Consider the following 57,671-nt stretch of genomic DNA (forward strand, 5'->3'; position numbering starts at 1 on the left):
CGCCGTTGTATGTTCCATCCGCGGCATCTTATTATCCGCAGGCGAAGTTTTATTAAACTCCTCTGCCAGCAAATTCCATCGCCTGCATACATCTGAATAATTGACGGGATGCAGGCCATCGGCACACAGGTAAATGCAAAATACAGGCGGCAGATTTCGCTTTCGATAATAATCGCTCTGCTGGGCAAGTTTATTTGAGACTTTTGATATTACCTCTGCGATATCGCACTTGAAATTTCCATAAGTCCCCAATGGACCGCTGTAATAACCATTGGAATAAACTGCGACTGAACTGCCGTCAGGACTTGTCCATTTAAAAATTCCCTCGGCTTGTCGGCTCACAACTAAATAATCGATTCCCGCCTTTTTAAGTATTTGCGGCATTTGCATCGCTCTGCCGGGCACATCGACATTATATGCGACTCTTGCATCGGCCCCAGGCAGAATATTTCGTATCATTTTACGCCCGAAATAAGCCTGACGAATTAACTGCTCTCCCGATTCGAGCGATTCATATGGCTGTGTGTAAGTTGCTCCCCATGCAAAACGTTTTTCGATTGCCCGCTGTAAAATTTCGTCTTTAAGCTCAGGATGTCTCTGTAGATATTCTTTAAGATTAAGTGCCTGCTCCATCGCGAAGCAATATCCCTGCTCAGTCCGCATAAACTCCAAAGCAGGTGTAATCGTCTGAACATCGCGATTAGTTTCACACTGCCCCGGCGTATCCAGCCAGGCAATATCCTGATGACTGGATGAAACAAGGCATATCGTTCCGCCGCTGAAATATCCCCATTGTATGTTGTCTGCGGTATCTTCGGCAAAATTAATACTGCTGAAAATTGTAATTATTGCAAGAACTGATAATCCTGTATTTCTCATAAAAGCATTTTCACCAGTTGTCGGTATTGACTTTCTGCGATTTCCCTTTTAGCGTACAGTCCAGCTCCACCAAAGCGTACAGCAGGTTGCCCACACCGTCGATCGCCTCGTAGTATGGTTTGGCCGGATGTCCCCTGAATAATCCATTTACGTATAATTTCGCAATCGCTTCATCTGCTAATTTTTGTGCAAGCTGTAAATACTTCGGCTTTTTCGTAAGCGAATACAAATCAAGATAGAACGAAATTGTCCTGCCGTATTTTTCAGCGTAGGTGCCTTCTTTGCCGTAAGTTTTTGTGTAGTCGGAATACCACGAGACGTCTGTTTCGTTTGTATTTGTCGGAGTTTTTTCAATCCAGTCTGCAAATCTCTCCGCCGCAATCAGCATATTGGCATCGCCTGTCAGACGATACGCAAATGCGTAGCACTGTGCCGTTTCCAGCGGGAACTGACTGCCGAGAATATAAGGTTCCCACAAATCCAGATGTCCTCTCGGCTCGTATTGCCCATATTGCTCGTTATTTCCGAATTGTTCCGGTTCTGTTGATGCAGGCTGCCGCGGGCCGGGTATCGGAGTTCCGTCAAGTTTCAATGCACCCCAGAATTCCCCGTTTTTCTCGTCAAAGCCGTATTTGTTATAAGCATCTAAATAGGCTATTGCCTGCATTTTAAACATAGCTTCCTTTGTCAGCAGATATGCAGTTAAGAGGCTGTGGCAATAAGGTCCGCTTATATCGGTAGCAAACGTGCTTCCGTCAAATCTGCCGCTGCCGGCATTTGGTCTTTCGGCAATAAGATTCGTATTTTTGTCGCGAAGGTTCCAGAAATAATTCGCAAGCAGTTTCGCCCTGTCGAGCCAGATTTCATCATTTGTTTTTGAATATAAAAACGCAAATGCGTCTATCATACTTCCCGCCGTCAGTGGAAAATCGCATCCGACTTTGCCGTCGTCATGGCGATTTGTTTCACCTGTTTGTTTATTTATTACCTGCCATCGCCAGATAGCTTCTATTTCTTTTGTTACAGCTTTGGGATTTACCTGCCAAAGCAAGTCCCATTGAATTTGTATTCCGGCGTGTATTTCGTGCCAGTTTAATAAATGGCCGGTCATTTTATCTTCGAACACATCGTAATGCCTGTGGCCTGCCCACCAGAATAAGCCTTTCTCATCGACAAGATTTTTGAAATAGTATTTTATATATTCCTTAGCGGCATTTGAATAAGCCTTGTCGCCGGACAATTCAGACTTCAGATACATTACGTTTATCAATGGCTGGTCAGTGAATAAATTTGCACCTGCAGGATTTCTTCGTTCCCGCCGTATAACCCGCCAATTTTCATCCAGCGGCAAAGGATTCTGCGGACAGGTTCTCGAATTGACATCAAGTATGCTCACGAATATCGGCGATTTGACTGGCCCATAAGTATCCCTGCCGTATTTAATCAGATTATCGAGACAGGTTTTTACCGCCGTTTCGTATTTACCGTCTGTGTCAGCGAAAAGCGAACTGCTGAGCATTAAAAACGACAGAACAATTGTTTTGTATTTATTACTCATTTCCCTAATTCCCATTATACCTGTCAATCCAGTGCTTTTCAATCTCTTCCAGAGATTTGCCCTTCGTTTCGGGTATAAGCTTATATACGAACAAAAACGCCGGTGCGGTCATCGCCGCGTAAAGTAAAAATGTATTTCCGGCCCCCAAACCGGCCAGCAGTCTCGGCAGTGTCTGTGAAATGATAAACGCTGTAACCCACAGCGCCAACGCTCCCGCTCCGACAGCGCTGCCTCTTGTGCGGGTCGGAAAAATTTCCGAGATAACCACCCATACCCCCGGCCCGTAGGAAAACGCGAAAAACGCAATATAACACAATAACGGCACAAGTATCAGAAATTTGTGAGTGATATTCAAATTAAACATCAGCCCGATGATAAGCAGCGACACAAATGTTCCGCCGATACCGACAAGCAGCAAAGGCCTGCGGCCGATTTTGTCGATTTTCCATATCGCAAGAAAAGTAAACAGCGAATTAATCATTCCGACCGTCACCGCAGCACCGAATGCCCCGCCTACACTAAGACCTGCTTCGATAAGTATCTTCGGTGCAAAATACATCACCGCTGCTATGCCGCTTAAATGTGCAAAAACCGGCAGCATTACGCCTATCAGCAGCGGCCTGCGAAATCTTGCTTCGAACAGTTCGCCAAAGCCGCCGCTTTCAAATTTAATCACTTCGTTTATGTCGGCAAATTCCTTCTGTGCCTCTGCCTGGCCGTTTATGCGAACAAGAACGTTTAATGCCTTTTCGCCTCTGCCTTGCCTTACAAGCCATCTCGGGCTTTCGGGAATAAACAGCAAAGTCAAAAGAAACAGGATCGCAGGTATCGTCTCAGTGCCGAACATTCCTCGCCAGATTTGAGAGACAAACGCCCAATGAAAAAATCCGCCGACTTCTGCAGTGATTACGCCGGCATTATCGCCTGCAACGTGCAGAATAATGCTGTTTACAAAAAACGAAAACAAAATTCCCAGCGTAATGGAAAGCTGATAATACGAAACAAGCCTTCCCCTCAAAGCAGGTGGAGAAACTTCAGATATATAAACCGGGGCCGCCATAGATGTAATGCCGACTCCCAAACCGCCGATGATGCGGGCAACTATCAGCCAGAATGCCGAGCTGGGAAAAATACACCAGACGCAGGAAATCAGCAGAAAAACTGCGGCAAGAATTAGAATGGGCTTTCTGCCGAATTTATCTGTTAAAGGTCCGGCAAACGCTGCACCGAATATACAGCCGAACACTGCAGAGCTTACAATCCAGCCTTCCATATCCGCGTTCAATTGAAACTGGCTTTTGACAAACTCGATTGCGCCGGAGACTATCGCCGTATCGAATCCAAATAAAAAACCGCCCAGCGTCGTTATAAGGCAAATAACGGAAAGGTAGAGCAAGCTCCCTTTTTGTGTTGTTTTATCCATATCTGACCACCTGCAAACAATTAATATTTCCCATATTTTTCAACGAGCTCGCCGACTCGTATTACACGTCTTTCCAATCCATCAGGCGGAACCTGATCTGCCACGCCGAGAACATAACGCGATTCCTGTTTCATCACATTGATTACTTCGATAACGTGTCTGTCAAATTCATCATCACCAACGTGTTCGGTGAAATAAATCCCCGGCACTCCGCCCCAGAGTATCGCGTTTGTGCCTTGAGCGTATTTCGCCCAGTCACCGATTGCCAAATCACCCACTGGCGCAGGTGTCATCGCTTCAATCACACTGAATCCCGCCTGGCATACCTGCCTCAGCAATCCTTTAAGCGTACCGTCAAGATGAATGTACGAATACTTTACCGCAGCTTTTATTCTGCTTGTCCAGTGCGTATGATAATCCTTCATAAAGCTATCGAAAAATTTAGGGCCGACAACTTCCGACGATAAATTTTCCGGTATCATTAAAACTTCCGCAGGACTTGCAAGTGCGATTTCCGCCGCCTTATCGTGACTCTTTCTGACAATCGCCAATGTGTTTTCCAGCAAAGCCCGGTCATTCATAAACATCATTGTAACCGCCACAATGCCCGCATCGAGAGCGACCATTTGCATAAACGGACTTTTAGGCAAATAACAAAGCATTACTCCCATTTCACCGATTTGCTTCAGACGGATATTGGCAAAATCATAATCAGGCTCATATCTCGTATTTTCATGAACATAAGCATAAGCAGACAAGTCCGCTTCGGATTTTATCAAATGCTCTGTCGGCGCATCCGTAAAAGAGGCCTGCATATATGTCCAGCATTCCCGAAGCGTCCCTTTTGGCGTTTCAATCTGTCGAAATTTATTATTATCTTCGTGCCATTCGGTAACTTTACAGTTTTCGATAATTGTTTTGAATGGAAAATATCCCTGCAGATAAAATCCCACGCCGAGCCTGCGATGCCAGTCGATATAAGCCTGAGATTGTTTGAAGTCTGCCGGTTTTTCTCCCCTCCCGATGAGCGCAGATGCCCAATAGTCGAGGTCGCCAAACCACGGAACTATGTCAGGCCTTTTGCCTGCCAATATAGCCAAAACTCTTTGTCTCTGAGTCATAATGAAAATATAATGTACAATCCTTTGTGCTTATTTCAAGAACTGTTTTTACTTTCTGTTCTTTTTGTTGACTTATGTGTTTTTTTCATTATATAGAACTATCGAATATTAAAGTCATCATTGCGAGCAGTCTCGATTTTTTGTGGACGCCTTAAAGGGAAAAAATATGCGACGATTTTCTATCCTGATTCTTGTTTTGTACTTCGTCCCGCTTGCCGCAGGAGCGAAACTCAATAATGATTCGATTATTCAGATTGCCGGCAACGTTGCCTCGAAGGCAGTCGCTGTTGACCTTTACGATAAATATGAATCTTTTTTCGTAGATTTTGGTGTCCTGAAATTTGCACAGGAGACAAACAACCCGGCCTTGAAAAACAAGGTGATTGAAAATTATGATAAATTTCTCAAATCAAACACTTTAACTCCAGGCCACGTTGACAAGAACGCCTGTGGAATTTTAGGATTTGAAATATACCTGCAAACCCATGACCCTGCATACCTTGAAATACCGTTATCTCTTGCCGATGACGAATGGCTTAATCCGCGGGATGACGGCCTGACAAAATATTCACGTTTCTGGACGGATGATATGTTTATGGTTGCCGTGCTTCAGATACAGGCGTATAAAGCAACCGGAAAATCCATTTATCTTGACAGAGCCATTATTCAATTGCTTGCTTATGCCGACAAATTACAGCAGCAAAACGGCCTATTTCAACATACGACAAAAATTCCTGTTTTCTGGGGAAGAGCAAACGGATGGGCGGCATCGGCGATGACAATTACTCTTCAAAATATGTCTAAAGAGCATCCAAAGTATGATACGCTGATGAATATTTATAAAAAATTAATGAATGGTATCTTAAAACATCAGGACGGCGACGGCTTATGGCACCAGGTACTTTTAGACAAAGATAGTTTTCAGGAGACTTCCTGCACTGCGATGTTTACGTATTCGTTTGCAACCGGTGTCAAAAACGGCTGGCTCGATGATTCCTTTAAAAATGCCGCGATTAAAGGGTGGAACGGCTTAACAGGCAAAATTGAAAACGGATTGTTAAAAGATGTCTGCTGCGGAACTGATGAGAATAGTTCTTATAATTATTATTTAGACAGACCGCGAATTACAGGTGATTTTCATGGCCAGGCCCCTCTTCTTTGGGCTGCGACAGCTCTGCTTCAAATGCACAAATAGATATTTGTTTAAAGACGAAATCAGGAGTAAGTGCTGTTTTTATTTTCAACTGCCGGGTTACGGCGCTTTTGTGCAGGTGCCCATATCTAAAAAATTATAATCCAGCATTACCGAAGGTGTGTTTTTCTCTCTCGTCTGCATTTTTTTTATCAGCATAGCAACTGCTTCTCTGCCCATATTTGTTTCAGGCTCAAGCATCGCAGTAGCGGTCAATCCTATTCTTTGATGCGATTCGCAAGCGAAAGTGAGAACAGACAGGTCTTCGGGTATATGTATATTCAAACGGTTGGCAGCCGTCTGCAAAGACGGTATCGAATATGACCAGTATAAAAGCATTGCGGTAGGTCTGTCTTTTTTACTGAGAACATCATAAAACAATTGTGTCTGTTTCTCCATCGTGTCATCGACCCTGTAACTCGGTGTAATATCCAATACTTCGAGCGAAGCGTTTTTCATTGCACAGGTATAACCTTCCCGTCTTTCAGCAACGCTGTAATGCGCATCTTCCCTAAGATCGTTGAAGTAAACATTACAGTAGCTGATTCTCTTGTGCCCTAATTTTATCAGGTGTTCTGTAGCTTTTTTCGCCGCGGTAAAACTGTCCGGATAGATGGCATTGTACGGCATCTTGTAGTTCATCCAGACTGTAGGCATAGAAGTTTTTGCTATGGCTTTCCTGACCATCGGCGGCAAATCCTGATAATAATTCACAATCAGTCCGTCCGCCATTAGAGAGCGAAAGATTTTAGGCATGTCATTGGAATGGCCGGGTTCAGGAATATTGGCCAGCAAAAGATGCATATCCTCTTTCTCAAGATTTCGGTGTATTTCATTTACTAAATTTTCCGGAAGATAACTTTTCCCAGCCATACCGCTCTGGAGCACGGCTACACAGTGAAATTCCCCTGCTTTAATGCCAACCGCATAAGCATTTGGTATATATCCCAGTTCCAAAGCAACTTTCTTTACCTTTTCCTGACATTTTTTGCTGATTCTGTATTTATCAGCTTTTCCGTTCAAAACTCTGGAAACGACAGAGATATCTACCCCTGCCTGATGAGCAATTTCTTTGAGGGTTATTGGCACGGAATTTAGCATTTTTTATATCGCCTAAAAACAAAACATTGCAAATATACTTAGTCGCCATATCTTGTTGTCTGGAGACTTTTACGCATTTTTTTAATATTTTTGCACATTCATATAAAAATGCAAATTTATTAGTTTTTTTAATTTTACAAAGTTGTTATTTTATTGCAAAATTTATCTTTTCCAATCCAGCCCGATAACACTCCCTTTTTCGAAGCCTGGCAATAGACAATTCCATTGCACAAATGTTTGTGCATAAATTTCATTGACAACGAGAAGAAGGATATATACAATACGACAAATGATATTTGTATGTGTTTTTATGAGCAGGCCAATGGTACAAACAAAACGGCTTTTCGCAGGCGGTTACAGTGTAGGTTTTACGCTCGTAGAGTTGCTTGTGGTCATTTCCATTATAGCATTACTTTTAGGGATGCTTCTCCCTGCCTTGAGTAAGGCTCGTGAACAAGGAAGAGCAACGGTTTGTGCAACAAATCTGCGTAACTATGGCCCAGCACTGCTGATGTATGCTCAAGACGACAGCAGCGGAAGGTGCCCCTTCAGCTTCAGTTGGCTGTATAAAATGAAAACTATCATGGACGCAAACGCAACTGGTGAATGTCCTCAAGAGTGCAGATGGCATTTTGACAAACAAAAACCTGATGGTACTTTGTGGCCGTATTTAAAAGCTGCAGATGTTCATATGTGCCCCACATTTAAAAATTTAGCCTTTGCCGGCGGACGTAATAAATGTCCAAATAACTCTCAGCATAGAAATCATTTTTACGGTGGAAGTAAATTAATTCCATTCAATCCGAGATATAGCTATTCGATGAATCGCTGGCTTGGTATGGATTGGATGGGCTATCTTGCCGACCCGAAATTAAAAACAGAACCTTCACTTAAGTTGAGCCGAGTAACCAGAACAGCTCAATGTTTTGCATTTTCCGAAGAAAATTTGTGGTGCATAAACGGCGGCCGAAGCGGTGTCCCAGACAGCTTTAATCATTCATTAAGAATAGGCGACACCTTGGTATACAGTAACACTGCTATGGCTAAGACAGACCTGTGGATGTATGCTCTTGATAATGGCGGGGTTCAAGCTAATTTTGCTACCTATCACGGCGTTTCATCCAGCAAACGCGATGAAGGCAAAGCCAATGTTGTATTTGTGGATGGTCATGTCGCCAGAATAAGGGGACTGGCGGGACGTAATGCCTATATGGAGTATGGCAGGCCATTTGATGGGCATGAAAAGCAAAATAATGGAAATATCTGGTAGCTTTGCAAATTAGACTGCAAGGATTGGTAAAATGAAAAAAATTAAAAAAGCATTTACCCCAGCACTAATTTACAACACTGCTGAACAAGTAAGTTCGAAAGACAACTTACCTCAAAAATTACGGCCCTGCCTTGTTTATATACGCCTATGATAGCAGCGACAAAGTACCTTTTACTTTTTCCTGGCTTTACTCGTATCATGAAAAAAGAATATTTGGTAATTTTGGCGATATTTTATCTTTTTTTCTTTGCTTATTTGTAATTCAAAGCACCTATTGTTGGCATTATATATCCGGCAGGTTGATTACGCGTTTTTGCCGCAAAAATCTCTTTTTTTCAACCAGCCCTATAATACTCCTGTTTTTGAGATTCAATGCCAGATAATATCGCTGCACAAACTTTTGTGCACAAATTACATTGACATCAAAGGGTGGGATAGCTATAATACAATAATTACAATATTTAGCGAATTTATGTTTATTTACAGGTGAGCCAATGAAACAGACAAAATGGTTTCCCAGAGTGGGTTGCGACAAAGGCTTTACTCTCGTAGAATTACTGGTAGTCATCTCTGTTATAGCGTTATTATTGGGTATCATGATTCCAGTGTTGAGTGCCGCGCGCGGCAAAGCCCAAACGATTGTATGCGCATCTAACCTGAGAAATTATGGTCTTGCTTTGCCTATGTACGCTCAGGACAATTCCAACAAATCGCCGTTCATGGTATCATGGCTTTATTCTCAGGCGACCATTCAAAAAGGTGTGACTGACAGAAAGTGCCCCAAGGAATGCAGGTGGCATTATGACAAAGACGTTCCGGATGGATCTCTTTGGCCATATCTGAAAAATAAAAATGTTAACCTGTGTCCGACATACAGAAGTTATGCTCTCGTATCCAAATGCGGATATTCGGGACATTCAAAAGCTACGCCGTTTAACCCGATATACAGCTATGCGATGAATTGGCATCTCGGTTTCGATTGGGTTTCCTATCTGGGCGGGCAAAAAGTATCTGTGGATGGCCAGTTAACTTCGATTACGTGGGCTTATGAATTAACGACAAAAATATCTATAGTCAACCGCCCTGCACAGTGTTTTTCCTTTACAGAAGAAAATCCGTGGGTAACTGGTCAAAGAATTGGGGACGCTCCTAAATGGTATAGCCACGTTGCTTTAAATGACAACGCCTTATGGCTTAATGCAAATGCCGGCTCGTCAACCTTCCCAAATGACGCCACAGATAATTTTGCTACATATCACAATGTCACCGGAAGCAGGAAAAATGAAGGAAAGGCAAACGTCGCTTTCGTTGACGGGCATGTTTCTACTGTAAAAGGCTTGGCAGGATACGACGCTTATATGGAGTATGGAAGGCCATACTCTGGACACAACAAGATAAGAGTCAATGGCACCCCTATCTGGTAAATGGTAGTTATCCCGCCAATATTTGAGGGTGGCGGTTTTGTATTTAATAAATTAATTCTTCTAAGGAGGTTTAAGATGAAAAATGGATTAACGATTTTCGCAGTTGTTATCCTGACGACGACAATGGCAATGGGCGAGTTAGTCGGCTATTGGCCATTAGACGAAGGTACCGGCCTTACTGCTGCTGACTCCTCTGGTCACGGAAAAACCGGCGTTCTATACGCAGCAGATAGCAATAATTATCCGGCGTGGATAACCGGCCACAACGGAAGCGGCGGCGCTTTGCAGTTTAACGCCAACACTACCGGCTCTTCAAACTGGAATCATGTGGTTGTGGATATAAACACTGCTGATGGCTTGGCAAGTCTTGGCAGAGTGTTTACTGTTGCAGCGTGGGTCAGAAGAGACACCCTGGATTATTTAGACTGGCCGAGAATAATTGACACAGATGCCTATGATGTCGAGCTTGCTTTAGACCCTGACGGCGACTCGGCAAGCTGGGATCCGTACGACTATTTCTATTCCGATGTAAACACTCCATGGGCATTATCTATAGGCCTTGAAAATGACGTACAGAAAACGCTCGGAAGCTGGTATCATCTTGCGATAACCAGTAACGGCCAAGTGGTAACAAAATATGTTAACGGTATCGCCGTACACACTACGAGCACACCACTGAATTCTTTACCTGTTGCGACTACAGACTTTTACATAGCGTCTAAAACCCAGGGCGATGCCTATTTCACAGGCGCTCTGGATGACGTTGCAGTTTGGGCAGGTAAGTATCTGCCGGTATCAGAAATTGCCAAATTGGTAGATGGCACTGCAACGCCATTAACAGTAGTTGAGTCGAGTGGAACTGTTGCTCCGGTTTATTATATTGAAACTCCTTTGTATGTCCTTGCTCCGAACCCGGCAGCATTGAATGTGGATGGAATTCAGATGATGTCGGTGATAAATAATCAGGTCGTGTACAATACTTCCTGGATATTCCCGGAACCAAACAGCCAGCTTGCTATTAAACCGTTCGCATGGTTTGTAAAAAATGAAACTAACTACAACAATATACCGGAAGGAGATCTTTCAAAGTATGGTGTTGAGTGGATAGATTCGTCATGGAATGGTCGCGAGCCGAACATGGCTGTGATGGCTGCATATATTACTCCGGGCATGGTTTATGGTCAGGGTAATTGCTGGTACGAAATTTACTGGCCAACATTGTCGTGGTGTAATCATGCATACTTTAGGACAAATATAAGGGTGGCGGCGATTAATGCCCATGGTGCCAGCGTTCGTGTGGCGCTCTATAGCCGCTCTGCTGATTTGGTGCCTGATATCAACAACCACAGTACATTATTAACTCTTCTTGAAGAAGTGGAATTTCCACTTAACGCAGGTGACCGTGTTTGGCAGCATCTTGAAATGATTCTTCCTAAGATACTAAGCTCGTCAATGCCTCCGGTTTGGTTTGAAATGGCGATTGTTGGCGGCGACGCAAACACGGTACTTTATATTGATAACTTCAGGCCTGATGCACAGGCTGCTGTTACATTAAAAAGTTCCAATTTCGACAAGGACACTTTTATTAATTACGATGATGTTGACTTGTTAGGCGATGGCTGGCTTGATAGTTCAGGCGCCATGCTGCTTGACCCGAGAAGCGGCGGGTTGCTTGCCAATGGCGATTTTTCAGCTGATAGTCTTTCTGTCCTAATTGATGACGCCAACAAAGTGATGAACCCGACAGGCTGGACATTTACAGGAACTGGCGCAGGCGGCTTGATACGTACCGCTAAACGCGGCAGGTTGGGATGGTATTTCTCTCAGCCGAATGTAAGTACCATCGGAGGAAATCTTTCAGCTTTCTTAACAGATAAGTCCTCTGGTGACCCAAATGTCCTTGAGCAGACAGCTTCTGGGACAGTCGCCTCCGGTCAGACTTATTATGCCATGGGATATGTAATGGGCTATAAATACAACGCCGGCAACGACCTTGGTGAGTGGTATAGCTGGAAAGATACAGCTACAATGGAAATAGTTGTTGATGGCGTTGTAAAAGCAACAGCCTCTCGTCCATTGTCGAGAAGCATATGGCGTGCTTTATACTGCTCTTATACAGCGGTTGGCGCAGACGCAGGCAAACCCATAAAGATAAGATTCTCTTACAACAATAGCTATATCAATGTGGCCGGTGATCCATCTGGAGCTATGAATGTCGGTTATGCATATCTCGGCACAACTATGCCGACTGAATATCCTGAAAAACGTACAAACCTGCTGACCAACGGCGGATTTGAAGACCTGTCTGTTGTTCAAACCCAAATACCGACTATGTACACAAGTCTGACTACTTCAGACAATTCAGGTGGCTGGTTTATTAGTGGAATCCCGGCATTGTTCCCTGGTTGGATGTATGAAGTTCCAACAGGTTATGATATGGCCAATAAGGGTGGAGCCTTCAGTTCTGCTTACTATGGCTCTCCGATACCTACACCTGGTCTTAATGATATTGTTTTATATGCCGGCGGAACCCTTGTCTATGGTCAGATAGTAGGCGCTCTGACATCAGGTACTACTTATTATCTTGATACGGCTTGCGGTGTGCTTATCGAGCCGCAGACTTGGGGCGCCGTGAGTGTGACGTGGCCAAATCCGGTCCCTAAACTTCATATTGAGCTTTGGAGAATACCGGCCGGCGTAACAGACCCTAATATTATACATACAGGTATCACTACGCTTGCATCAGGTTATGTTAAACTTGCTAATGCTGATGTTAACTCAACTGGCGACATTAAATCCACAACGAAATGGCAGATAATTGGTACATCCTACACCGCTACTTCTTCCGATACCAATGTGTATGTACGAATTTATGGTACTAACCCGGTTGTTACAGGAACCACATATCCATCGTTTGTATTCAGCGATGTTTATCTGTCAACTGCTAAACGACAGATTCAAGGCGGTTCTCTTGTTAGCAATATCGCAGCCGGCACACAGTATGATGTATTAGGTCCTTATAACTGCTACCAGGCAGGTCTGATGGGCTATTCAGCTCCTGCAATCGATATTAATGGCGACTGCCTGACAAACTTTGTTGACTTTTCGGTTCTTGCAGATGAGTGGCTTGAATTAGGATTTGAATAATAAGTGAATAGTAAAATTTGCGGCGGTGTCAAAACCGCCGCAAATTCCTGATAGCGATCTTTAACATGAAGAGTTAGAAGATCAAACGCAAGTCAGGGATGGACGCTTTTTCAGGTAAGTAATTTTGGAGTAGGTAAGAAAAGGTTGAAGACTGTTAGCTTTATTATCTTTGCTCTTGTTATCATGACTGGCTGTGCTCTGGCCAGCTATCCGCAGCCTGCCGGGTTGTGGGAGTTCAACGATTCTGCCAATCTTGCAATTGCCACTTTAGGCGCAAACTTAATTGAGTCAGGCTCTCATTCCGCCGTCGCGGGTATCGGCCCGGGCGATGGTGCGGTATTAGACCCGCTGACAAGTTACTACACATGCACTCATGGAATCGCTCCTAACGGCGGCGGTGCTTATGTAAATGAGTGGACCGTATTGATGGACGTAAAAGTTCCGACCGCCAGTATCGGCCAATGGATGACTTTGTATCAAACTAATCCCTCAAATTCCAATGACGGCGACTGCTTTATCTCAACCGACAGAACGTTAGGCGTAACCGAAACAGGATACACAAGGAATAAAGTAAGCGGCGAAACCTGGTATAGAATAGTAATATCCGTTGATAACGGCAGCTTTTACAGGATTTATGTCGATGGACTGCCCTGGCTGCCCGGTGCGGGTCAAACAATAGACGCAAGATTTTCGCTCGACCCGCAGATTCTATTTTTCGCCGACGATAACGGCGATGATTATCCTATTATTTGCACTAACTTGGCAATCTGGGGACAAGCTCTTTCAGATGCACAGGCAAGCGAACTTGGCACGGCATCCACCGCTATTGTAATAGACACCTATAGTAATACCGGAATAAATCTGATTAATAATCCTTCCGGCAGCGATAACGTTTTAACGGACTGGACAATCACAGACGGCAACGAATGGCAGGCTACAGACAGAACGGACTGGCATTGGCCGAGAACAAACAATTATTATTTCACACCCGGCCGTTCTGCTCACAGCGAGATGAGCCAGATAATAAACATCGGATATCTTGCAACTGACATTGATAACGGCAGAATTTCCGCAACCGCAAAAGGTTATATCGGCGGCGGAAATGATGGAGATCAGGGCCGTATAATTGTCGAATACAGAAATAGTACAAATGTAATACTGGCAACAACAGACAGCAACTGTATTGAGGGGGCGAATTCAGCCAATTGGACACAATTGGTTCTTCCGGATGCCAACGGGCTTATACTGCCTTCGGGAACTCGTTCTATTAAATACCGCCTGCTTACGCAGCGGACAAACGGAACAGACTGCGACGCATTTTTTGACGACCTTTCATGGGAATTCAAGAGAGTAATCGCCGGCAACACTGCACCGGGTGTTCCTTCAGTCGCAGGTTCTAATTCTGTCTCGACCGGCACAAGCACAGCATATACTTTTGTTTCTACAGATGCCGAAACAAACAACATCAGCTATCAGGTTGACTGGGGCAATGGGATTTCAAACTGGTCCGATTTACAGGCCTCCGGTACAAATTATAACGTTTCATATAGTTGGCCTGTACTCGGCGTTTACGCAGTTCGGGCAAGAGCTCGTGACAGCAATGGAGCAATCAGCCAATGGTCCGTTCCTTATAACGTAACGGTTTCGGGCGATGCGGCAGGCGTGTTCAAATCGCAGCCGTATCTGCAAAACGTAAGTAAAACCGCGATGACCATCGCATGGGAGACTGACCGTCCGGTAAACCCAACAGTTGACTGGGGACTGACTTCCTCTTACGGCAATAATACAAAAGGATTGTGCATTAACGCAGGGTTAAACGGAAGCACCATAGTATATACCTGCAAAGTACGAATCAGCGGACTCGACCCGCAAACAACTTATCATTTCAGAGCGTGCAATGGCTCAACATTAGGTAACGATGCAACATTCACAACCGCTCCAAACGATGATACACCATTTACTTTTGCCGTCATCGGCGACACTCAAATGGTGGCCAGAAGACTAATAAATGATGCGCCGCATCCGGAGTGCAGCGCTGCAATATTTACAGCTATGGCCTCAACAGTTGATATGGCTGTGTCTATTGGTGATGTTGTCGATAACTCGTCATACGGCCTTTATGTTAGTGCGTTCAGGCCTTATATGTGCGACATTCTGGGTAAACAGAAGCCGGTCTTTATCGCTTTCGGCAATCACGATGAGCCCGAAAACAGTCTGGTACACAAAGTCGTGCAAAACAGCGGTATGGGCAGTTTCTCGTTTAATTACGGCAACGCTCATTTTACCTGCGTTAGTTATTCGGATTGTGTAAAAGGCACGCTGCCGTCCGATGGGCATATCAATTCTTTGCCGCTTGACTGGATTCAGCAGGACCTTTCATCTGACGAGGCGCAAAACGCAACCTGGAGATTTCTGTTTATTCACGTTCCGCCTTATTGCGAGCGGTGGTTTAACGGCAGCAGTAATATGCAGACATATCTCGTTCCGCTGCTGAACCAATATAATGTTCAAATATGTTTTAGCGGCCATACTCACGAATATGAACGCGGGATGTTAAACGGAACATTTTATGTAATCAACGGATGCGCCAATTATCTTGATGTTGTCGAATCGATTACCATAGACTGGCCGTTTATGACAGTCGGCGGTGCGCAGAATATACCGGGTCTGCCCGATGGCGGCGGTTTAATACACGGCTGGACTGAAGTTCAAATTGACGGAACAGAACTTAATTTTAAAATGCACGCATATAATCTTGACGGCAGTTATTTTGGTGTGATAGATACAATCAATTTCGCACTGTCAGATTTTAATATGGACAACAATGTTGATGCCTCTGACCTTGTTGAACTGGCGGATGTCTGGTTAGATGCCGGTCAGTTCTCCAGCAGGGATATCGCTGACAGAGAAAATAAAACAATCAATATGAAGGATTTTGCTGAGTTGGCCAACTATTGGATGTACCAGGGTCAGTTTTAGAAATGCGTTTAATCTAAACTATAAAGTTTAGTAAAATTTTAATAACTTTTTTTGGAGGATTAGAAATGAAGAAATTTGTTGTAGTAGTATTAGTTCTTGCAATATCGGGTATTGCAGGAGCGGCCGGTTATGTTCCTGCCGGTGCAACGGGTCTGTGGCGTTTCCAAAACAGCACAGACAAACTTAAAGCGACATTTGGCACAGACCTGGTGAACAGCAACCCAGACAACGCTGCCTGGATGTTAGGTCCATGGACTATGATAGGAGTCCCGGGAAATGCCGGTTTGTATGCTGACGGCGGTATCGTTCAGGATCGCAGTTGGGATTATCTTAGCTGCTATCATGGTATCAGCGGCGGCAATGGCGGCGGAACCTACATCAATGAGTACACAATTGCCATGGATGTTTACACAGGCGGCGCCAGCTGGTTCAGTTTATACCAGACTGCATGGGGCGGCAATTCAAATGATGGTGACCTGTGGGTAACTCCAACTGGCGCAATCGGCAATGGCGATACTGGTTATTCAACCCTGACCATGGACAACACCAAATGGCACAGAATCGTATTGTCTGTTGACAATGGCAGCTTCTTCAGAGCTTATGTTGACGGCGTTCTGTTCCTCGATGGTACTCCACAGGCCGTTGATGGCAGGTTCTCTCTCGAACTTGACCGTTTCAATCTTTTCGCAGACGACAGTTGGGAAGACTCATGGATTCTCACCGGCACAGTAGCAACATGGGGTCGCGCTCTGACAACTCCAGAAATCGCTCAAATGGGCGGCTGGATAGGCGGCAGTGCAACACCTACAGAACTGATAATTCCGGAACCAGCAACGATGGCTTTACTGGCTCTCGGCGGTTTGCTGATTAGACGCAAGAAATAAGTTCGGCAGCAGATGATTTGATTTTAAATTGTTAAACCAAAGGCTGCGGCGGTAAAACGCCGCAGCCATGGTTTGCTTCTCTAAAAAAACTTTGTTTAATCTATAATGTTAAAATTTAATAAAATTTGATTAGCTTTTTTTAGGAGAAGAGGAATGAATAAAATTATTATAGCAATATTAGTTCTTACAATATCCGGTATCGCAGGAGCAACGATAAATTTCCCGATGAACGGGCTCACCGGTCTGTGGCGTTTCCAGGACAGCGCCAATAAATTTGCACCTACATTTGGCACGGCCCCCATTACATCCAGCAACGCCGGTAACAGCGCATGGTTCTCAGGTCCATGGACAATGGTAGGAACCCCGGTAAATAATGGATTGTATGCTGACGGGGGATGCATTCAGGAACGCATCTGGGATTACATTACGGTTCAGCACGGTATCAGCGGCGCTAATGGCGGTGGCAGCTACATCAATGAGTACACAGTTGCCATAGATTATTGCCAGACAAGCGGCCTGACCGCATGGAACAGTCTGTTCCAGACTGCATGGGGCGGCAATTCAAATGACGGCGATCTGTGGACTGATGGCGCCGGCCATATCGGCGTTGGTGCTACTGGTTATTCAACTCTGACCTATGACGCATCTAAATGGCACAGAATCATATTGTCAGTTGACAATGGCAGCTTCTACAGAGTTTATGTTGACGGTGTTCTGTTCCTTGATGGCGCAGGCCAGGCCATTGACGGCAGGTTCTCTCTCGAACTTGACCAATTCAATCTTTTCGCAGATGACAGCTGGGAAGACCAGTGGGGTCTCGTCGGCACAGTAGCCGTATGGGGTCGCGCTTTGTCAACTGCTGAAGTCGCTGGAATGGGCGGCTGGATTAATGGCTCAGCTACGCCAACAATTTGGGTGGCCCCCGAACCTGCAACAATAGCAATTATAGCTTTCGGCGGTTTGCTGATTAGACGCAAGAAATAAGTTTGGGCGTCTGAGAATTTTTTGATTAGAAATTATCAAACTACGGATTGCGACGGCAAAACGCCGCAGCCATGGTTTGCTTGTGTAAATAGAACCTGCCCCCTTCTCTCAGCATTAATCTATTCACACCCAAAACATTTAAAGCAAGTCTTGAGGTTTATATGCGGACAATATATAATATGTCTCCGTTGCCCGAAAATTTAAAAAAATTGGGATTGACGGTATTGTTTCAACTAAACCTGATTTTATAATGGAAAATATCTATTTGTCTTTGTGAGGTTTTATTATGAGAAAAATATCAATCTCCGGAAGTTGTTTTTTTATCATAACCATACTTATTTCCTCTGCTTATTCTAATATTGAACCTGCGGCTATTTTTTGCGACCACATGGTGCTTCAGCAAAAAGCTGATGTGCCTATATGGGGATGGGCTCAGCCGGATGAAAAAATAACGGTTCAGCCCGGCTGGCTGCAGGAAAGCGTATCCGTTACGGCTGATAAACAGGGCAACTGGAAAACTCAAATCAAAACACCCGAGGCAGGCGGACCATATACCATTAAAATCAGCGGGCAAAACGAGATTATTCTTTCGGATGTTTTAATCGGCGAAGTTTGGGTCTGTTCCGGGCAGTCAAATATGGAGGTTTGTTTGGAGTGGCTTGGTACGGAAAGAAGCAAAAAAGATATCAAAGAGGCGAATAATCAGCAAATAAGAATATTCGATATAAAGGACAGGTTTTCATTTTACGAAGAAAAGGATTGTACAGGCTCGTGGAACACCTGGCTGCCTGCGACAAGTGACCATATAAGATGGTTCTCGGCTGTTGGTTATTATTTCGGGAAAACTCTTCAAGAAAAACTGAATGTTCCAATCGGGCTCATCTCTTCGCACTGGGGCGGAACTGCTGCCGAGTCATGGATGGACCTTGATACAATCAAAAAGTTTCAGAGGCTGGAAACGCCGGCTGAAATTATTTCCGGCGTTAGAGACAACAATAAAAACCCCGATGATGCCTTTAGGCAATTGTTAGATGAATGGCTTAAAAAAGTTGCCGATGAGGATGATGGAATAAAAAACAAATGGTTCGAAAAAGATATGAATGATACCGACTGGCAGCAAATGAGTCAGCCTGTCTGGTGGAGCGGCAGTTCTCTCAAAGGCGTACATGGAATTGTCTGGTTTAGAAAAGAATTTATCCTGCCGACAGATAACGAGCCGCAGGATATGGAACTTAATCTTGGCACAATCGACGACATTGATAGTGTCTGGATTAACAATAATTATATCGGGACCATCATCGGTTGGGATATAAAAAGAATATATAAAATACCGGCGGCATTTCTGCATAAAGGCCCGAACCTGATTGCTGTTCGTGTGATTGATACCGGCGGTGACGGCGGATTTGGCGGAAAGAAAGAAGACCTGAAAATCAGTTCCGCCGGAAAAGACCCGCAAAGTCTGGCCGGACAGTGGAGATATAAAACTGGTAACCCGAAAACAGACTGGCAGGTGCCGCAGTTTACAGCTATTAATCAATATTCCCCTACCGCGCTGTTTAATGCGATGATTGCGCCTCTTATGCCTTATAGAATAGCAGGAGCAATATGGTACCAGGGTGAAGGTAACGTCGGATTCCCAATTGAATATAGAAAACTGTTCCCTGCGATGATTGAAAACTGGCGAAGCAGATGGGGACAGGGCAATTTCCCATTTTATTATGTTCAGATTGCACCGTGGGACTATGGCGATGCCTCTTGCAGTCAGGCCTTACGTGAGGCGCAAATGATGACTCTTTCGGAGCCGAATACAGGTATGGCTGTTGTGATGGATATAGGGGAAGAAAAAGATATTCATCCGAAGAACAAACATGACGTCGGTGACAGGCTTGCCCGATGGGCACTGAATAAAATCTACGGTAAATCGGATGTGGTTTTCTCCGGACCATTGTACAAAGAAATGAAAATCGACGGTAATTCAATTCGGTTATTTTTTGATTATGCACAGGGCGGACTGGTTGCTAAAGGCGGCGAGTTGACATATTTTACAATCGCCGGCGAAGACAGAAAATTTGTTTCGGCCAAAGCGGTCATTGACGGAGAAACTATCGTTGTGTCAAACCCGCAGATTGAAAAACCTGTTGCGGTTCGGTTCGCCTGGAGCAATTGGGTACAGCCCAACCTGTTCAACACCGCAATTTTACCGGCATCGTCCTTCAGAACAGACTATTGGCCGCTGCAATAAATTTTCGAGATAACAAAAAAATGGCAAAAATTGTAACCATCGGTTCGGTTAATATGGATTTAGTGATGCATTCCGAACGTATGCCTTCGCCGGGCGAGACAATCAAAGCCGGAAATTTTTATACCAATCCCGGCGGCAAGGGAGCAAATCAGGCCGTCGCGGTTGCAAAACTTGGCGGAGAATCTATATTACTGGCAAGAACGGGGGACGACGGTTATGGAAAAGAATTAACTGCCGCTCTTGAAAAATACGGCGTTAATACAAGCTGTGTGAAAACAACAAAATCCTGCTGCAGCGGTATGGCTATTATTTCAATTATGACCGGCGGTGAAAATTCAATCACTATAATCGGAGGCGCCAATGACAGGCTCCTGCCGCAGGATGTTGACGACATTGAAAATCAAATCGCATCTGCAGATGCAGTCATGGTGCAATTAGAGGTCTCGACCGATACAGTAAAAAGAGCTATTCAGATTGCAAAAAAACATAATAAATTAACCGTTATAGACCCAACTCCGGTACCTCCCGGCGGAATACCCGATGAGCTTTTCGAAGTTGATATCTTCAGCCCAAACAAAAGCGAAACTGAACTGCTTACCGGACTGGTAATAAAAACGGATAACGACATTAAAAAAGCGTGTAATTTATTTTTATCCAAAGGCGCAAAACAGATAGTCATGAAACTTGGCAGTGAAGGCGTTTTTATAATGGATAAAAACGGTAACGCCAAACACATTCCTGCCTTTAAAGTCAAGCCGGTCGATACTACCGCAGCCGGCGATTCTTTCACGGCCGGTACGGCTTTAAGATTCATTGAAACAGGGTCTATTGAACAGGCTGTTCGTTTTGGCTGTGCCGCAGGTGCATTAACTGTAATGTCAAATGGCGCTCAACAGGCGATTCCCTGTCGAAGGGATGTGGAAGCATTTCTGAAAGGTGATGCCTCTTTCCAAAATTAATCAGGTTTAACTTTAATGTAATCTATACCAACCATATACCTTTTAATTGCGGCAGGGTTAGAGCCGACAATTTCTACATCAAGTTCGTGCTGACCGGCACTAAGCTGATATTTGCCGAGATTAATTTCTTTTGTGGCGATTACACCGTCCGCATAATACATATCCATTGGCTCGGATATTTTTTTGCCGTCCAGATACCATTGGATAATGCCGTAATCGGCGGCTTTGGTAAGCCGTGTCAGGATTTCATAGCTGCCTTCTTTTTTAACATTGATTCCGATACGCAGCTTGCCGCCGGGCTGACCTACCCACCAAAGCTGCTGGGCATCGGTCCATTTGCTGGATTTAAAACTATTCATCCATTGTGCTTCAATTTCTCCGACCGGTTTTTCAAGCACATAAATTCCTGCAATATCAAGCGGATAATTCAAACCCGGATACCAGCCTATGCGATTTTCCAAAGCAACCGGCTTATATGGGTCTTGTCCATTTGCCGAAAGATACCAGTACGCAACACAGTTATACAGTGTCGGGCGGCTATTAAGATAATACTTTTCGATGCTGCCTTCGAATGATTTCTGAAAAGGTATGTTGTCGGCGATTTGCCAGCGGTTGTCCGATATATGCCCTTTGTTGCCTTCTGTGATTGTCTGATTATGCAGAGGGTGATTGAATACCTGGTCGCTGCTCCATGCGTATCCGAAATAATCTTCCGAGCCGGTGCCGAATGTCGAAGGGAATTTTTCGCCATCGACAAAAAACTTTTCATCGCCTTCGCCCCACCAGCCGCCTCGCGGATTCCATATTTCCAGTTCGACGCCGCAGAATCTGCCCTGTCCCTGAGTTTTAAGAATTGTCCAATCTATCTGTCTTCCAGGTTCCGTGGGCAGAAATGCGTCTCTGTGCCATTTTGCGTGAAATCTGCCGTATTTTTTAATCGAATTTACCGGAATATGTTTTATTTGGACAGGAATTGTAATTTCAGTTTTACCGTCATTGATTAATTCCAGTTTAGCTCCTTTTTCAAAAGGCATAAACCAGTTTGAGTAAAGAACTTCGTCTGTAACGCCGACAGTAATTGATTTATGTTTATTCAAACCTGCCGCTGTGCCGAAGAAATCGCCAAAAGGAGCCCATACAGCCGGTTCTTTCTGCCCATCCCATGTTATTTGCAATACAAGTTCCCTGATAAGCTGACGCTGCTGCTGCATATCTTTAGGAAAAACATTTTTAACTTTTATGGAAGTAATCGCTCTTGTACCTGCGATTTCAATAATGGTCTTTTTCTGCCCCGGCCCGATTGCGATATCCACTTCTTCAGTTTTTTCTCCTTTTACATCAGGATTAAAATCCGGTCCGCTTTCGGCAAGTTTTTTATTAACTTTATCAAGGGCATCCGATTCTTCATTGCTCAATTGCCGTTTAAACGTCGGAACTTTTGTATCTTCACTGAATAGCGTATAAGTAAATTGATAATACTGACCGTAATCCTTGTCGGCGACTATCTTGCAGGATTTCTGAAATGAAATTGGAATATAGTTATTCTTTCCGTTGGCTACAACATGTACCAAAGCAGGTCTATTGAACGGTTCCTGTGTGCAGTTGAAATAATCCTTGAATGGCAAATCCACTGCCGGCTCTTTGGCGCCATCCAGATAAATTCTCACATGACCTTTATCTGCGGTAGCGGACCAGATTCGCCAGATGCACCCCGGACCTTTCATTTCGCCAAATACTAACTTGCCGTTTTCTTTGCGAATCCAGTTTACGGCTCCGTAGCCGTCGCCGTTGGCTTCCCAATCAATATATTTTCCGGTCTTCGCATCGTATTTGCTTCTTCTGTCGTAACTCGACCATTGTTTGCATTCCTCGCCGGAGGCAGGTATGGTCGCAACTCTTTGCATGTCGACAAGCATATTTAATAAATCAATATAGCTGTACTCATCGGCAGCAGAGCAAAAATTGCAAAAACCGGCCGAAATACTAAAAACCAATATAAGCAAAAAACTGCTCTTCATTTTGAACGCCTTTCCAGTAAAGTCTTTATGAGTAATTTACTCTGAAGAAAACTTTTTTAAGAGTTTTTTATTGTATATTTTGCTGTTTTTGTCAATACCGCCAAAGCAGGAATCTTATATCTTTCTTCTGTATAATTCAGAATAATAGATATTACGTAAAAATCAAGCACAAATGTTTTCGCAACTGTTTTTTTTGACTTTAAGGCTATTTTGAACTGACATTTTTCTGGACTAATTTTCGATTGCAACGTAGAATTCCCATTGATTTTTAGGAAATAAAAATGACATCTTTTATCATTAAAGTTCGGTATCTTGTCGTAATAATTTTTATTTCGCAGCTTCTGAATGCCGCAGTAACCCTCGACAATTATTATGCCCACAAAACTGTTCAGGATGAATACGGCGTAATAGCACCGTGGAACTCCGGACAGAATGGTCCTCTCGATGAGCGGCTGAGAATCGCTGTTGAAGTTCTTAAACGATACCCCTGGGTCAATAAAAACAAAGCTGTTATGGCGGCTCCTGATTTTGTTTATAATTCACACTGGAGTATCAAAGACGACGGCACAATACTTATTCCGCCCACAAATGACTGGATGTGCGGCGACCTTTCGCAAAGAGCCTGGAGCATTATCAAAGGTTTGACAGCATATTATGCTTATAGTTCAGACCCTATAGCATATATTTATATTCCTCTTACTGCTGATTATATTCTGGATTACGCACAGACCGACGAAAATAATGATTGGCCCAAATTTCCAATCGCTACACCAACCAACGGCAAAGCTTACGGCAAATGCGACCAGAATTCCAGAAATCAGCTCGACCTTTGTGCTGTCGTCGGAACTGAAATGATAAGGGCTTATAAACTCACAGGCAATAAGCGATATTTCGAAGCAGCCAAACACTGGGGAGATGTTTTCGCTCAAAAGTGCAACCTTGACCCGACAATGCCGCCGTGGAATCGTTATAGCGACCCATCGGTTGTCGGCTGGTCCGATGAACTTACCGGCAGCGTTACGCAGATTCTCTTTTTTCTCGACGATTTAATTCACCTCGGATACACCGGCAAAGACCACGCAATAGTAAATGCCAGACAGGCCGGCACACGTTATTTGAATAATGCTATGTTGCCAGAATGGCTCGAAAACGACCACTGGGGCAGAAGCTACTGGGACTGGGATAATCCGATTATTTGCGGAACCGTTTCGATGATTGGCGATTATATAATGAAAAATCCCGCCGATTTTCCAAACTGGAAAACCGACCTGAGGAATATGCTTACATTGATTTTTAATCGTAACGGCGCCGACCCCGGCTCTCACGGAAATACCTTTAGCGGTGCCTGGGCTTTCCCGGAATCGGCAACCTGCTGCGGAACATCGCTTTCATATAATCAATATACTGCTGCTCCGACCCTGATTCGATTAGGCGCGCTGGCCGATGACGACCGCATTTCCGAAATTGGCAGGCGAATGATGATTATGGCGACTTACGACAGCGATGTTAACGGCGTTGTAAAAGACGGCATATTCGGCCAGGCTGTAGCAACCGGCGAATGGTCAAATCTCGCGCATCCATGGCCGCTCTGTCAGGTTATGGAGGCTTTGGTCTGGGCTCCGGAAACCTTTGGACCAAAACGCGAAAACCATATTATGCGAAGCACTTCAGTGGTAAATTCCGTTGTCTATGAAAAGAACAAGATTACTTATTCGACATTTGATGCACCGAGTGAAACCATAGATTTGCTAAGATTGTCTTTTGAACCGACGATTGTTACCGCGGATAATAAAAAAATTCCTAAACTTTCAAAGCCGAGACGAAATGGCTGGCAAATAAAACCTTTGCCGGACGGTGATTTTATCGTGAGCATTCGACACGATGGCAGGAAAAATATAGTAGTAACCGGCGAAACAGACAGGCAAAACGAAATCGATAATGCGCAATTGCAGTATGAAGGTAAATGGCACAGCAATGATAAAATTTATATTTCCTCTGATAAAAACTCAGCTATGACTTATTCATTTACAGGTAATCAGGTCAGGTTATTAGGTGTCGTTGCACCGGATGGCGGATTTGCAGATGTTTGGCTTGATGGACAAAAACAATTAACGCTGGTCGATTGCTGGAATCCCGCTGTGCGTCATAAACAGCTTCTTTATTACAAAAGCGGGCTATCGAACGATAATCACCAGTTAAAATTAGTTGTCCGCGGAAAAGGAAATCTCCTTTCCAAAGGCAGTAAAATATATATTGATGCAGTTCAGTACAGTGACTCTCAGGCCGACAGAGACTTCGGCCAGGATTCAGGTCCGACTGCAACTCAGCGAATGATATTCGGTTATCCGCTGCGGCAGGATTATATCGATTCCAAAGGCAACGCATGGCGGCCCGCTACAGAATGGGTGATAAGGTCGGGCTACGGCACAGACACCGTCCAGCAGGCATGGTGGACAAAACGGCGAAGTATGTATATCGGAAATACAGAAGATCAGGAATTGTATCGTTATGGTGCGCACGGCAAAGAGTTCTGGGCAAATCTGACAGTTGGCCCGGGCTTGTATTATGTGAAATTAAAATTTGCCGATACGCCGCTGCATCCTTTCCTTGAACGCAACAAAGATGGCGGGAAAATCTCTCATACGGTTACTGTAAAGATAAATGGAAAAGAAGTAGTTTCCAAAATGAACATTACTAAAGAAGCAGGCGGTGATTTTCGTGCTGTTGACCGCCTGATAAAGGATGTTAATCCTGTAAACGGCACTATCGAAGTCTGGTTCATCGGCGAAGACGAATATGGTGCCGCTGTTCAGGCATTGGAAGTCGGTTTAATGGGTGAATTAAAATGATTCGTAATTTATTAATGGTTATTTTACTGGCTGATTTTTGTTTCGGTGCAGATAGTAATATTTTAAAGCCTGTGATAGACGGCCAATGGCGGCAGATTGCCGGAAATCCCGATTTGGGAATATATACCGGCGAAAAACAGGAGCCGGTTGATTTTGCTGTTTGGCAGGCTGCCGACGGCACCTGGCAGCTTTGGTCCTGTATCAGGGGTGCAAAACTCGATGGTCACAACAGACTATTTTATCGCTGGGAAGGAAAGCATATCACAGATGCCAATTGGACACCTGTCGGCATAGCGATGATGTCAAACGCCGAATTCGGCGAACCTCTTAATGGATTGCAGGCTCCTTATGTTGTGCGATACAAAAACAGATATTGGATGTTCTATGGCGACTGGAATAATATATGCCTTGCAACCAGCAAAGACGGCAAAACTTTTGAACGTGTACTTGATAAAAATAAAACTGCAGCCGTTTTCAGCGAAGGCGGCGAGGAAGTAAACACAAGAGATCCGATGCTGCTGTGGACGAAAGATAAATGGTACTGCTATTATACCGCTTGTCCCGGCAAAAAAGGTTATATGTTTTGCCGAACGAGCCGCGATTTACTGAACTGGTCTGATTCGATGATAGTCGCTTATGGCGGAAGCAGCGGCAATGGCTGGGCTTCCTCGGAATGTCCGCAGGTTATTGAGCCAAAGCCCGGCTGTTATTATCTTTTCAGAAACCAGTATTATGGTCCCGGCGCTCAGGTTAGTGTCTATTTTTCGAATAATCCTTTAAATTTCGGAATTGATGATGATTCATACTTCGTCTGCAAATTCAATTTAGCAGCGCCGGAAATTGTAAAAGACGACGACCAATATTATATTGTCGCTCTCAATTTGAATCTGGATGGAATTCGTATCGCTCGGCTCAAATGGGAGTAGTGTCTTAAAAATTTATTCAGTGTTGACAACGCATCTAAAACCGACAGTGCTGCATCTATCGAGTCCCGGCCAGATATGTATGAACTTCGTATGATGGCCGCAAGGCTGCGGGCCGCCTTTGACATACCAGATACTACCCTGTGCATCAAAGTAGCTTCCGCCGCGAATCATAACAAATCTTGTATGCCCGTCATCTCGGCAGCTTTCGGTACATTCCCACACATTGCCGGACATATTATAGCAGCCGAAAGCGCTTCTGCCCTGCGGATATGATTTTGCCGGCATAATCTGTCCGGTAGTATTGCATTTGTTCGGGTCGAATTCATTTCCCCAAGGCCATTTTCGATTGTCTGTGCCCTGAGCGGCTAATTGCCATTCTTCTTCTGTCGGCAGCCGTTTGCCTGCCCAATTCGCGTAAGCCCTTGCATCATCTATATTGACATTTACAACAGGATAGTCAGCCATGTTTTCCGGCATTTGGCCACTTGGCCACTGATTGAGAAAATTTTCTGTGTATTTCGGCTTGTAGCCTGTACTGTCGAGAAATTTTTTGTACTGGGCGTTGGTAACTTCTGTTTCATCGATGAAAAATGATTTTACTTTCAACGGCCCGATTTTATGTTTGATTGGCTGATGTATAACATAAGGATAAACCGCACCGTATTGCAAACCATAGCCGAAACCTTCAACGATTTTTTCGCCGGGGTCGGGATAGCAGCCGCATTCTCTTCGGATATGTTCTATTTCCATTGTAAACTCTGTTGCCGGAACAAAAACCATTCCCTCCGGCTTTGCATTTTTGCTTACAGCTTTTGTGCGATTGATTTTGTCAGCATATGTTATATCTTTACTGAAGTTTCTCGAATCGATTTTAGTTTCACCGGTTTTCATTTCTTTTAAAAGTTTTTGCAGTTTGCCATCAGCCGATGATTTATTAATAACCGCGATGCACCCGATTTTATCTATGGAAGAAAAAATCTGGGCGATGTTTCCTCTGATTTGCGGCTCTATTTTTTTGCCGTTCCAAATATCATAATAAAGCATGTTCGGCTGATAAGCAATTTCCAGCAAAGGCTTATCTTTGACGGCATCGCCCTTGTTAACCAGAACAAAAACATCCTTGCCTTTACCTGACCAGTGTGTAACAAATAAATTATTCTGCATCGCTGGATAATAAGGTTCGAATATCTGCGTAAATTTATCTTTGAAATAATGCAGAATAAGGTTCGCTTTTTTCCAATTTTGCCTGTCAGTTATATTCCACGGATTGTAAGTGCCAAATATATTCTCCCAGATGAGCATTCCGCTGCCATTGAACAAGGCTGTCCGGATTTCATCGCTCCTGTCGATATCCCATCGGCGAATCTGGTATTGTATATGGGAAGGTTCTACCCATTTTAATTTCAATATTCCCGGCTCATTCGGCTCGTCAAGCCATTGTACCCATGAACCGCTGCATAACGCAAGTTGTGCGAATTCGGGACATCCTTCCGGGACAAGTGCCAATCCCTGCCGAACATTATCAAGTTCTTTTCTCAAATTTTTGTCAGTTGCTGAAAGAGTATCAAGAAAAACTCCATCGGCATTTATAGCAGCGGCAATTTCCGCAAGGCATTTGTAATCGTCTTTGTCTTCTCGGTGTGTGCCTGTGTCCCATGGGTTATAGTCTATGAATACCTTAACATTTTTTGCGTGGCATTTTTCAACAATCCGGCGAAGTCCTTTTAATCCGCCCGGCATCTGACGATACATATCGAACTGGTTTCTCTCGTCAATGCCCAGTCTCGGATACGCCTGCCATAATACAATGCTGTCATAACCGCCGAATTCTTTTTGACCTTCAGCAAGCAGCGAATCAATTAAATATTCATTTGTTCCGGGCTTTATGAATTCACTGTCGAACATCATACACATTCGGCAGGTAAAATTATTGCTCATCCATATCAAGTCTTTATTAGAGGGTATTTCGCCTGTATCGATAAGAACTTTTTGCCTAAATTCGTTTGCCTGCTGCAGCCATATTTCCCGGCTCACACCGTCAGACGCCAAAAGATAATGAGGGTTGCTGTTGAATAAATCAGAACATAATGCTGTTTCGGTCATAGAAGCCAGCAATAACAGGATTTTCAGATATCGGCTGTTAAAAAACATAACAAAAGACCTCATTATTAAGGCTTCGCTGTATAGCCCGGCGCAATGCGGGTGGCATAGCCGGGCATTTTCGGCAACGACCCGCTCGGCACAGGCTCATACCAAAACGCAGATACGCTCACATCTTCCTGCTTATTGTAATAACCGCCGCCTTCGACGTCGCCTGCTCCAATTTGCTGAAGCGTAACCCTGATATCTTTCTTCCAGTATATGGGGTCGGGCAAATGCCAGCGGTACAGGGTATACAGTTTGTCGTTTCGGTAAGCCATTCCGCCATACAAAAACGCGTTGTCGTGAAATCCCCACGCATGGCCGATATAGTCCTCTGTGCCTGTTCCACATATTGTCGGAAACTTATCGTCGCCGTCGAGATACATCTTAACTTCGCCCTCGCCCCACCACTTGCCGTCAGCATTATCGATGCCGAGTACGCAGCCGAGAAAACGCCCCATTCCCGTGCGCTTTGGCAATATGGTAAAATCTTCGCCGAGCGTTGTGGGATTTTCGCGATGATATAACACGTGCAGTCTGCCGACATCATCAGAAAGTTTTTCATTTATAGTAAAATCTATCTGGTAATAAAACGGCACATCTTTTTCAGTACCTTCGTTGGTTATCGTAAACTTTGCGCTTTTGACAAAAGGCATCTGCAAAAAAATTGACATACCGGCTGTGTCCGTCATCGAATGCACCGCAGACTGATATGCCTTTGCAACACCGTGCGCCGAACCGAAAAAACAACCTATCGGAACTTCAATCGACGGAGTTTTCTGACCGTCCCAGTAGCCCCTGATTACAAAGCCGAGCAGATTTTCCTTTTTGGAAGGCAGCGTAGCCCACATTCTGCGAATAATGCCGGGGCCTTTTATATCGCACAGCGTAATCGTCTGGCCGGGGTCGATGTTTAAGAGAGCTTTGCCTTTTCTGCCAACGCCGATTTTGCTGGCAGCCATACCGCCCCTGCCCTTTTCGCCGGTCGGATTCTCTGCTGTAATCGAACGCGACTCTATCGGAACATTCACTAAATAAGGCTGCTCTGCAACATCCAGCCCTTGGCAGATTGAACATTGCCAGGCAGAAACTACAATACACAACAACGCTGATTTTACCGATTTTTTCGACATTTTTTTCTCCGGTTATTATTATTATTGACTACTTTAATATTCCTGCTAATCTCTACAGCCCATACTTAAATTTAACTCATATTAGACGCTTTAAACAAGGATTTCAATAATGAAATTAAAACTGCTGGTTTTAAATATACTGCTTTCCGCAAACCTTTGTGCAGCCATGGCTGTAAACCACATACAGGACACAAATAATAAACAATTCCCTCAATCGCCCATCGGTTTCGTAAAGGGGTTTTCATGGGGCACCTTCGGCCAACTCGGAGATTACACAGGCCCCGGCCCCGAAGAATCCATGAAACTCATGGCACAGACAAATGCCAACAGCGCGAGTATTGTTTTCGCGATTATGATGAAGACCAAAAGCGATGCCGAAATTCTTTTCGACAAGACCAATCCATATATGGCATCCGACGACGATGTGCGAAACGCGATAAGACTTTCCCACGCAAATAATATGAAAGTAATTCTCAAGCCCACCGTTAATTGTCACGACGGCACCTGGCGGGCGAACATCGAGCCGAACGACTGGAACGCATGGTGGAAAAATTATACTGACGTGATGGTTCATTACGCCAAACTGGCACAGGATACGAACTGTCAGGCATATTGCATCGGCTGCGAAATGGTTTCAGCCGAAGATGCCGAGCCGCAATGGCGCGCGATGATTGCCGAAATACGAAAACATTATAAAGGCGCCTTGGTTTATAATACCAATCACGGACACGAAGGAAAAATAAATTGGTGGGACGCCGTTGACATAATAGGCATCAGTGCTTATTACCCCGTCGGCACAACAAACATCGCCGCCGCACTTGCCGAGGATATTAATCACATCGACAACAAATCGAGCATTGCGCAAATGAAGAAAAACTGGGAACCAATTCGCCAAAACCTGCAGAAATTGGCCGTCAAATGGAACAGACCGGTTTTATTCGCGGAGATTGGCGTAATTAGCACAAAAGGTGCATCTGCGATGCCGTGGGAATATCGAACTCATCATCAGCCTTACGATGCCGACGAGCAGGCAAGATACTATCAGGCCGCTTTGGAAACGTTCTGGGACCAGCCCTGGTTCGCAGGCTTTGCATGGTGGGCCTGGCATTCAACCCTTTATTCTCCGGAACATGCCACCCGCGACAAAGGCTATTGCCCTTACGGCAAACCAGCCGAGAAAATCGTTAAAAGCTGGTACGGCAAAAAACGGTGATAGAAAACTTTCAAAAAACCCCATTGTTTTGTAACTATCTTAGATTACATCAGTTAGCACATGGTAAATATTGCATCTTTTAGTAGATATCGCATCCTGTGGTTGTAGTAATTAAAGGAAAGAAAAAATCACTATACTGACCTAAACTGTTTCCTCTTAAAATAATATTTCTAATTCAACAAATCTTTAATCGCCTGGCGAATTACGCCGCAGCCTTCCACAAGAGCATCTTCAGTTATGCATAAAGGAGGAGCTATCTTCACACAGCCGCCGCCAAGGCCGACCGGAGCAAATAATAATAACCCGTTCTCAAAACATAAATGAATAATATTCCAGGCTAAATCGTAATTCGGCTCTTTTGTGCCGGGCTTTATCATTAATAAACCGCCGACCAGACCTTCGGCAGGAGCGAAACCAATAATATCAGGAAACTCATTCTTCATCGATTCAAGTTCTCTTTTCAATACCTTGCCGAGTAAAGAAGCGTTTTGAACGAGCTTTTCTTTTTCTATAACATTTATATTCGCCAAAGCTGCGGCACAGCATATAGGATTGGCTGAATGCGTGCTTGTCATTTCGTTCGGGCCGTAAATGTCCATAATATCCTCCCTGCCTATTACGCCGCTCATCGGCAGAGAACTGCTGAACCCTTTGCCCATACAGAATAAATCCGGCGTAACGCCGTAATGCTCGAAGCCCCACCATGTGCCGCATCTGCCGAACCCTGCCTGAACCTCATCGAAACAAAGCAAAGCGTTATTCTTGTCGCACCATTGGCGAAGCTTCTGTGCGTATTCTGTCGGCATAAAATTAGGGCCGATGCCCTGATATGTTTCGCTTATAACGCCGGCAACATTTTTCGGCTCAATATTTAATTTAGCCAGAGTTTTCTCGAACAATTCAAAACTTATATCCTCATTCCTAAAACCGTCCGGGAATGGAACATGAACTATCTCCGGGTCGTAATTTTTCATCCAGTTTCTTCCGGTGCCCAGAGGCCCCATCTGCTGCGAACCCATAGTTCTGCCATGGAATGAATTTTCAAAGCCGATTATAACACTTTTTGCATCCCCGCCGACTTTTCGGCCGTAAGTCCGCATCAGCTTCAACGCGCATTCAGTGCCTTCGGCGCCTGTACTTAATAAAAATACTTTATTCAAACCCTTCGGAGCCAGCGAAACAAGTTTCTGCACAAGCTCAATTCTCATCTGATTTGGAAAACAGTATGTCGTAAGCAGAGGTTTATTAGCCTGCTCCGTAATGGCTTTAACGATTTCAGGATGGCCGTGACCTGCGTTTGTAATCAGAACACCCGACGAAAAATCCAGCCATTTGTTGCCGTAAGCATCGTAAACATTAACGCCCCGGGCCTTGTTCCAAACCACCGGCAACTGGCCTCGCATACTGCGAGCCTCGAACTGCCGCAGCGTTTTTATCTGCTCTATTGTTTTTTCATTGGGGATTTTGCCCGATATTTTTCTGTATTTTGTCTCAACAGGTTTAACTTCAACCGATACGAGTGGAAATTCCTTGGCCATCTGTAAAAACACCTTTCTTTTGCTAACTTTTAAGTTTTACACCGGCGTTGTCGCCGTAAACAATTTCAACTTCCTTACCGCCGTTTAATATCGAAAGCCGTCCAGCTTCCATTACAAGCTCGTTATAGCTGCTGTTGGCAGGTGTTGCCATAACGCCCTGCTTATCGAATTCCTTCAGCAATTTCTGCCTCTGCTTCAAATCCTGACCGAGACATTTAGTTATGTTCTTTATAATAAACTCAATCGAACGATAACCATAACCGACAGGGGTCTGGCCGCCATCGCCGAGGTCAATATATTTGAAATAATCCGGACTCGGCTCGGAATAATATTTATTCGATGTACGTTCATCCTTAACCGCGTAACAATATTCAATACCTCTGTACTGGTCGTTGTGGACAAGCATTCCGCTTTTATCTTTGCCTGCGCAATACATTCTCAACCCCTGAAAATTTCCGCCGGGCCCGTCATCAGGATAACCCATAATATTGGTAACATGCAGACATGCCCCGTTTCCCCAGATTATTCTTCCATCAGTCCACAGGTAACCATCTTTGCCATTTGGATATTTATCCTTTATCCCATAGACGGAAACCGACTTCGGCAAAAGACCTGTTATGAAATGTACCTGGTCGATGTAATGACAGCCGACGTAAGTAAACATATCTGAATTTTCACAGGTGCACCAGTTCTGAAAATTGGAATTCCTGTAATAATAAGGTTCGTTCATTTCGGCATGACCTATTTTAAATTCGCCGAACAGTCCTTCCTTATACTGACCGCGGGCGATGAGCGCCCTGTCGTCCAGCCGTTTGTGATATTCAATACCTATCGCAAGGCCTTTCTCGTAGGCCTGTTTTTCAATCTCAATCGCCTGGTCGTATTTCAGCACAAGCGGCTTTACGCACATTATATGATGATTATTCGCTATCGCTCCCTTGATGACCATATAATGAAGCTGGTCGGGCATCGCCACTGCGACAATGCTGTTTTCCGGAAGTTGGGCAATTGCCTTTTCAAAAAGGTCAGGCTGATTTTGTTCAGGTTTGCTGTCAAGCGACGGTAACGCCTTGAAACTCTGGCCCGGAAAAGCTTTCTTCAGCGATTCATCTTCGGCAAGAACTTTCAGCGGTGCACTGTTCAAAGCACATATACTTATATTGCCGACGATTCCCTGTCTCTGGAGATGATAAATCGAAGGCAGAATCTGCACCTGTGTTATCATTCCCCCGCCGACTATTAAAACTTCAGGCCTGTTCATTTTATATCCTTTCCAGTTTCAGTATTCTCTAAAATTTCATCCAAATGCCGTTCGAGAACCCTGACGCCATATTTTTTTTGTCTGTTTTTTATCGCATTGAATATCTTTTTATGAAATTTCAAGGCTTTATCCTCTTCACCCTCGTGAACACTCGTATAAACCTGCGAATATTTGAGATATTCGGAAATCGACTCGAAAGCCGTTACCAGAACCAGGTTTTTGCTTGCCGCCACAACCGCCTGATGAAATTTAGTATCATTCCGCAGAAATTCAGGCAGGTCGTCGACCGCGCCTTCCATTTTGGAAATAAGACTCTTCAGAACTTTGATTTCGCTTTTTTTCGCATTTTCACAGGCAAGTTCGAGAGCCGGAATTTCAATTATTTTACGGGCATTAATAATATCTCTGAGGTTAACATCCCTGAAATTCGGAGGCAAAACTTTCTTCGGCAGTTTCTTGTCCGAATATTTTTTTATATAAATTCCGCTTCTCGGAACAATTTTAACTACGCCGAGACTGTCCAGGTCGGCAAGCCCCTGCCTGAGCGTCCCCCTGCTCACTCCAAGCTGCTGGCACAGGATTCTTTCCGCCGGCAGCTTTCTGCCCGGACGGTAAACGCCGGTCGATATCATCGATATAACCTTGCGGACAACTTTTATGACAAGTAACTCTTTATCCATTTTCAAAACCTGAATAGATATCTGGTACAATGAATATACCAGAAATGTCGTTCCGCTGTCAAGATTTTATCGAAAAATATATTGCGTGACAAATAACGGTTGGTATAATCCCTGTACCAGATAAATATTAAGGAAATAACGAATGAAACTTATAGACCTTCAGGTCAATGGATATATGGGAGTGGACTTCTCCAGTCCGGATTTAAACGAAGCCGATTTCACAAAAGCCTGTGAAAAGCTCGTAAAACACGGCGTAACGGCCTTTTTGCCTACAGTAATCACGAGTTCGGAAAAATTATACAGGAAAAATCTCCCGATAATCGCACGTGCATCGGAAAGAGCTGAATTTAAAAAGCATATACTCGGTATCCACATCGAAGGACCTTTTATTTCCAAATTACCCGGTTCAGTAGGAGCCCACAATCCTAAATGGACCAGAAAACCAGATATCGACTTTCTAAATAAAATGCAGGATTGGGCCGATGGCAAAATTAAAATCCTGACTATGGCCGCTGAATTGCCCGGCGCAGCCAAACTGTGTGAATACGCCGGCAAAAAAGGCATAAACGTTTTTCTCGGCCACCAGAATGCGCAATTAAGCGATCTTGAAAAAATGGCAAAAGCAGGCGCTAAAGCCATAACACATTTTGGAAATGCTGTGCCTAATATGATTGACAGGCATAATAATATTTTATTGTATGGTCTGGCCTGCGACAAACTTGCCGCCACTATTATAACTGATGGACATCATTTGCCGGCACATCTGATTAAAACCATTATTCGGGTTAAAGGGATAGAGAATATAGCCGTTATCAGTGACGCATCACCTATCGCCGGGCTGCCGCCAAAAAGATACCGGACATTGGGTAATGAGGTTATTCTTGAAGAAAACGGCTATCTGCATAATCCGAAGAAAAAATGTTTAGTAGCCTCTTCCTCAACAATTGTTGAATGCGTTAAATATCTCGACAGCCTTTCATTTCTGACAAAGCAGCAGATTAAAAAAATTACATACGACAACCCTCTGAAACTTATTAATGCACAAATTTAAAATTCCGCAAGTCCAGCTCCTTCAGTGGTAATGCAGGGCAGAATTGCCGGTTTTAGCCCCGCGGGACGATAGTATTTTTTAATTAGCGCATTTTTTACTTCCGTCAGGCACTCTTTCCTGGCAAGAATCATTATGCAGCCGCCAAGACCGGCTCCTGCTATCTGTGCGCCGGCAACGCCTTTTACAGAACAGGCGATATCAATCATTTTGTCGATTTCTTCGGTGCTGCAGCCGTATTCGCCGCTTTGATAGTAAAGCTGGGCGTGAAGTACCTTTTGCGGGTCTTCGCTCGAAAGGTCACTTATAAGCCTGTTGAGATAATTGTCTGAACAGTTGCCCCTGAGACGATGATATTTTTCATCCGTACCGGCCGCGCTGACCCTGTCGCCATCGTGACTGATTTTCATAAGCTGTCCGAATAAATCCATCTTCTCCTGCTCAAGATAATCAATGCATATTCTGCTGCGTGCCATTTCAGAAATTCCGAACAACAATACCCCTCTTATGTTGTATTCTCCCGGATCCTTGTGCGATGAGAAATTCGCCTCTAACATCTGGTTGTATTTCTTTCCCAAAAGCTTTTTAAGTTCACTTCTGGTTAGCGATTGCGGTATTCTGAGCAGGAATCTGTAAATGTCGCTTGTGGTACAGCCAAGACTTTCAGGATTGATGTCGCGCAGGTATTCGATTCGTTCGGCGATTTCGGGGCATCGCTGTTTAAGCAATGCGAACCCGAGATTGTAGCAAGCCACTTTAGCGTTGAATATATGTTTCGCAGATTCGCTTTTGGCGGCCTTTATATGGCTGTTGGCTATGACCACCTGATATTCCGATGGTGCGTCAATAATCCTTTCAACCTTTAACGGCAGATTGCCTACATGAGCGATTTTGCCTCTTTGCCCGAGATATATTGCGGCGTGGTCTCCGGCACCGCCTCGCGAGCCTACGAACCATTCGCCTTCTCCGCACAGGTCAATAAACTGCGTGCTGGTCAGCTCGAAATTATTTAGCGCGATGGCCGCCTGAAGAGTTGCGACGACAATAGTCGAACTGCTTGAAAGTCCGGCCGCAATGGGTACGTCGCCATAAAATACAAGATTCATTCCGCGCACCTTAATGTCTGTAAATCTGTGCTGAAGTCTCAATATGGCGGCCTTGATATAATTGCCCCAGTTGCCTGCAGATGAATGCAGCATTGTTTTTACCCAGTCGCTGTTTACAAAGTTAATCCAGTCGCTCCACGCAAATCTGCCGATGAGTTCAGAGATATTAAATTTAACGGGTTTAAATTTTCGTGGTTCTATATTAACAGCGGTAATGTTGTTGTCTTCCCGTAAACCGGCGACAGCTATTGTTTCCTTGTCGAGAGCAAGGAAATTGTTATAGCCGCCCCTGTGGTCGACATGCCTGCCCATAAGATTTATTCTTCCCGGCGCTCTTATTATACAAACCTTATTGTAGTAACCATAATTTTTGCCGTAGCAGACAAGCATTTTTTTGATTTCCGCTATTCTCCTGATGTGAAGTGTTTCGTGAGAACCGTAAATATTGTTAAGCCATCGTTTCAGCGAACCTTTTTCAGATTTGAGTTTTTTGAGCCAGTCTTTTACTGTGCGGTACTGCGTTTTTTTGAGCCTGGGCAGATTTTCATTAATGTGCGTCCTGTGTGTTTTTATATTTTTTTTTCTTATGTAATCCTGAATACTGAGCAGTTCATCCGGTGAATTGAATCCCTGCATCAGGTTTGCGTTCTGTGCATAAATTGCGCGGACCCTGAACTGCGGTTCATTTTCATTTTTGAGGGATGAAAGGTGTTTTATGACATCGGTAAGATAATATTCGTTCTGCGCATTGTTGTTATCAATCATCGCAATGCCTCTATAAAAAGCTTCAGGCCGGAACATATATAGACTTGGGTTAACTCCTTTGCATTTCTGTTCCACCTGCTTTGAAGTGTACCTGCGGCCGGCGATTTCAAGATTATATTTTCTCAAATTCAAAATCTTCCGGAGCTGCTGTTTCTCGACAATTTTGCTCTTCCCGGCCAGTTCAAGCAGTTCTTTGGCAGCGACAGCCTGTTTTTTTGCGTTTGGCAAATGTTTATTGAGCGTTTGTATTATAAAACTGCTCATGATTTTCGTACTGTGGGCAATTTTCGATTTTAATTCATCCGTTACAGCCTGAAGCGCAATATCCGGCTTTTCAATAATGTCAACTGCCTGACCGGAGTCGTCGAGAAAAACTCTGCCGGACGAATCGTCAGATTTGTTTTTGGGAATGGTTAGAAGCGCAAGGTCGGCCTGTTGTTTTACAAAGCCGTCCACGAGCATTTCAATTGCCGCCGGTTCAATAAATTTGTCGCCAAGTGTGACAATTACATTACCGTTAAATTCCGACTTCTGCAGGGCTTCGCAGGCAAGTTTTGCGGCGTGCCCGGTGCCGAGCTGCGGTTCCTGATAAACATAAATCGCATCTGGCGCGGCTTTTGAGACTTCCGCCATTACGTCTTCAGCTCTGTTGCCGACAACGAGCAGGAATTTATCGAATCCATTTTTTTTAAAGGTATCGATAGTCCTGTTTATCGCCGGCTGACCGTCTATTTCGAAACAGACCTTAGCAAGGTCAGACCTGCCCATCCGTGTCCCCTTACCAGCGGCCAGAATTATTACGAGGCTGTTCTTAATGGTCGTTCTGCTGTCCGTCATTCTTATGTATCCTTTAGAATAAATCTTTAACCGGAAAGCCGGGCCGCTGCAATTATATATAAGCCTGGGTTTCCCATATAACATTGCATATCATTGTTCATCTACACCACTGGCTTCATTTCTAATAAAACATCAAACCTATCTTAAAACATCAAGATTTTCAACTTTATATTGTCTTTGCTATAATTCTGATGTAGATTAATTGTTTTAACGCAAACGACACACAAAAATAGGGAACTTATGGACGCAACATCTCAAGGCAAAGAATGCACTTTACCGCAAACCGCTCCCCAGCGAATACTTTCTATTGATGCGCTGCGAGGCTTCGATATGTTCTGGCTCATCGGCGGCAACGAGCTTGGCCGCTGTTTGTTCGATGTACATAATCATCCGGTTACCGCTGCCGTCAGGGATCAGTTCAGCCATACGGAATGGCACGGCTTTCATTTCGAGGATTTAATTTTTCCGCTGTTTCTATTCATCGTAGGCCTTGTGCTGCCTTTCTCAATGGCAAAACATATCCAGCCGGGCCAAAAGTCATTAAAATTATACCTGCATATTTTCAAACGTTTTGCCGTACTGTTTATTCTCGGAATGCTCGCAAGCGGTCTGCTGCTGAAATTCAATGTCCGCTGGATTGGCGTTCTTCAGCGCATCGGATTCTGTTACGTTATCGCCTCGATACTATTTCTTCATACAGGCTGGCGGTTTCAGGCTTTTATTACAGCCGCGATATTACTTATCTCCTGGCCGATTATGACGATACTGGCGATGCCGGGCTTTGAAAATTCTATTTATCTCAATAAGGATTTTCTAAAAGCGATGCCAAAAGTCGCTGAAACCGGCATCTGGATAATGTCTATACCATCGACACTTCTGGGAGTATTGGCAGGTCATTGGCTCCGCAGCAATCGAACCGGCAATCGTAAATCTGCGGCCTTGGCCGTTGCCGGAGCAATTTTTGTAATAGCTGCCCTTCTTTGGGACAAAGCGGGATACCTCATAATGTTCCGTGCGTGGACAGGTTCGTTTGTTTTATTAACCGCAGGCTTGTCTATGATTTTGCTGGCGTTGTTCTACTGGATAATCGATGTTAAGGGTTACAGGAAATGGGCGTTCTTTTTCGTTGTCATCGGCACAAACGCCATCCTTGCCTACTGGCTCGGGCGTTCATCGATTATTGATTTTCAGAGCATCGCTGACTTCTTCATTTTAGGAATCGCCTCACGTTCAGGGATTTTCAGGCCACTCTTATCGGCCCTCGGATTAATGATAATTCAATGGCTTATGCTGCTGTTCCTCTATCGCCACAAAATATTTTTCAAGGCTTGATTCGGCCTCTTAATCTCAGGCATTGCGATTCTGATTAACCACGGCATCAACCAAAGATTTTCGCTGTTGCTGTTCAGTAAAACAAAACAGGAGATTCAGGGCAACCAATATAAAATCGGCATTTATTGTTTTAACGGCCCCGACAAAATCAGGATTCCAGAAACACAAAAAATAAATACTGCAATTACAGAGCTTTAAAGTTTACTTAAAGCAAATTTTTGCTCAAAAAAATTATTCATCACTTATCCCGCAAATAAGTTTAATTTTAGACACAAAAACAAACTATATTCCGGCATTTCAGTATTACCAAAATCTTGAATTGTAAAAATCTTAACAAAATTTAAAAATAACTTGCATTATCGGAGTTGAAGCGTTATTATAAGCAAGATGAAGCGTTTCAACAGGAAAAGTAAGAATAAAATAAAGTTGTTAATACGGTGAGGATATTGTATTTTTTAGGAGGGCATTTATGAAACATTTTAATAGTAAAATTATCTTTTGCGCCCTGGCTATTTTGGCAGTCAGTAGTTTCTGCATGGCTGAAACCGTCATTGAAAAATTCAAGCCGGATTCAGTTTTAACAAAAGTAACAGAACCAAACAGCAGCGCCTTATTTAGTTACAGTCCGGAGGGTTATACCGCCTGTACAGTCAGACGAAGTAACTTAGGCGGAACAGCGGCAAAATATTTTAAGCCGCTTAGCCAAAATTACTATATGCCTGATATTAACAGCGTGGCTACAGTAAGTGATGTATGGTTCGGATTCGATTTCAAATACGACCCGGCTTCAGCAGGAGTAGCTGCAGGATATATAGGTGTATATAACAGCGCCGCAAGCAACACAACTGTTGTACCTGGACAATTGAATTGCATAAGCCTTATGCCCTACGACCTTGATAAGTTTACGCTCAGAGTGGAAAACAATAACGCTGACGGCACCAGCTCGCTCACCGAAACAGGTTTAGGCGCGGTAATCAATTCTACAGATTCTTTCAGATGTAAAGTCCATGTTTATATGAGCGGCTCTGATTCGCTGGCAGATGTCGAGATTTACTCGGTCGATTCACTAAACCAGACGAGCCTGCTTACCTCCACAACCGGTATCACAGTTGCAGTTGGCAAAACTTTCTGGGCAGGCGTAAATGCTCTTGGCGTTCGCAATGTGGCCGGCACAGATAACATCGCCAAATCTGTGTTTTATGTTGATAATATGTATTTCTCAACTACGGGCGTTGTTGCAGATGGCAATCTTGCAGCACCGGGCTGGCTTGCCCATGATGACCCAAATACACTTTATGTTGACAACCTTGATTCCTTCGAAGATTTTCGGCCCAATCCCGTCGATTCAAACGAATGGGCAGTATTTGCACAGATCGAAAGCGGTTGCGGCTTCGGGTATGATGCCAACGGTGCGTATTACTGTGCTATACGTCGTAAAAACGTGGCCAATTCCGTCGCGGCTCTCTACAAGCCTATTCCAAAACTTTATGAACCGTTTAACTACAATGGTTTTAAATTCTGGTCGGCAGATGAAGTTTGGTTCGGATTCGATTATCATTTCATCAGCGGCACAACTGCTGCGACATTTACAATCGGATTATTTAATGCCGAATCCACAAATATTTCAGGGCAAAACTGTCTCGGATTTGAATTCCACAGCGGCACTGCTGTCGCATTACGGGTTATCGGCAATACAACATGGGCGGCATCTTATCAGTCAGAGCCTACCGTCGGATACTATTCAGACACGTATGGCTCATACCGCTTTAAAGTCAGACTTTATGCTGATGAAGTTGCTGATAAGACATTCATTGACGTGGAATGCTATAAGTTTAACGATGCAAATGGTGTCCTTCCTGAGACACCGGAATTTACTTCAACCGCAGTAGTCGTGGCCGACGGCACGCTCGGGACTCCTCAAAAATTCCTTGAGGGTTTGAACGCATTCGGCGTCAGAAATAATAGCGGAAGCTCCAGCAGTCCATCAAGGTTTAATGTTGACAATATGTACATTTCAACAGAAGCACCTTTTGAGCTTAAAACCCCAAGCTGGCTTTTCAGTGATGCAGATTTGAATCACGACAAAGCTGTCGATATGCTGGATTTAGCTATCATAGCAACTGACTGGTTGTCGAATAATAATGCTGCTGATATCGACAATAGCGGCAGAGTAGAACTCGGCGATTACGGCATATTCGCAAATTACTGGGGACTGTAAAAGGTATCCTCCTTAATGTACTTGCAGGACGACCGATAAACTACGGTCGTCCTGCTTTTTTATCAAGACAATTAAAGCAAAACAAAATCTTTAATTGCCTGTTATTTAATTTGAATAAAATCTTATTTTTTATATTGACCTGTATTTGCCATTTTGTTATAACTAATAGAGATGAAACGCTTCAACAATGGTTTTTATGGTTTTTAAAGAAGAAGTTAACCCTTTTTGGAGGAATGAGAAAATGAAGAACAGATTAGTTATTTTAACATTTGTATTGCTTAGTATCCTGGCGTGCGGGGTTCAGGCAACCACAGTAAAACAGAACTTCAACGCTGATCCATTTAGTAACGGCTGGTCTAAAGCCGAGAGCACATACAATGTGTTCACTTACAATACCACTAACAATGTCAGCGGCACACCGGGCTATCTTGACTGCAGCGTACAGAGAAGCAATACAGTTCTTGGTACGGCATATATCCCGCTGGGCCAGACATATTACATGCCCGGCAGTCAAAGTGGAACACCCACAGTAACTGATATGTGGATGGGTTTCGATTTAATGTTTGCAAACGGAACATTCACCACACAGCAGGCATGTATAGGTCTTATAAACGGTGACGCAACTCTCACAAACACCGCTACACAGAATTCATTGGGACTTGATATTTGCAGGACAGCAGGTGCTCTTCGCATTCGCCAGGAAACAGACAATGCTGCCGGCGCTTTTGCAGGAACATCCGTTGGAACAACAATGGCAACTCTTGATGATGGTTTAACCCATCGTTATCAGGTTCACTATTATCTCGCCGGTGACGGCAAAGTATATGCTGATATCAAACTCGGAACATTCGATGTTGGTACAGGCGCATTTACCTCGAGCATATTCAGCCAGAACGGCATCCTGCTCTATGACAGTGCTGCAAATTGGGACCTTTATGGAATAGATGCTCTTGGTATCAAGAGTCTTTCTATGGCTACAAGCGGCACAAGAACAGTTAAGTTCGTCATTGACAATATGTACTTCTCAACAGACGGCGAACAATATATGGCAGTACCGAGCTGGGTAGTTCCGGAACCAGCAACAATTACAATGCTTATTATCGGTGGTTTACTGCTTAGACGCAAAAACAGCTAATTTGTATAACTATTAAAAAAATAGGAGGGTTAATCCCCTCCTATTTTTTTATGCGCAATTCTTATTAAAATTATTGCAAAATGACGTAATACAGGATATACAATAAACAAAGAGGTCTATCTCTATATTTCTATTATTGTTTTTTGGCTATTGGGCAAAATTACTTTCAATTTCTCAACAAATATTACTATTTGAAGGTTTTTGAGCAAAAACATCTTGCAATGCAAGATGTTTTGATGTAAAATTATTGTGTTGAAGCGAATCAACAGGTTGTAATATGAAGGTATAAGCTATGGCAGTTACACTGAAAGAGATTGCAAAAGAGGCAGGCGTATCACCAAGCACTGCTTCGCATGCTATACGGGGGATTCATCCCGGTAAGCGATCGTTGTCTGCAAAAACCATTCAAAGAGTTCGTGAGGTTGCTGAGAAATTAGGCTATCGGCCGAATCTTCTTGCCGCCGGACTTGCCAGCAACAAAACTTTCACTGTCGGCATTTTGGTGGCCACGCTTCGCGGAAATTTCTACGAACGAATCCTCGAAGGCATTACAGACGTTATGCATCCTCAGTTTACCCCTCTGCTTGCGATTCACAATTACCAGCCTGACCGCGAGCGGAAAGAAATTGAAGTTTTTATCGGCAAACATGTTGATGGTATAATTGCGGCATATTCAGGCGATGCGGAAAATTTAGATATTTACCGCGAACTTAAAGATGTTCATAAAATGCCATTGGTGCTTGTCGACAGAGGAATCGAAGGTTTCGACAGTCCCGTCGTCCGCAGCGACCATTATCTTTCGACATATCTGGCTGCACGCGAACTTGGCAAACTTGGACATAAAAATATTATCTTCGCACTGGCCGGCAGAGAAACTGAAAGCACAAAAATGCTTATAGACGGCTATAATGGTGCCGTATCTGAAATGGGGCTTACAGCCACTGCTGATACTTTCTACAAGAAAACTCAGTCATGGTCTTTAACCGAAATGAAAACTTTCGCTGAAAACATCCTTGATTATATTAGTTCCAGAAAACCGCAAACTACAGCCATTTTGCTTCAGGCGGACTGGCTTGCTTATGAGGTCCTGGCTGTTTGTCAGGACAGGGGTATTAAAGTACCGGAAGACCTTTCTGTAATGGGTATTGAAGACTGCGATCCGAGTTCATTGCCGTGCATCAGCCTAAGTACAGTCAAAGTCGAACTAAATGAAGTTGGAAAACGTGCTGCCGAATTGCTCATTAAAATTATTAACGGAGAGCAAACGGACGGCCAGCCGCTGGTTATCAAACCATCTGTGATTCTTCGTAAAACCACACGGCAGTTATAATCATACAAATCCATGATGCGTTTCATCCTGCATAAAAACAGGACCCAGAGATAATATGTAAATATAAGCGCCGTTGGTGCGCGCAAAAACAGCAAAGGAAATGGAGATTTATATGAAAAAAACAGGGATAGTGTTTATGCTAATTTTGGCATCTATTGCCTACGGCGGGCAGTGCTGCGTAACTCAGTCTAAAGAAAATTGTTCAATAGTTCCTCAACCAAGAGAATGCCAATCAGTAGATTTGCCCGATGTCGTCATAGATGAAAGTACGACAGTTTTTTATAACAGCCAATGTCCCGTAGAAAACTACGCGGCAGGCCATTTGAAAGACAGTCTGAAAAAACATTACAACGTTGATATTCAACTGAACGGCGATACCGAGAAAGCCGGCCAATCAAAAAATACCGTAGAAATCGTTTTGGGCGTTACGGAAAAAGATTCATTTATTCAGCAATTCTGCAAAAAGAATAATATAGATATCAATACCAAACTTCCCGGTTATGACGGTTTCATAATTAAAACCGCGGCTGTAAAATCATCAAAAGTTATTATCATTGCCGGTGCAAACCTGCGAGGCGTTACTTACGGCACAAGCGTTTTATTCGATATGCTGAATCTTGGCGACGGCAAACTGACCTGTCCCGCCGTTTATATCCGCGACTGGGCGACAATTGAATGGCGAGGCAGACCAACTGAATATCTTTCTCTGCAGACACCAGAATCACTCGATACCTGCGTTCATTCACGCATAAATTTTATCGACGTACGCGATACCAATGTTCCGGGCGGACATGCACTTTTCGGATTCCCGCCGGGAGTTCCTATCGATACCGCAAAAGTTAAAAAAGTGATAGACGACGCACATGAAAGAGGAATATTCGTATTCGGTACCGTATCCTGCGGAGTTCCTCCTGAAAAATTCGATGCGGCAATAGAAACATTCAAAGAGCTAATCGCTTTGAACGTTGACGGACTGTGGATTTCTTATGACGACCCAGGTCCCGGAAAAGATGCCCCCCTGCTGACAAGCCGAGTTATTGAACTGGCAAAACAGCATAATATCACACCTGACAAAGTTGCGATTACCCCTCCAAGCGGCTCATATCAGGAAATCGATACCGTATGGAACAAACAGGTTGTCGCAGCTCCCGATGCAGACAAAATGAGATGGTTCTTTACTCGTATACCGAACGACTTTGATGATAAATTAATGAAAAAGCTGGGCTTTTCCTCGGAGTTATGCTGGTGGCATAACTGGCCGCGACCAAAAGGCGGACTATTGAATGATTTCGGCGGCGGAAGACCTTTATATAATAGTAAATGGGCTTATTATGAACTGCTGCCTCTTTCGGCAGGCTGGAATAATCCCACAACAGACGAATTAAAAGTCGCGGGCAATTATTCTGATATGGTTATGCTTTGGCAAACAAGGCCTGCCGATTATGATTGTCACATTCTCGGTTTATGGGCATGGAATCCGGAAACGCACGATTTCAACGCTGTTTCAGAGACGGCTTATTCTTACGTGTTCGGTAACGCTCAGGCTCCGGCGGCGAGATTGTTTGACCGGAAACTTGCCAAACTCAAACCATATTTTACAACGCCGTTGTACAAAAATGCCAATCCCAATATCTGGCCTCCGAGACTGCTTGACGTAAACGACAGGCCGGCTGTAATAGAGCTGCTTAACGATATGGAACTGCTGATGCAGACAATAGAAAAAGGTTCGCCGAGCCAGACTATGCTTAGCGGCGAAAACCTGAAAATCGATTATCTTCAGCCGATGCGAGATATCGTAACTTATGGCAAAAAGATGGTAAATCTTGATTATCCGGAATACACGCTTAAGGATTTTCCAAATAAAATGCTCGACCTTGCCTCTAAACAGGATACAAAAGCTATTGACGTCGAAACAGGCAAAATCAGGGCAGATGTCGAGAAGAAATGCGAAATCATTTCTTCAGAATTGGCAGGTCTGAAATATATCGATGCTTATGTCAAGCAATGGGAAGATTACATAAAAGGCTCTGATTTCTGGATAGAAGAGTATAAAAAGGTTCAGGCACAGAAAGCCGAAGCCGAACAAAAACGTCAGGAAGCAAAACAGAGATTCGAAGAACTCGTCAAAGGCGATTACAGCAAATTATTTGCCGACCAGGGCAAACCTGCCAAAGGCAAAGTTCTGCTGGAGATTTCATCGGATGCTATCCAGCACGGCAGATATCACGCCAGGGGCGCCTGGGCCGTGGGAATGTACGATAACAAAGCTGTTGCAATCGGCTCTTCGTCTCAATGGTCATACAAAGATACAGATATGGCTATGCTCTCGACAGAAGTTACTATACCTAACTTCACCAAAAGACTTTATCTGGAAGTTTATATAGCACACGTAATGAAAGACACGCAGACTCCGGCCAGAGCCGATGTTCGGCTTTCGGCTTTACGAGTTGATGGTAAAACCATCTGGAATCAGGACCTTACTGTGCCGCTGAAAGGCTGGCAGGTAAACGATATTACAGATGTTGCGAAGTCCGGCGAAAAAGTAAATATCAGATTTAACGTTTCAAACAGAATTCAGTCTGACGGTTACGAAAGCATCGTATTCTTCGGCCCGGCCAGATTAGTAGAAAGATAATATTAACATAATTTCAGGAAGGATTTTTTTATGTTTCGCAAATTAAATGTTTTTGCACTAATTATCGCGGTATTAACTCTCGTCACAGTATCCTTGGCGGTCGATTGCCCGATAGTACCGACACCAAAGGAATATAAAGCTCTCGGCGATTCTTTCCAGCTTGCCGCTGACACGGCTATCGTAATCGGCGACAATGCAACAGAGGTCGATGAATATGCCGCCGAAAGACTTCAATTTTATGTAAATAAAAGGTTCGGCATAAAGCTCGAAATCAAAAAGCAGTCTGCTGCCGAAGAAGCCAAATCTGTTATATTGCTCGGCACACGGCAAAGCTGTGCCAAAGTCGACCAGTTCTGCAAAGAAAGCAAAATTGCACTGGACGCAAACACGCCCGGATTCGACGGTTACATTATCGAAACTATTAAGAGCGACGGCGGTTTTACCGTTCTTATCGGCGGTTCAAACGCTCGCGGAGTAACTTACGGCATGGTATCATTTTTCGACCTGCTCGCGAAAGACGGCGATAAAATCATGTTCCCGGCCGTTTCTGTAAAAGACTGGCCTTCAATTAAATGGAGAGGCAGAAATTGCGCGAAAGTCGTCGGCGAAGAAGCTTATGACTCCTACGTCCGCGCCAGAATAAATTACGTTGACACACTTTATCCGATGGTCGGCCTGCCAAAGACCGGCTTCACAATTAACGAAGAGCGAGTCACAAACGTTCTCAACCAGGCTCACCGCAGAGGTATATATGTTTACGCCACTGTTAATTGTGCCGTGAAACCTGAGTTGTTCGACAATGTTTACGATTCTTATGTAAGATTGCTCGATATGGGTGTCGATGGTATTTGGCTCTCGTTCGATGATGCAGGTGAAGGCATGAACGCAGATGTGCTCATCAAACGCGTATTAGAGCTTGCGAAAAAACGCAACCTGCCCGACAACGCTCTTGTAATGACTCCTCCTGCCGGTTCGTATCATAATATCGAAACTACATGGAACAAATATATGGCTCCGCAAAAAGGTTTCGACAGTATCACATGGTTCTTCACTCGTCCGCCATGCGATTGCGATGTTCAGACCGCCAAAAAAATCGGCCTTAACGCAAAACGTCCCGGCTGGTGGCACAATTGGGCCCGCCCTGCCAGCGGCCTTCTAAACGCAGCTTACGGCGTCAGTATGTATGATAAATCGCCTTATTTTGAGCCTATGCCGCTCGAAATCGGCTGGCATATGCCGACTTATGACGAACTTGCCGACGCGGCTAAATACGCTGATACGATTGTTGCCTGCACTGATGGACGTGAAGAATATATTATGCCCGTTCTCGGTTATTGGGCATGGGACCCGGCAAAACACAACTGGGATGCAGTAAGAACAGATATTTATAGTTTCGTTTACGGTGCAGCACAGGTTAATGACGCCAAAAAGTTTGACGACAGTCTAAGCAAATTGAAAGACCTGTTCAAGCGTATGCACTATAAATCACAGACACCGGATTTATGGCCGCCGAGACTTATCGACCCGGCCACAAAACCACAGGCAATCGCGTACGTTAATGCAATGGATGCAGCGCTCAAAAAACTTAAAGCCAATGCTCCGGCAGCGAGTATGATTGATGCAAACAGACTCGAAACCGTTTATTTTGATGCGATGCAGGATACGGTAGATTACGGCAAAAAAATCGCCAATTTCGAATATCCCGAATACTGGCTCAAGGATTTTGACGAATCGATGATTGCACTTATAAAGACCGATTCACAGGCAGCAGCCAAACGCATCGAAGAAGTAAAACCGAAAGTCGAAGCTGAACTTGCCGAGATATCAAACGGGCTTAAAAATGTTAAAGGCGTAACTGAATACGTTGACAACTGGAATCAAAAATTGTCCGGTATCGATTATTGGCAAAAACAGATTAAATCCAGAAAAGAAAGAAAAGTAAAAGAACAAGAGGCTCGCCAGGAAATGGCTAAAATCTGGGAATCTACGCCAAAGTCTGACTACACAAAACTTCTGGCCGCAGAAGATAACAGGCCAAAAGGCAAAGTTCTGCTTGAAATCACACCAGCAGAGTTCGAAAAACAGGGTTCATATTCATGGACCGGCACCGGCTGGGCTATGGGTCTTGTCAGGGCAGGCCAGAAAGAAGCATTCGCGATACAGTTCGACGGAACCTGCAACGCAACTGAAACTGCAAGCCTGAACGGCAAGCTAATAGTTCCTGAACACAAGGGCAAACTGAAAGTCGTAGTATTCGCGACACATCTGTATGAAGACAAAAACAATCCGCCGGCAAAAGGTAATCGTGTCAGCGTTGTTCAGTTCGACAGGAAATGGGTCTGGGTACAGGATTCGACAAATGATATGACCGGCTGCGAATGGATAACCTTTGACCTTGCCTGGAGCGATGCAGGCACTGTTAAAGCCGGCGATGTTGTGCCGATAAACTTTATAGTATACAATCATGAGACAACTTCGAACCTTAAGACTACAGTACTGTTCGGACCTGTTCTCGTTATTGAAGAAACTAAATAACCGGAGAATGTATATGAATACAACAGAAAGAAAATTACCGATAACACGGCCGTCAATGATGATGTTTCAGCCGTACAAGCAGAACATTAAGTGCTGCCTGATAGTTACTCTCGTGGTCATCGGGCTTATTATCGCTGTACAATTATTTTTATGGATTAAGTAGGAGTAGCTATGCACGGTTTGGCTGTACTTGATGTTGTCGTTATCATAGCATATTTTGCTTTGCTTGTGATAATCGGATTTTTTACTATGAAAAAAGTTACCAATCAGGGTGACTTTTATGTCGGCGGCAGAAAATTCGGAAAATTTCTTGTGATGATGCAGCAGTTCGGTGCAGGCACAAGCAATACGCATCCGATTCTCGTCGCAGGCGCTGTTTATACATTCGGCATGGCGGGTATCTGGTATAGCTGGCTGTATATGCTTTTTATGCCCGTGCTGTTTTTGCTGCTGCCGATAATCAGAAGATTGAGAATTTACACAACTGCCGATTTCTTCGACCTGCGATACGGCAAAGGTCTGGCTCCATTTTTCGCCATTAGCTGCCTGGCAAGTGTATCGGTCGCGACCGGCACAATTCTTATCGGTATGGGACAGGTCGTCGAGGGAATCACCGGCGGCAAAATCCCGCTTAATGTAACGGTTTTAGCAACAGGCGTAGTCGGCCTGCTTTACGGTGCTATCGGCGGAATGATAGCAGCGGCATTTGCGGATTGCCTGCAGGGCATTCTAATCGTCGGATTGTCTTTCATGCTGATTCCTCCTATGTGGATAAAGGTCGGCGGAATGGCAGGTCTTCATGCTGCCCTGCCGGCTGGAATGTTCTCGCTGGCGATGCCCAGTTCAGCCGGAGCAGACCCGGCTAAAACTATCGGCCTGTTCGCTATTTTCATGCTTTTCATCAATGGTATGCTCGGCAACCTTGCCGAAGGCAGTGTACAGACTCTTCAGGCAGCAAAAGACGAAAGCACCCTTCAGTGGGGAAATATGTTCGGCGCAATACTGAAACGCCTCTGTACCGTAGGCTGGGCATTTGTCGGATTGTTTGCGCTGGTACTCTGGCCAAAACTTGACAATCCCGAATTATGTTTCGGAATGGCGGCAAGAGAATTTTTGCCGGTCGGCTTTTCAGGTTTAATGGTTGCCGCGATGTTTGCCGCAGGTATGAGCACTGTCTCGGCGATGCAGGTAATTGCCTCTGCGATTTTCACAAGAAATCTGTATTCAAAATATATTGTAAAAAATAAACCCGACAGTCACTATTTGCTTGTCGCTCGAATCGCAGGTTTGGCTCTTGTTATTGCCGGAACAATTACGGCTTATCAGTTTACAAGCGTTACAAAGTCCGTTGAATTCTGGTGGAAACTTACCGCAATGGTAGGCCCTGCCATGATGATTGGACTCTTTTTTTACAGGGGCAACAGCTGGGGCGCATGGGCTTCAATAATAGTGTCTTTCGGTATCTGGTATTATTTAGACCAATACTGGGGGCCTACTGACCTGAAATGGAAAACTGTATGGTATCAGTCCGCTGTTTATGTGCCGGCGTCCGTTATAGCCTATTTTGTAGTCAGCCTGCTTACAAAACCTGAAGATGAACGCAAACTTGCGAGATTCTATGCCCGTCTTAATACCCCTGTCGGAAAGGAACAAATTCTTGTTGATGCAGGTCTGGAATCAGAAGAAAGCAGAAAGCAGATAATTTAAGACATATTAATCTTTAATTAGTTACAAAATATTTTCAAAAAATTCCAAATTTGATTGACACTGCCGCGATAGAATGCTATATTAGAGTTGCTGAAGCGGTTCAACGGCTTGATTTGAGATGTTCGGAAATTAATAAACCGTCATATTAAAACTGACGATTGTCTAATGGAGAGAAGAAATTATGAAAAGAAGCAAAGGCTTTACACTCGTTGAGCTGTTAGTTGTGATTTCCATCATCGCAGTTCTTTTGGCGGTATTGATGCCTTCACTGAGAAAAGCCAGACTCTTGGCTCAAAGAATTGTCTGTATGAATAATACTCGGCAGCAATATCTGGCACAAAATACCTATACACTCAATAATGACGGTAAATTCGCAACTAATTTTGAATCTATTCCATGGAATGTCAAAGACAAAGGGATTGATACTTATGCACCACAATATATGAATTCAAGAGGCGAGAAGGCAGCCACAGCTTACGCCCAATACAAACCTTATATAAAGAATTCCAAGATATTCCTTTGTCCGGCAATTCAGGATTTCGCCATCGAATCCCCAAAAGACTGGGGAATGTGCAGAGATACCAAATGGTATTCCAACGCTTATACAAATGACAAAGGCGGCTGGGATGCCACAGTACCCGGTTCGACGACACAACCGTATTATCTCAGCATCCCATATAACTGGTATGCAAACCTCACACCCTGCGATGGCTACGGCAAACCTTATACCGACGTTACTTACTATGGCGGTGAAGTACCCTGGCCCAGAACTGCCGCTGAATGCTCTTCAACCAAAATAATGATAACGCATCCTTTTATGTGCGATAAAGGCACTCCATACTTTCGCGATATGGGACATGGCGGAAGCACTACAAAGTGGATAAGGATAACGGGAGGGCTTGGCAATGCTCCGATGGGAACTACTTCCGTCCAAAAAATAAAATCTCTCGACAATCCGGCGGCTTATGCTGACGGACACACCGATTATATAATGAGAAACGCTACGATAATCCGTGCAATTTATAATCAGAATAAAGTACAAATAGCCTGGTAAGGCGGTCGTTTAAAATATTTACCAGTCTTCCGTAATTACTGCTTAACCTCGTCTATCATCGCGATAATATTTTCGAGCGGGACATCGGCAAGCAATGTAATGCCGGGTTCGAAGATATATCCGCCGCTATAGCCCATTTCATTTTTTAACTGTTTGACAGTTCTGCGAACTTCATCCACAGTCCCGTTTGGCAACACTGTCTGGGTTGACATACCGCCGCAAAATGTGAGACTGGAGCCGAAACGTTTCTTAAGCTCGAACGGATTCATCGCCTCGGGCTGAATCGGATGCAGAATATCAAGGCCGATGTCAATCAAATCAGGAATTATTTCAATAACGTTGCCGCAGGAATGATGAAAAACGTCCCTGCCGGCCGATTTAGCAAAATCATAAATGCGTTTCAGGCACGGCCTGATTAACTGCCGCCACTGCTGCGGGCTTATGAGCATTCCCCGCTGGGTGCCGTAATCGTCACTGAGTGCGATTGCCTCGAAATCGAATTTATCAAATAAGATTTTCAGGGTTTCGAGGATATAATCTGTAAGCGATTCGAGAAGCTGCTGTACGAAAGTCTGATTAAGAGCGACATCGAGCAGAATATTTTCCATTCCCCGCATAAAAGTTGCGCGTTCCCATAAATCGCCCACCCAGATAACACGATAATTGCCCTGCTGAGAAATACACCACGAGCCAATATCCTCGAATCTTCGGGGCAAATGCGGGTCGGGAAATTTGTAACCTTCAAGGCTGTCCTTTGTCAGGCAATTGCCGATAGGAGAGCCCCTGTCGAGTTCATTGGTTGACCACGTTACGCCAAATTCATCGGCAATCGTCGGGCCGAATGTTTCAGGGTCTGCGTAAAGAGGCTTCTGATTTTTCAGGCTAATCATCCTGACAGGCAATTCGAGAAAATCATTGAGATTGACCGTATTGTAATGTTTTTCGAGAGCGGCCTTTACAGGAGGCGAAAACATAAAATTGTAGGGAATTCGTTCCTGGTGCCGGTGCTTCAAAACGGATTTTATCCACTGGCAATTTATCATAGTTATTTAGAGATTATTCCTGCCTCTCGCTTGCGGGAATACGGATATAAGTTATAGCGCAGTTGCCGAAGAATCCATGAAAGTCGGGCTTGTCGGCATCTGTTGTGTCGAAGAATCCGCCGTTCCATAATGCGAATAAATTTTCGCCTTTTTCATCGAGTTTGATTGAAAAACTTCCTGCCGGAATATAACCGTATTTGTTGTGATAGTAAGGGCTCAAAAAAGCAATGACTTTTTTAATTCCGGTTTTGGTATCGAACTGCACAATCGGCGTACCATCCTGCCAGGCGATTCCATGAGCGCCGGGGCAATAATAAAGGTATCTGCCTTTCGGGCTTCGTTCCATCGCGCAGGTATATCGAATCAGGCCCGGCCAGTTAATGCCCTTGGCTGTGATTTTTTCAGTGTCGGGGTCGAAAGTAAACATCTCGCCCTGCTTTGTAACGCCCCATATAAGGCCGTCAGTACCACGTTTGAGCGTGTTTGCGCGAATCATATCGACTTCGAGAGGTTTCTCCTTTTCGACAATCTGATTTTTGCCGGAGAAATGCGGCATCCTCGTTTCCATTTTGGTAAAGCGATTATTGCCTGGGTCGTATTTAACCATATGAGCATTGGTATCCGGGTCATATATATAGCTTGAATATACGTTGCCGGTTTCTTCATCAATCATCATCGCCCGCCACCACCAGGTTATATCTTTCGGCGGGAAACCTGCCCAGATAATACTTCGGGTTTTAATATCCCACGCTAAAAATTCACCAAAGAATCCGACGCCGTACATAATGCCGCGCTTCGTATCGATTCGGTGATACGGCCAGGAGATGCGTTTTGCGGGCACTCCATAATCTGTCATATCGCCTGTAAGAACGTTGAAACTTAAAATATGTCCGCCCTCATAACCTGTAGCATAATCCCCTTCGGCAGGTTCCGGATAAATCGTCCAATATGTACAAAGCCACAAATTCGGCCCATCGTAGAAATCGAGATAACCGTGAATTTTGGTGTCTTTCATCTGTCCTGCCGGTGTTCCGAGCATTTTATAAATTTCAGGCAGGCATTTTAAAATCTTTTTCGCCGGGTCGTATTCGACAACATAAAGATGACCATCGTAAGGGTCCGTATCGCCAACAGTAGAATAGAATTTACCTGTCGGCTGATAATACGCTGCCTGCGACCAGTTCGACCATTCACGAGAATAAGACAGACTCGGGTCAGAAGGTTTTTTCGACGGCTCACTGAAAAATCTCGGACTTGCCGGCACAAGGCCGAATTCGATTATCGGCGGTTCTTTGGCTACTACCGTTTGGTCATCCCAGTATTTTTTTACTGATTCCGGGATTTGCAGCATAGCCTTGTCCTGGTCAACTACTATTTTAGCTGAATACAGAAGCTTATATTTATCAAGATTATCTGCTTTATCCTTGCGCCATTGTTCGTAAGCGGTAAGAGAATTAGACTCGGGAACTTCAAGACCGGGCCTATCGGCCTTATAGACTATCGGATTAGATTGAGTATGCATTTTTTGAATATCTCCAGGGCAAGCGGATATTGTTATTAACAAAACAAAAACAGATGTTTTTAGTCTCATATCTATAAACCATCCCTTTAAACCTGCTATATCATACTCGATTAGACCCAAAAATCAATGAAAAATGGTAAAATTTATAAATTTTTGTTGAAAAATAGTAATATATAGTTATAATTAGTATATGCTGTTACACGACCAAAAACTAGAAAAAATACTCGAATTGCTCAAGGCTCAGCCCTACTGGACAACCAAAGACCTTGCCATAAAGCTCGGTACAAGCCGTTCGACCGCCCAGAAATGCCTCCAGGAGCTTCACAACGTGGGCCTGATAGAGCGTATCCATGGCGGCGCCCGTTATAAAAACGTCATCCTGAACACGCCTGTCAGCGTCGACAAAAGGCTCGGCGAGGATTTCCCTGCCAAACAGCGTATATGTGCCGAGGCTTTCAGGATTCTACCAAAAAACGGTTATGTATATCTCGACGCAGGCACAACAATACTGCCTTTGGCACAGAAAATCTCCGAAAACAATACCGATAAAAATCTGATTGTGGTTACAAATGATGTTTCTATCGCAGTGGCACTTGCAAAATATCAGGTTCAGCATATTCTGCTCGGCGGTCATATTCACCCTGTCACTCAAAGCATCAGCGGTACAGAAACGATGAATCAGTTATCGCGGTATCATTTTGACGCCTGTTTTATTTCCGCCGATTCAATCAGTCCGGAAGGGTGCGTTAATGCCGTCATCACCGAGGAAGCACATCTCAAATATTCAGCTATAACACGATCGAACAGCAAGATTCTGATGGCCGCTTCAAGCAAATTCTTCAGCAGTTCAGGCACAGCTATCGCCGAGCTTAAAGATTTTAATATATGGGTAACAGACAAAACAACGCCGGCTATGGCAAAATTATGTTCATCAACAGGAATTGATTTAATCAAGGCTTGATATATGGAATACAACGGCAGATATAACTTTTTCGACGCAAAGCAAATTAAGACCTATCCCCTTTCTACCCGCATTAATAAGGTAAAACTTGAAGACATGGTTTTGCCGAAGAATGTCGATAAGATGAAATTTGATGTCCCATGTGCAACCGCAAAGGATATCGACGAGATAGCAGAAAAGGTGGTTGAGTTCCGCAGCCAGTCAAAACCCGTGATTTTCTTTACTGGTGCTCATCTCATAAAGAATGGCATGGGACCTCTCGTAGCGGATCTTGTTCGCAGAGATATCCTGACACTGGTCGCAGGCAACGGCGCCACAGCCATACACGATTTTGAACTGGCATTTATCGGCCAGACAAGCGAATACGTGCCGATGGCACTTGAAAAAGGCCAGTTCGGAATGGCCTATGAATTTGCGTATATCAATACCGCTTTGTCGGTTGGTAATAAATATAAACTGGGGTATGGGGAATCGCTTGGACGTATGATTTGTGAAAAGGCATTTCGCGATGAAGTTTTGAACATTGCCGTGACAGCCGACTCGCCGAGGGAATTTAAATATCCTCAAATCAGCGTCCTTGCCGCCTGCTATGAAAAACAAATACCTTTTACGGTTCACGTGGGAATCGGTACGGATGTTATCGACCAGCACGAATCTTTTGATGGGCAGGCTAAAGGCGGCTGTAGCGGCAGAGACTTTTTGATTTACACCGGTCAGACCGCCAAACTCAGTCAGGGGGGATTCGTATTCAATATCGGCTCGGCAATCACCGGTCCGGAAGTGCTTTTAAAGGCCGCTTCAATGGCGGCTAATATCGGCAAATGTCCGACTGGTATTGTTACCGCCGATTTTGACCTTCGAGTTTACGAGCCTGCACAGGCAAGTGACGACGCGAGCCAGGGATATTATTTCCGCGACCAGAAAAGTGTTGTTACACGCATACCGGAAGCCTTTGAGGGAAAGGGCTTCTATGTGCAGGGGAACCAGAAACAGACATTTCCACTTTTATACAAAAGAATAGTCGAGAAACTCAACAAATGAACATCGAACGAGCACAACAGATTCTTTCATCAATAAATAACGTATCTATCGCGGTATATGGGGATTTTTGTCTCGATGCATACTGGATGATGGACCCTAAAGGCGGTGAAACAAGTGTCGAGACCGGCCTTAAAGCCAATACCGTCGCCAAACATTACTATACACTGGGCGGAGCATCTAATATTGTCGCTAATATCGCTGCATTGAAGCCGAAGTCGTGCCGAGTATTCGGTGTAATAGGAGAAGACATCTTCGGCAGAGAACTCGTAAGGCAGCTCGGACAACTGCATGTCGATACTGCCGGTCTGGTTGTTCAGAAGGAAAACTTCGATACAATCGTTTTCGGCAAACCATATATCAGCGGACAGGAAAAACCGCGAGTGGATTTCGGATTTTTTAACAGGCGAACGGCAGAAACCGACGACCTCATCATATCAAACCTTCGCAAGGCAATGAAAGATGCCGACGTCCTGATTTTC

General features: G+C 44.2%; 39 protein-coding genes (2 of these 39 running past the window's edge). 25 read left to right on the top strand and 14 right to left on the bottom strand.

All coding sequences use genetic code 11. The annotated features are described in order from the left end of the window. The 4 genes in view from WC496_04640 to WC496_04655 are tightly spaced (at most 20 nt apart) and all read right to left on the bottom strand, a layout consistent with a single transcriptional unit that may run on beyond the window. On the bottom strand, window positions 1-879 hold the beginning of the coding sequence (locus WC496_04640) for a glycoside hydrolase family 38 C-terminal domain-containing protein (GenBank protein ID MFA5292306.1). Its footprint begins 1,758 nt before the window's first position; 879 of the gene's 2,637 nt are visible here — the first part of the coding sequence; the start codon lies at window positions 877-879; its stop codon lies beyond the left edge, outside the window. A 10-nt stretch (window positions 880-889) separates the two neighbouring features. Continuing rightward, window positions 890-2,437: a hypothetical protein gene (locus WC496_04645; GenBank protein MFA5292307.1), complete on the bottom strand. Its 1,548-nt coding sequence runs from the start codon at window positions 2,435-2,437 to the stop codon at window positions 890-892. Window positions 2,438-2,441: 4 nt separating this feature from the next. Then, window positions 2,442-3,860 (bottom strand): sugar porter family MFS transporter, encoded by a 1,419-nt coding sequence (locus WC496_04650; protein ID MFA5292308.1) that lies wholly within the window; start codon window positions 3,858-3,860, stop codon window positions 2,442-2,444. Window positions 3,861-3,880: 20 nt separating this feature from the next. Beyond that, entirely contained in the window at window positions 3,881-4,960 is a 1,080-nt protein-coding gene (locus tag WC496_04655) for a hypothetical protein (GenBank protein ID MFA5292309.1), read from the bottom strand. A 187-nt stretch (window positions 4,961-5,147) separates the two neighbouring features. On the opposite strand from WC496_04655, the gene WC496_04660 reads away from it, so the two are divergent. Then, window positions 5,148-6,176 carry a glycoside hydrolase family 88 protein gene (locus WC496_04660; GenBank protein ID MFA5292310.1) on the top strand — a complete coding sequence of 343 codons (1,029 nt, stop codon included), beginning with the start codon at window positions 5,148-5,150 and terminating at the stop codon, window positions 6,174-6,176. Between the two features lie 57 nt (window positions 6,177-6,233). Here WC496_04660 and WC496_04665 read toward each other — a convergent pair whose 3' ends face one another. Continuing rightward, a complete protein-coding gene (locus WC496_04665; GenBank protein ID MFA5292311.1) occupies window positions 6,234-7,274 on the bottom strand; it encodes a LacI family DNA-binding transcriptional regulator in 1,041 nt (346 codons plus the stop codon). Window positions 7,275-7,596: 322 nt separating this feature from the next. Between WC496_04665 and WC496_04670 the strand changes: the two genes are divergently transcribed. From WC496_04670 to rbsK, 8 genes are all read left to right on the top strand, one after another. Further along, complete coding sequence (locus WC496_04670; protein MFA5292312.1) at window positions 7,597-8,544, top strand: prepilin-type N-terminal cleavage/methylation domain-containing protein; 948 nt, start codon at window positions 7,597-7,599, stop codon at window positions 8,542-8,544. A gap of 494 nt (window positions 8,545-9,038) precedes the next feature. Beyond that, window positions 9,039-9,968, top strand: coding sequence for a type II secretion system protein (locus tag WC496_04675; GenBank protein MFA5292313.1), 930 nt, complete (start codon window positions 9,039-9,041; stop codon window positions 9,966-9,968). A gap of 75 nt (window positions 9,969-10,043) precedes the next feature. Then, window positions 10,044-13,115: a LamG domain-containing protein gene (locus WC496_04680; GenBank protein ID MFA5292314.1), complete on the top strand. Its 3,072-nt coding sequence runs from the start codon at window positions 10,044-10,046 to the stop codon at window positions 13,113-13,115. Window positions 13,116-13,259: 144 nt separating this feature from the next. Further along, window positions 13,260-16,094: a metallophosphoesterase family protein gene (locus tag WC496_04685; protein ID MFA5292315.1), complete on the top strand. Its 2,835-nt coding sequence runs from the start codon at window positions 13,260-13,262 to the stop codon at window positions 16,092-16,094. A 65-nt stretch (window positions 16,095-16,159) separates the two neighbouring features. Then, window positions 16,160-16,978, top strand: coding sequence for a PEP-CTERM sorting domain-containing protein (locus WC496_04690; GenBank protein ID MFA5292316.1), 819 nt, complete (start codon window positions 16,160-16,162; stop codon window positions 16,976-16,978). Window positions 16,979-17,131: 153 nt separating this feature from the next. Next, window positions 17,132-17,962 carry a hypothetical protein gene (locus tag WC496_04695; protein MFA5292317.1) on the top strand — a complete coding sequence of 277 codons (831 nt, stop codon included), beginning with the start codon at window positions 17,132-17,134 and terminating at the stop codon, window positions 17,960-17,962. A 286-nt stretch (window positions 17,963-18,248) separates the two neighbouring features. Beyond that, complete coding sequence (locus tag WC496_04700; protein ID MFA5292318.1) at window positions 18,249-20,204, top strand: sialate O-acetylesterase; 1,956 nt, start codon at window positions 18,249-18,251, stop codon at window positions 20,202-20,204. 20 nt (window positions 20,205-20,224) lie between these two features. Continuing rightward, a complete protein-coding gene (gene rbsK, locus WC496_04705; GenBank protein ID MFA5292319.1) occupies window positions 20,225-21,163 on the top strand; it encodes a ribokinase in 939 nt (312 codons plus the stop codon). Here the strand turns inward: rbsK and WC496_04710 are convergent. Next, on the bottom strand, window positions 21,160-23,181 hold the full coding sequence (locus WC496_04710) for a glycoside hydrolase family 172 protein (GenBank protein ID MFA5292320.1): 2,022 nt from the start codon (window positions 23,179-23,181) through the stop codon (window positions 21,160-21,162). The two genes, rbsK and WC496_04710, sit on opposite strands and share 4 nt — an antisense overlap. A 281-nt stretch (window positions 23,182-23,462) precedes the next feature. On the opposite strand from WC496_04710, the gene WC496_04715 reads away from it, so the two are divergent. Both WC496_04715 and WC496_04720 read left to right on the top strand, forming a co-directional pair. Next, window positions 23,463-26,030, top strand: a complete 2,568-nt coding sequence (locus tag WC496_04715; protein MFA5292321.1) for a malectin domain-containing carbohydrate-binding protein — start codon at window positions 23,463-23,465, stop codon at window positions 26,028-26,030. Further along, window positions 26,027-26,956, top strand: a complete 930-nt coding sequence (locus tag WC496_04720; GenBank protein MFA5292322.1) for a hypothetical protein — start codon at window positions 26,027-26,029, stop codon at window positions 26,954-26,956. The genes WC496_04715 and WC496_04720 overlap by 4 nt, the downstream gene beginning before the upstream one ends. A gap of 12 nt (window positions 26,957-26,968) precedes the next feature. Here WC496_04720 and WC496_04725 read toward each other — a convergent pair whose 3' ends face one another. Both WC496_04725 and WC496_04730 read right to left on the bottom strand, forming a co-directional pair. After that, window positions 26,969-29,107: an SUMF1/EgtB/PvdO family nonheme iron enzyme gene (locus WC496_04725; GenBank protein MFA5292323.1), complete on the bottom strand. Its 2,139-nt coding sequence runs from the start codon at window positions 29,105-29,107 to the stop codon at window positions 26,969-26,971. Between the two features lie 17 nt (window positions 29,108-29,124). Next, entirely contained in the window at window positions 29,125-30,231 is a 1,107-nt protein-coding gene (locus WC496_04730; protein MFA5292324.1) for a glycoside hydrolase family 172 protein, read from the bottom strand. Window positions 30,232-30,340: 109 nt separating this feature from the next. Between WC496_04730 and WC496_04735 the strand changes: the two genes are divergently transcribed. Continuing rightward, entirely contained in the window at window positions 30,341-31,444 is a 1,104-nt protein-coding gene (locus WC496_04735; GenBank protein MFA5292325.1) for a glycosyl hydrolase family 53, read from the top strand. Window positions 31,445-31,614: 170 nt separating this feature from the next. On the opposite strand, the gene WC496_04740 is transcribed toward WC496_04735, so the two are convergent. The 3 genes from WC496_04740 to WC496_04750 are packed head-to-tail and all read right to left on the bottom strand — an operon-like array spanning window position 31,615 to window position 34,923. Continuing rightward, window positions 31,615-32,982 (bottom strand): aspartate aminotransferase family protein, encoded by a 1,368-nt coding sequence (locus WC496_04740; GenBank protein MFA5292326.1) that lies wholly within the window; start codon window positions 32,980-32,982, stop codon window positions 31,615-31,617. Between the two features lie 22 nt (window positions 32,983-33,004). Next, window positions 33,005-34,243 carry a Gfo/Idh/MocA family oxidoreductase gene (locus tag WC496_04745; GenBank protein ID MFA5292327.1) on the bottom strand — a complete coding sequence of 413 codons (1,239 nt, stop codon included), beginning with the start codon at window positions 34,241-34,243 and terminating at the stop codon, window positions 33,005-33,007. After that, complete coding sequence (locus WC496_04750; protein MFA5292328.1) at window positions 34,240-34,923, bottom strand: FadR/GntR family transcriptional regulator; 684 nt, start codon at window positions 34,921-34,923, stop codon at window positions 34,240-34,242. The genes WC496_04745 and WC496_04750 overlap by 4 nt, the downstream gene beginning before the upstream one ends. 142 nt (window positions 34,924-35,065) lie before the next feature. Here WC496_04750 and WC496_04755 point away from each other — a divergent pair, with 142 nt between their 5' ends. Further along, window positions 35,066-35,974, top strand: a complete 909-nt coding sequence (locus WC496_04755) for a hypothetical protein (GenBank protein MFA5292329.1) — start codon at window positions 35,066-35,068, stop codon at window positions 35,972-35,974. Here WC496_04755 and WC496_04760 read toward each other — a convergent pair. After that, on the bottom strand, window positions 35,971-38,679 hold the full coding sequence (locus tag WC496_04760) for an NTP transferase domain-containing protein (protein ID MFA5292330.1): 2,709 nt from the start codon (window positions 38,677-38,679) through the stop codon (window positions 35,971-35,973). The genes WC496_04755 and WC496_04760 overlap by 4 nt on opposite strands. Window positions 38,680-38,919: 240 nt before the next feature. Here WC496_04760 and WC496_04765 point away from each other — a divergent pair, with 240 nt between their 5' ends. The 9 genes from WC496_04765 (at window position 38,920) to WC496_04805 (ending at window position 52,625) form a co-directional block, all read left to right on the top strand. Further along, window positions 38,920-40,011, top strand: coding sequence for a DUF5009 domain-containing protein (locus WC496_04765; GenBank protein MFA5292331.1), 1,092 nt, complete (start codon window positions 38,920-38,922; stop codon window positions 40,009-40,011). A gap of 469 nt (window positions 40,012-40,480) precedes the next feature. Next, window positions 40,481-42,229 carry a hypothetical protein gene (locus WC496_04770; protein MFA5292332.1) on the top strand — a complete coding sequence of 583 codons (1,749 nt, stop codon included), beginning with the start codon at window positions 40,481-40,483 and terminating at the stop codon, window positions 42,227-42,229. A 241-nt stretch (window positions 42,230-42,470) separates the two neighbouring features. Beyond that, entirely contained in the window at window positions 42,471-43,364 is an 894-nt protein-coding gene (locus WC496_04775) for a hypothetical protein (protein ID MFA5292333.1), read from the top strand. Between the two features lie 292 nt (window positions 43,365-43,656). Then, a complete protein-coding gene (locus tag WC496_04780) occupies window positions 43,657-44,694 on the top strand; it encodes a LacI family DNA-binding transcriptional regulator (protein MFA5292334.1) in 1,038 nt (345 codons plus the stop codon). A gap of 112 nt (window positions 44,695-44,806) precedes the next feature. Then, window positions 44,807-47,329 carry a glycoside hydrolase family 20 zincin-like fold domain-containing protein gene (locus tag WC496_04785; GenBank protein MFA5292335.1) on the top strand — a complete coding sequence of 841 codons (2,523 nt, stop codon included), beginning with the start codon at window positions 44,807-44,809 and terminating at the stop codon, window positions 47,327-47,329. A 30-nt stretch (window positions 47,330-47,359) separates the two neighbouring features. Then, on the top strand, window positions 47,360-49,864 hold the full coding sequence (locus WC496_04790) for a glycoside hydrolase family 20 zincin-like fold domain-containing protein (protein ID MFA5292336.1): 2,505 nt from the start codon (window positions 47,360-47,362) through the stop codon (window positions 49,862-49,864). Window positions 49,865-49,877: 13 nt separating this feature from the next. After that, entirely contained in the window at window positions 49,878-50,027 is a 150-nt protein-coding gene (locus WC496_04795; protein ID MFA5292337.1) for a hypothetical protein, read from the top strand. A gap of 8 nt (window positions 50,028-50,035) precedes the next feature. Continuing rightward, window positions 50,036-51,571 (top strand): hypothetical protein, encoded by a 1,536-nt coding sequence (locus WC496_04800; GenBank protein MFA5292338.1) that lies wholly within the window; start codon window positions 50,036-50,038, stop codon window positions 51,569-51,571. A gap of 181 nt (window positions 51,572-51,752) precedes the next feature. Continuing rightward, a complete protein-coding gene (locus WC496_04805) occupies window positions 51,753-52,625 on the top strand; it encodes a type II secretion system protein (GenBank protein MFA5292339.1) in 873 nt (290 codons plus the stop codon). Window positions 52,626-52,660: 35 nt separating this feature from the next. Here the strand turns inward: WC496_04805 and WC496_04810 are convergent, their stop codons facing one another. Together WC496_04810 and WC496_04815 are read right to left on the bottom strand one after the other, a co-directional pair. After that, window positions 52,661-53,599, bottom strand: a complete 939-nt coding sequence (locus tag WC496_04810; protein ID MFA5292340.1) for a uroporphyrinogen decarboxylase family protein — start codon at window positions 53,597-53,599, stop codon at window positions 52,661-52,663. Window positions 53,600-53,681: 82 nt separating this feature from the next. After that, window positions 53,682-55,190 carry a hypothetical protein gene (locus WC496_04815; protein MFA5292341.1) on the bottom strand — a complete coding sequence of 503 codons (1,509 nt, stop codon included), beginning with the start codon at window positions 55,188-55,190 and terminating at the stop codon, window positions 53,682-53,684. 190 nt (window positions 55,191-55,380) lie between these two features. On the opposite strand from WC496_04815, the gene WC496_04820 reads away from it, so the two are divergent. The 3 genes in view from WC496_04820 to WC496_04830 are tightly spaced (at most 3 nt apart) and all read left to right on the top strand, a layout consistent with a single transcriptional unit that may run on beyond the window. Then, window positions 55,381-56,151 (top strand): DeoR/GlpR family DNA-binding transcription regulator, encoded by a 771-nt coding sequence (locus tag WC496_04820; GenBank protein MFA5292342.1) that lies wholly within the window; start codon window positions 55,381-55,383, stop codon window positions 56,149-56,151. Window positions 56,152-56,154: 3 nt separating this feature from the next. After that, on the top strand, window positions 56,155-57,192 hold the full coding sequence (locus tag WC496_04825) for a hypothetical protein (protein ID MFA5292343.1): 1,038 nt from the start codon (window positions 56,155-56,157) through the stop codon (window positions 57,190-57,192). After that, window positions 57,189-57,671: the beginning of a PfkB family carbohydrate kinase gene (locus WC496_04830; GenBank protein MFA5292344.1), read on the top strand. It continues 1,422 nt past the right edge of the window; the window shows 483 of its 1,905 coding nt (coding positions 1-483); its start codon is at window positions 57,189-57,191; its stop codon lies off the right edge, out of view. Before WC496_04825 ends, WC496_04830 begins: the two co-directional genes overlap by 4 nt.

Source organism: Phycisphaerae bacterium (assembly GCA_041652575.1).
GTDB lineage: Bacteria > Planctomycetota > Phycisphaerae > Sedimentisphaerales > UBA12454 > UBA12454.

Bases quoted from the DNA above. Each gene is read 5' to 3' on its own strand.
- WC496_04645 (MFA5292307.1), bottom strand. From the start codon at position 2,437: ATGAGTAATAAATACAAAACAATTGTTCTGTCGTTTTTAATGCTCAGC.
- WC496_04650 (MFA5292308.1), bottom strand. From the start codon at position 3,860: ATGGATAAAACAACACAAAAAGGGAGCTTGCTCTACCTTTCCGTTATT.
- WC496_04660 (MFA5292310.1), top strand. From the start codon at position 5,148: ATGCGACGATTTTCTATCCTGATTCTTGTTTTGTACTTCGTCCCGCTT.
- WC496_04665 (MFA5292311.1), bottom strand. From the start codon at position 7,274: ATGCTAAATTCCGTGCCAATAACCCTCAAAGAAATTGCTCATCAGGCA.
- WC496_04670 (MFA5292312.1), top strand. From the start codon at position 7,597: ATGGTACAAACAAAACGGCTTTTCGCAGGCGGTTACAGTGTAGGTTTT.
- WC496_04675 (MFA5292313.1), top strand. From the start codon at position 9,039: ATGAAACAGACAAAATGGTTTCCCAGAGTGGGTTGCGACAAAGGCTTT.
- WC496_04680 (MFA5292314.1), top strand. From the start codon at position 10,044: ATGAAAAATGGATTAACGATTTTCGCAGTTGTTATCCTGACGACGACA.
- WC496_04690 (MFA5292316.1), top strand. From the start codon at position 16,160: ATGAAGAAATTTGTTGTAGTAGTATTAGTTCTTGCAATATCGGGTATT.
- WC496_04695 (MFA5292317.1), top strand. From the start codon at position 17,132: ATGAATAAAATTATTATAGCAATATTAGTTCTTACAATATCCGGTATC.
- WC496_04700 (MFA5292318.1), top strand. From the start codon at position 18,249: ATGAGAAAAATATCAATCTCCGGAAGTTGTTTTTTTATCATAACCATA.
- rbsK (MFA5292319.1), top strand. From the start codon at position 20,225: ATGGCAAAAATTGTAACCATCGGTTCGGTTAATATGGATTTAGTGATG.
- WC496_04710 (MFA5292320.1), bottom strand. From the start codon at position 23,181: ATGAAGAGCAGTTTTTTGCTTATATTGGTTTTTAGTATTTCGGCCGGT.
- WC496_04715 (MFA5292321.1), top strand. From the start codon at position 23,463: ATGACATCTTTTATCATTAAAGTTCGGTATCTTGTCGTAATAATTTTT.
- WC496_04720 (MFA5292322.1), top strand. From the start codon at position 26,027: ATGATTCGTAATTTATTAATGGTTATTTTACTGGCTGATTTTTGTTTC.
- WC496_04725 (MFA5292323.1), bottom strand. From the start codon at position 29,107: ATGTTTTTTAACAGCCGATATCTGAAAATCCTGTTATTGCTGGCTTCT.
- WC496_04730 (MFA5292324.1), bottom strand. From the start codon at position 30,231: ATGTCGAAAAAATCGGTAAAATCAGCGTTGTTGTGTATTGTAGTTTCT.
- WC496_04735 (MFA5292325.1), top strand. From the start codon at position 30,341: ATGAAATTAAAACTGCTGGTTTTAAATATACTGCTTTCCGCAAACCTT.
- WC496_04740 (MFA5292326.1), bottom strand. From the start codon at position 32,982: ATGGCCAAGGAATTTCCACTCGTATCGGTTGAAGTTAAACCTGTTGAG.
- WC496_04745 (MFA5292327.1), bottom strand. From the start codon at position 34,243: ATGAACAGGCCTGAAGTTTTAATAGTCGGCGGGGGAATGATAACACAG.
- WC496_04750 (MFA5292328.1), bottom strand. From the start codon at position 34,923: ATGGATAAAGAGTTACTTGTCATAAAAGTTGTCCGCAAGGTTATATCG.
- WC496_04755 (MFA5292329.1), top strand. From the start codon at position 35,066: ATGAAACTTATAGACCTTCAGGTCAATGGATATATGGGAGTGGACTTC.
- WC496_04760 (MFA5292330.1), bottom strand. From the start codon at position 38,679: ATGACGGACAGCAGAACGACCATTAAGAACAGCCTCGTAATAATTCTG.
- WC496_04765 (MFA5292331.1), top strand. From the start codon at position 38,920: ATGGACGCAACATCTCAAGGCAAAGAATGCACTTTACCGCAAACCGCT.
- WC496_04770 (MFA5292332.1), top strand. From the start codon at position 40,481: ATGAAACATTTTAATAGTAAAATTATCTTTTGCGCCCTGGCTATTTTG.
- WC496_04775 (MFA5292333.1), top strand. From the start codon at position 42,471: ATGAAGAACAGATTAGTTATTTTAACATTTGTATTGCTTAGTATCCTG.
- WC496_04780 (MFA5292334.1), top strand. From the start codon at position 43,657: ATGGCAGTTACACTGAAAGAGATTGCAAAAGAGGCAGGCGTATCACCA.
- WC496_04785 (MFA5292335.1), top strand. From the start codon at position 44,807: ATGAAAAAAACAGGGATAGTGTTTATGCTAATTTTGGCATCTATTGCC.
- WC496_04790 (MFA5292336.1), top strand. From the start codon at position 47,360: ATGTTTCGCAAATTAAATGTTTTTGCACTAATTATCGCGGTATTAACT.
- WC496_04795 (MFA5292337.1), top strand. From the start codon at position 49,878: ATGAATACAACAGAAAGAAAATTACCGATAACACGGCCGTCAATGATG.
- WC496_04800 (MFA5292338.1), top strand. From the start codon at position 50,036: ATGCACGGTTTGGCTGTACTTGATGTTGTCGTTATCATAGCATATTTT.
- WC496_04805 (MFA5292339.1), top strand. From the start codon at position 51,753: ATGAAAAGAAGCAAAGGCTTTACACTCGTTGAGCTGTTAGTTGTGATT.
- WC496_04810 (MFA5292340.1), bottom strand. From the start codon at position 53,599: ATGTTTTCGCCTCCTGTAAAGGCCGCTCTCGAAAAACATTACAATACG.
- WC496_04815 (MFA5292341.1), bottom strand. From the start codon at position 55,190: ATGCATACTCAATCTAATCCGATAGTCTATAAGGCCGATAGGCCCGGT.
- WC496_04820 (MFA5292342.1), top strand. From the start codon at position 55,381: ATGCTGTTACACGACCAAAAACTAGAAAAAATACTCGAATTGCTCAAG.
- WC496_04825 (MFA5292343.1), top strand. From the start codon at position 56,155: ATGGAATACAACGGCAGATATAACTTTTTCGACGCAAAGCAAATTAAG.